We start from the raw sequence: 57671 nt of genomic DNA on the forward strand, positions 1-57671 counted from the left end.
GGGAGCCTGATTCTTCCTCGCCCTCGAAGAAGAAGGTCATGCGGCAGGGGAAGTCGCCATTGACCGCTTTCCACGCGCGCAGCGCCTCGACAAAGGTCATCAGCTGGCCCTTGTCATCTGCAGCACCGCGTCCGCGGATCACGCGGCCTTTTGCCGTGTCCTCGACGGCAGGATCAAAGGGATCACGGTGCCACAGGTTCAGCGGATCGACAGGCTGGACGTCATAGTGACCGTAGAACAGGATGTGCGGCTTGTCGGCGGGGCCGTCCACATGGCCCACCACCATCGGGTGACCGGGGGTGGGGCGTTTGGTGGTCTTGATGCCGATGCTGTTCAGATCCTCGACCAGCCAATCGGCGGCGCGGTCGCAGTCTTCCTTGAACGCGGGGTCGGTCGAGATGGAGGGGATGCGCAGCAGATCGAGCAGCCGGTCGGTGGCCGCATCCAGATCATGATCGATCCGTGCCAATACGTCGGGTAGGGACATGGGGGTAAACCTTTCTGTCAGGGTGAAGATTGCCGCGACCGTATCAGCGCGCTTGGCCGTGTCCAGTGGTGCGCCCGAGGTGGCCGTAGCTTGCGCGCCATACCGCGTGAGAATCGCTTGAGAATCAGGCCTTTGACGCAAGCGGGACAGCGTGCAGGTTTCCGATGCGCGACATCCGACCGCGATGCGACGCGCCCCGCGGCGGCACCTGCGACAATCGGTTCCTATTAAGGCATTGAATTGAATGGCTCTAAACTATATTCATTCTAAAGCACGAATATGGCGAATGATCCGGTTGCCTTTGCTGGTCCCGCCACCGACGAAGGAGCAAGGCGCAATGGACTATACCAAACAGCTTGATCAGGCGATTGACCGGCTGCACGAGGAAGGTCGCTACCGCACCTTTATCGACATTGAACGCCGCAATGGTCAATTCCCCCACGCTGTCTGGACCCAACCCGACGGGCAAGAGAAGAATATCACCGTCTGGTGCGGGAATGATTACCTCGGGATGGGGCAAAACCCTGTCGTTCTGGCCGCGATGCACGAAGCACTTGATGCGACGGGTGCAGGGTCGGGCGGGACGCGCAATATCTCGGGCACCACGATTTACCACAAACGTCTCGAGGAAGAGCTGTCGGACCTGCACGGCAAGGAAGCCGCCTTGCTGTTCACCAGTGCCTATATCGCCAATGACGCGACGCTCAGCACGCTGCCCAAGCTGTTTCCCGGTCTGATCATCTATTCCGACGAGCTGAACCATGCGTCGATGATCGAAGGGGTCCGCCGCAATGGCGGGGCCAAGCGTATCTTCCGCCATAACGACGTGGACCACCTGCGCGCGCTGATGGCCGCCGATGATCCCGCCGCACCCAAGCTGATCGCCTTTGAATCGATTTACTCGATGGATGGCGATTTCGGCCCGATCGAGGCGATTTGCGACATTGCCGATGAATTCGGCGCGCTGACCTATATCGACGAGGTCCACGCCGTGGGGATGTACGGCCCGCGTGGGGCAGGGGTCTCCGAGCGTGATCGCCTGATGCACCGGCTAGATATCATCAACGGGACGCTTGCCAAGGCCTACGGCGTGATGGGTGGCTATATCGCGGCCTCGGCCAAGATGTGCGACGCCATCCGGTCTTACGCGCCGGGGTTCATCTTTACCACGTCCCTGCCGCCAGCGGTTGCCGCCGGTGCTGCGGCCTCGGTCGCCTACCTCAAGACCGCGCCCGAACTGCGCGAGAAGCACCAGCAGCAAGCCAAAGTGCTGAAACTGCGGCTCAAGGGTTTGGGTCTGCCGATCATTGATCACGGCAGCCATATCGTCCCTGTGATTGTCGGAAACCCCGTACACACCAAGATTCTGTCGGATCGCCTGCTAGAGGATCACGGCATCTATGTGCAGCCGATCAACTTCCCCACCGTGCCCCGCGGGACAGAGCGTTTGCGCTTTACCCCGTCGCCCGTACATGGCCCGCTGGAAATCGAAGGGCTGGTCCACGCGATGGACGCTTTGTGGTCCCATTGTGCGCTGAATCGTGCCGAAATGGCGGGGTGACCCCGAATATTTCGTATAGTCCGTTGATTTATGCTACCGATATCGAAAGAAAAGCTTAATCTCGAATCAACATGTTGTTTCGATTAAGGGCAGCGGGCATAGCTACGGGACATTTTTATGATTGGGCGGTGGTCTTCCAAGTCGGCAGATAACGAGCAAGTTGAAGCCAAAGGTTTCGACGCGTTCGACTTGCGCCTTGGTGACCTGATGCGCGGTGAACGCGCGACGCTTGGTAAATCGCTGCTGGATGTCCAACGCGAGCTTCGGATCAAGGCCTCCTACATTGCCGCGATCGAAAACGCCGACCCGGAAGCCTTTGATACACCTGGGTTTATTGCCGGTTACGTGCGGTCTTATGCCCGCTACCTGAACATGGACCCCGACAAGGCGTTCGCAGCCTTCTGTGCTGAATCCGGTTTTGCCGTGGCGCATGGCATGTCCTCTAAAGCGTCCGTCGTCAAAAAGCCCACCCGCGAAGAGCGTATGACCCGCAATGGCGAGAGCGATATCTTTGCCCGCCCTGCGACGCCCTTCACACCCGTCGGTGATTCCCTTCTGGCGCGAATAGAGCCCGGTGCTTTGGGTTCGCTGCTGGTGCTCGTCGCTTTGATCGGCGGGATTGGCTATGGCGGATGGAGCGTCCTGAAAGAAGTGCAGCGCGTGCAGGTCTCTCCGGTGGATGAAACCCCTGTTGTGCTCTCGGATCTTGATCCGCTGCAAGGCGCGCTTGCCTCCGCCCCCGAAACGACAGAAGACCCCGATGCGCCGACCGCGATGGCGACGCCACGCTCTGATGCGCTGGACCGGCTTTATCGTCCTGCCGCACTGGATGTGCCTGTTCTGGTCGCGCGGGATGCGCCGATTTCCTCGATTGATCCGCGCAGTATCGGCAGCTTTGCCTCCAGCTCGCCTTCGCCTTCCGTCGGGGATGCGCTGCGCACCGCAGAAAATACCGTGGTCCAACGGGATACGCCCGACGTGCTGCCGGGTGCCGTGCCGCAGGTGGTCGAAGGGCCCGCGCCGCAGCTGCGTATGGTTGCAGCCTATCCGTCCTGGGTGCGTGTACGCGCCGCAGATGGCAAGGTTATCTTTGAAGGCATCATGAACAAGGGCGACAGCTGGGATATCCCCGCCACCGAAGAGCCCCCGACGCTGCGCACCGGCGAATCCGGCGCGCTGTATTTCGCGATGGACGGGCAGTACTTCGGGCCTGTTGGCGATCGTGGGGCTGTTACGTCGAACCTGCCGCTGCACCGTCAGGCGCTGGCGGAGCTTTACGAGCCAGCCGTGCTGGAAGAGAATTCCGCGCTCGCGACAATGGTGGCCGAGCTGAAGAATGCGGCGACTTCGCCGACGGAATAAGCCGGATACCATTGCAACAACGCGACGGGCTGAATAGGTGTAGGGCGAACCGAACCTGACAGACCCTTCGACTGTTTCATTGCCAAAGGTAGCTTTGCATGTCCCTCAATCACATTCGCCCGTGGCGCAACATTTACCGCCGGAAGTCCCGTCAGATCATGGTGGGGAATGTGCCGGTCGGGGGCGATGCACCGATCACGGTGCAGACGATGACGAACACGCTGACGACGGATGTCAAAGCGACCATCGCGCAGATTCAGGCTGCTGCCGATGTGGGGGCCGATATCGTGCGTGTGTCGGTGCCGGATGTCGAAAGCTCCAAGGCGCTGAAAGAGATCGTGCGCGAGGTATCGGTGCCGATCGTGGCGGATATCCATTTCCACTACAAACGCGGGATCGAAGCCGCCGAGGCGGGGGCCGCTTGTCTGCGGATCAACCCCGGCAATATCGGCGACGAAAAGCGCGTTAAAGAGGTGATCAAGGCCGCGCGGGACAATAATTGTTCGATCCGCATCGGCGTCAACGCAGGGTCGCTGGAACGTCACCTGCTTGAGAAATACGGCGAGCCATGCCCCGATGCGATGGTCGAAAGCGGGATGGATCACATCAAGATCCTGCAAGACAATGATTTCCACGAATTCAAGATCAGCTGCAAAGCTTCTGACGTTTTCATGGCCGCCGCTGCCTACCAGCAGTTGGCCGAGGCGACGGATGCTCCGATCCACCTTGGCATCACCGAGGCGGGGGGGCTGACCTCTGGCACGATCAAATCGGCCATTGGCCTGGGCAATCTATTGTGGATGGGTATCGGTGACACGATCCGTGTGTCCCTGTCTGCGGACCCCGTGGAAGAGGTCAAGGTTGGCTACGAGATCCTGAAATCCCTTGGCCTGCGTCACCGTGGTGTGAACATCATCAGCTGCCCCAGCTGCGCGCGGCAAGGCTTTGACGTGATCAAGACCGTCGAAGCGCTGGAGCAACGGTTGGAGCATATCAAGACCCCGATGAGCCTGAGCATCATCGGCTGCGTCGTCAATGGCCCCGGTGAGGCGCTGATGACGGATGTGGGCTTTACCGGCGGGGGCAACGGGTCGGGTATGGTCTATCTTGCGGGCAAACAAAGCCACAAGCTGGGCAATGACGCGATGATCGATCACATTGTCGAACAGGTAGAAGCCCGCGCCGCCGTCATCGAAGCAGAGACCCAAGCGGCAGAGCAAGCAGCCGAGTGACTTTGCCCCAAGCGGCGCATTTGCCATCGACAGATATTTGCGTATTCCATATCAATAGATATGCCTGATCACGCCGCCAAGACCCCGACTTACGCCGAGTTTTTCTGCGGCGGTGGCATGGTGCGCGCGGCATTGCAAGACCGCTGGGATTGCGTGCTGGCCAATGATATCGACGCGATGAAATGCAAGGTCTATGCTCAGAATTGGGGGCAGGCGGCATTGCATCAGGGCGATATCGCGACCATGCCCGATGACCTTCTGACGCGTCAGATCGATATGTATTGGGCGTCGAGCCCGTGTCAGGATTTCAGCCTTGCGGGCAAGGGGCGGGGATTGGGCGGCGCGCGCAGCGGTGTCTTTGCCCATTGGGCCGACAAGATCGCCACGGCCATAAAAGCAGGATTTGCGCCGCGTATCATCGCCTTTGAAAACGTCGTCGGGCTGGTGTCGCGCAATGGTGGGGCGGATATGAACACCGTACTCGCGACCTTTGTGCGGCTTGGCTATAAGGTCGGCGCGCTCGAGATCGACGCGCGGCGTTTCCTGCCGCAAAGCCGGCCGCGTCTGTTCGTTGTGTGCGTGCGCGAGGATATCGACATCTCGGGGCTGACGGTGCCGAAACCGTCCCATGTCTTCCACGGCAAGAAGCTGCAAAAATTTCTCGCCTCCGCCGCACGGCCGGTCCGATCCAACTGGGTCTGGTGGAAATTGGGGGATGCCCCCGCCGACGAACAGGCGCTTGAGCGCGTGCTTGAACGGCGTGCCACCATGCCGTGGTTCAGTGCCGCGGATACCGACCGTCTGCTGACGCTGATGTCGCCCCCCAGCCTTGAACGCCTGCGCATGGCGCGCAAGGCAGGGCGCACGGTGGTGGGCACGATCTATAAACGCGGACGCCCCGATGCGGATGGGAATGTCCGCCAACGGGCAGAGCTGCGCACCGACGGGATTGCGGGCTGCTTGCGGACACCTGCGGGCGGGTCCTCGCGGCAGATCCTGATGTTTATCAAGGGCAACCAGACCAAGGCCCGGCTTGTCTCCTCGCGCGAGGTGGCGCGGCTGATGGGGCTGCCGGACAGCTACAAGATGCCCGACACCTACAACAACGCCTACCGCGTGGCGGGGGATGGGGTCGCCGTGCCTGTCGTGCGCTATCTCGACGAGGTCTTGTTCGCGCCACTGCTTGAGCGTCAGTCGCTGGGGGCCGTCGCGTGAACGCGGCGCAGGCGTTTCGGGGCAAGGCACTGGCGGCGCTGACCAATCAGATCGGCGTCTATGCGCTGTGCGATCTGGACGGCAACCCGATTTATGTGGGCCAGTCGGTTGATGGTATCCGCACGCGGGTGCGCCGGCATCTGACATCGGCGCGGTCCGATGTGATTGCCAACCGTCAGATCGACGTGTGGGAGATCGCCTTTGTCTGGGCCTGGCCGGTGGCGACGAAGGCAGAGGTAGAACCGCTGGAACGCGCGATCTTTGCCCATTACGACGCTGAATTGCCGCTGATGAACGGCAAGGCGATGGTGGCGGATGCACCGCTGTTCGACTGGCCGGAAAAGCAGGTGGTGCAGGTGATCGACGAAGAGGAACGACAGTCGCGTCTGACCCCGTCAAACCGGCTGCCGCGCCAGATCAAACAGTATGACTTGCTGGTCGATTATATCCTCAACGTGAAAGAGGCACCGCATCTCAAACGGTCGCTTGATGCGCATTTCAAACGCATGGTGCGCTATCATCAGCGGTTTCTCTAGGCGCTACGGAGCCAGATACCGCCGCAGCACGATGTCGGGCATATGGCCACGCAAGATGCGATCTGCCATGACGTAGAAGGGGGGATCGGTCATGCCAAGCTCTACCGCGAGGGCGGCGCTGGCAGGATCGGACATCATGTGATGCGTGAAGGTGATGGCATATGCATCTGCTATTGCTTCTAATTCCGCCAGTGCGCGATCGCAGTCTGCGCAGTCGTCGCCGGTAAACAATGCAATCGGTGCTCCGGCTAATACTTGATCTGTCAGGGATGTGATAAGCGCGAGATCCGCCTGCGCCTTCTCTTGATAGGCTTCGGCAGCATAGGTGCGGGGGGCCACAGCGGGTGCTGCAAGCTCGGGCTCTGCCAGAAGCAACGCCCGCACTTCTTCCCCCAAGGCGCGCCGTTCTGCATGGGTCAGCGCGCCAAAGTCGGTTTGCGCGGCAACCGGGAAGGCCGCCACGCAACAGGCTAGTGCCAAGCGCATCTTAGCCGCGTTTTTCTTCCAGAATGGCTTTCATCTGGTCGTAAGGCAGATAGCCGCGCAGCAGTTCGTCCTGCATCACAAAGGTCGGTGTGCCGGAAATCTGCAGCGTTTGTGCCAGTGCGCGGGTCTTTTCGATCTCGGCGGTGACTTCGGCACTGTCCATCTTTTCCTGAATGGCCTCGGCGTCCAGATCAAAGCTATTGGCCAAGCGTCCCAGCGACGTCGGGGTGATGTCGCCGTTAAAGCTCATCAAGGCGTCATGTACGGATTTATAGGCCTCGTCCCCCGCAACGATCTTGGTTGCGATGGCAAAGCGCGAGGCGACCATGGATTGTTCGCCCAGAATCGGCAGTTCTTTCACGATAAAGCGGATGTTGCCGTCGCCATTGACCAGCTTTTCAACCTCGGAGAACGCTTTTTTGCAGTAGCCGCAGCGGTAGTCCATGAACTCAACGATGGTCATGTCGCCTTCGGGGTTGCCACCGACATAGGAATAGCCGTCGTCAAAGATCGCGGCCGCATTGTCGGACACCAGCGTGAAATCCGCCTGCGCCTGTGCTTCGGCCTGACGGGCCTGCAGCTGGTTCACCGCTTCCATGATCACTTCGGGGTTTTCCATCAGATAGGCGCGGACCTCGGCGCGGAATTGCGCGCGTTCGGCATCGGTCAGTTCGGTCAGGTCCATCGCATGGGCGGGGGCTGTCAGGGAAAGGGCCACTAGGGCGGGGGCGATCAGCTTTTTCATCAGGGTCACTCGCTTGTTGTTGCGCAGGGGTGCAGGCACCGGTTGCAAGGGTGGTGCGCGATTTTGCCAGCGCGCACAAGGGTTGACGGCACCGGCGGGGTGCGGTGAAAGGTTCGGGCTCAACAGTAGGATCAAGCCCATGCGCATTTCAACCCGATCTCAGGTCGATCCCTTTATCGTGATGGATGTGATGCAGGCCGCCGCCGCCGCCGAGGCGGAGGGCCGCCACATCATCCATATGGAGGTCGGCCAACCCGGCACGGGCGCGCCCAAAGGGGCCAGCACCGCATTGTCCGCCGCGATGGAGCAGGGCGCGCTTGGTTATACCGTCGCATTGGGACTGCCTGCGCTGCGCCAGCGGATCGCGCGGATGTACGGGGAGTGGTACAATGTCGATCTGGACCCGAACCGCGTGGTCATCACCTCCGGCTCTTCGGGCGGGTTCATCCTGACGTTTACCTCGCTTTTTGATACCGGGGACCGTGTGGGCATCGGGGCACCGGGGTATCCCAGCTACCGACAGATCCTCAAGGCGCTGGACCTCGCCCCCGTGGATCTGCCCACCTCGCTTGGCAACCGCTTGCAGCCGGTGCCTGCGGATTTCGCGGGCATGGACCTGAAGGGGCTGCTGGTCGCGTCGCCGGGCAACCCCACGGGCACGATGCTGGATCACGCTGCCATGTCCGCGCTGATCGACGCGACGCAAGCGCAGGGGGCATCCTTTATCTCGGACGAGATTTACCACGGCATCGAATACGAGAAAAAGGCCGTGACCGCGCTTGAGATCACCGATGATGTCTATGTCATCAATTCGTTTTCCAAGTATTTCTCTATGACCGGTTGGCGTGTCGGCTGGATGGTTGTGCCAGAGGATCACGTGCGGGTGGTCGAAAGGATCGCGCAAAACATGTTCATCTGCGCCCCCCACGCCAGTCAGGTCGCCGCCCTTGCCGCGATGGATTGCACCGATGAGCTTGAGGCGAATATGGATGTCTACCGCGCCAACCGCGCGATGATGATCACCGGCCTGCGCGAGGCGGGCTTCACCCGTTTCGCGCCCCCCGACGGGGCCTTCTATGTCTACGCCGATGTGTCCGAGCTGACGGAGGACAGCCGCGCATTGGCGCGGGATATTCTGGACAAGGCGGGTGTGGCCGTGACCCCCGGGCTCGATTTCGATCCGGTGCGCGGGCATCACTGGCTGCGGTTTTCCTATGCGCGCAGCACCCAGGATATTGCCGAGGGGCTGGGGCGGCTCAAGACCTATATGGCGGCCCGCTGAAAGGCTGGCTCGGGTTGCGGCGGGGTGCTATACCTGCCGCAACCACCCCGAGCAGAACGGTGACAGGCATGCGTATTCTTCCCATTATCGCAACGGTTTGCGCGCTGTCCTTGCCAGCGTCCGCGCAGGATCTGACCGCGCTGGCGCGGGTGGACCCTACCAAAAGCGCCATCTCGGATGGTTGGTTCGGGGGCACGACGCTGACGCTTGGCCTGAGCCAAGGGGTACCGTTTCGGGTGTTCTTGCTGGATGATCCGGCGCGGCTGGTGGTCGATTTCCGCGAGGCCGACTGGAGCGGTGTGAACACCGCAGACCTGCTGCCTGAACCCGGACGGATTGCCGGTCTGCGCTTCGGCCCGTTCCAACCCGGTTGGTCGCGGCTTGTCGCGGATCTGGCCGAACCGATGATCCCGCGCGAGATCGGGATGCCGGTCAACAAGGGGTCCGGCCAAGCCACGCTTGAAATTGCGTTGACATCCGTCACCCCCGAGGAGTTTGCCGCCGCCGCCGGTGCGCCCGTTGATCCGGCGTGGACCATGGCGCTGGCCGCACCGCCCAAGGCGGTTGCCGACCTGAAAGAGGTGCCGTTTCGCGTGGTGCTGGACCCCGGTCACGGGGGCGTTGATCCGGGGGCAGAGACAGATGGTATCCTGGAGAAAGACCTGATGCTGTCCTTTGCCCAAGCGCTGCGCGACACATTGGTGCGCGACGGGATCGATGTGGTGATGACCCGAGATACGGATCATTTCGTCGCGCTTGAAACCCGCGTCGCCATTGCGCATCAGGCCGAAGGCGATCTGTTCATCTCGCTCCATGCGGACAGTTTGCAGCACGGCGGCGCAAAGGGGGCGACGGTCTATACGCTGTCGGACGACGCCAGCGATACTGCCACCGACCATCTGGCCGCACGCCACAACCGCGCCGATATTATCGCGGGGGCCGATCTGACCGGATCGGATGACGAGGTTGCCAGCGTGCTGCTTGATCTTGCCCGCCAAGAGACTGAGCCACGGTCGGTCGCCGCCGCTAAAGTGCTGGTCGAAGGCATGAAAGCCGCCGGCGGTCCGATGAACCGCCACCCGCTGCGCAATGCGGGCTTTTCGGTGTTGAAATCGGCTGACATCCCGTCGGTCCTGATCGAAATCGGCTTCCTCAGCTCGAAGCGTGATCTTGCCAATCTGCGAGACCCGATCTGGCGGGCGGTCATGGTGTCGGCGATTGCGGATTCCATCGCCAAATGGCGCGACGCGGATGCCGCGCTCAAGCCCTTGATTCGCCAGTAAACCGTATCCGAACGCCCCTCTAGGTGTTGCGCGGGTTACCGCACAGGGCCACTGCATCGTGTTTTGACGATTCCCGCAGGGTTGCGTATAGACGGGTCACCAACCCTCCTTGCAAGGAATTGCCAGCCGTGTTTCGTTTGATCCTGTCTTTCTTCGGGGGTATTTTTACCACCCTCACCATGAGCATCGGTATGGTCGCGCTGACCATCGGCGCGGTGTTCTGGATGTATGGCCGCGATCTGCCCAGCCACGAATCCCTTGCGCAATACACGCCCCCGACGATCAGCCGGATTTATTCGGGGCAGGGGCGGTTGATTGACGAATTCGCCAAGGAACGCCGCCTGTTCGCGCCGGCCAATACGATCCCGCCGCTGATCAAACAGGCTTTCATCTCGGCCGAGGACAAGAATTTCTATACCCACGAAGGCTATGACCTGCGCGGCATCGGGGCGGCGGCTGTAGATGCGGTGCGCACAAGGGGCAAGGACGTGCGCGGTGCATCGACCATCACGCAGCAGGTGATGAAGAACTTTCTTCTGTCCGGCGACCGTCGGGCCGAACGCAAGATCAAGGAAATCATCCTCGCCGCACGGCTTGAGGAAACGCTGCCCAAGGAAAAGATCCTTGAACTTTATCTGAACGAGATCTTCTTGGGCCAGAACTCCTACGGTGTGGCCGCCGCGTCGCAGACCTATTTCAACAAGACATTGGGGGAGCTGGCCCCACACGAGGCTGCGTTCCTTGCCTCGCTGCCCAAAGCACCATCTGATTATCATCCCGTGCGCCGCAAGGACCGGTTGCTGGCACGCCGGAACTTCGTGCTGCGCGAGATGAAGGAAAACGGCTATATCACCCCCGCCGTCTACGAGACCGAGGTCGCACAGCCTTTGCGGTCGGTGCAGAACGGGGACTTTGAAAGCTTCAAGGCCGAACTGCCGCCGCGCGATTACTTTACCGATGAAATCCGCCGCCAGCTGTCCGAGAACTTTGGCGAGGGCGAATTCTTTACCGGCGGTCTGACCGTGCGTGCCACCATCGACAACGAGATGCAGCCCATTGCCGCACAATCCTTGCAGCAGCAGCTTGAGGAATATGACCGCGGCATCGGTATCTACCGCGGCACCGGCAAGAAGATCGCGCCCGAAAAGCTGACCACCGAGGCGGATTGGCGCGAAGCCCTGTCTGACACCCGTGTGCCACGTGACGTTGATCTGGAAAACCCGTGGTATCCCGCCGTGGTGCTGAGCCTGACCAATGACGCCGCCCGCATCGGGATCGAAGGCGTGGATGAGGACGCAGACGGTCATTTCATCCCCGCCAAGGATGTCCAATGGGCGCGCAAACGTCTTGAGAACGGCAAGCTCGGCAACCGCGCCCAAGTGCCCGCTGACCTGCTTGAGGTCGGCGACGTGGTGCTGGTGCGCCGCATGACGGCGGATAGTGACGGGTCGTTCATCCGCTGGACTTTGCGTCAGATCCCGGAAGTGCAGGGCGGCTTTGTCGCGATGGACGTGAACACAGGGCGCGTGATCGCGATGCAGGGCGGTTTCTCCTATCAGGCGTCGGTGTTCAACCGTGCGACACAGGCGAAGCGCCAGCCGGGGTCGAGCTTCAAGCCCTTTGTCTATGCTGCGGCATTGGACAGCGGCTATACCCCTGCGACCATCGTTGTGGATGCCCCGATCGAGATCAACACACCCCAAGGCATGTGGCGGCCGCGAAACTCGTCGAACAAGTTCTACGGGCCGACGCCCCTGCGGACGGGTATCGAACAGTCGCGGAACCTCATGACCATCCGTCTGGCGCAAGAGGTCGGGATGAACACCGTTGGCGACTATGCCGAAAGGTTCGGGGTCTATGACAACCTGTCGCCAGTGCTTGCCAACGCGCTTGGTTCGCAGGAAACGACGCTTTACCAGATGGTGTCGGCCTATGCGATGTTCGCCAATGGTGGCGAACGGGTGCAGCCGACGCTGGTGGACCGTGTGCAGGACCGCTATGGCCGCACTGTCTACAAACACGACCAACGCATCTGTAACGATTGCCAGCTTGAAACGCTGGCCCCCGGCGTGGGGCCGCGCATCATCTCGAACCGCGAACGGGTGATGGACCCGATCACGGCCTATCAGCTGACATCGATGATGAAGGGCGTCGTGGATCGCGGTACGGCGCGTGGGGCGGTGAACCTGCCCGTGCCAATCGCGGGCAAGACCGGCACCACCAACGACGCCAAAGACGTCTGGTTCGTCGGCTTCTCAAGCAATATCGTGGCGGGCTGCTATATCGGTTTCGACAATCCGCGCTCGCTGGGGCGTCGTGCCTATGGGGCGGGGATGTGTGGCCCTGTGTTCCAGCGGTTCATGAGCGAAGCGATCAAGAAATACGGCGGCGGCCCCTTCGAAGTGCCTCCCGGCGGTCACTTCATCAAGATCGACCGCTTTACCGGTGCACGTTTGTCTGACAGCGCCGCAGGTCCCAACGTTGTGGCCGAATACTTCCGTGACGGCGAAGAGCCGCTGTTCGGGATCACCTTTGATGGTGGCTTTGCGATGGGTGCGGATCTGCCTCTGGTCGAGGAAGCCGGCGGCACCGCGCGCGAGGTCACAACCTCTACCGGTAAGAAGGCGCGTGTCGGGCCCAAGGCAAGCTTTGGCAGCATCAGCTCCGGCGGGTTGTACTAGGCCCGGCCCCATTCTACAGCGCTTGCCCAAGTTGCGGCGCTGGTCTATTTGAAACGCGGCCCCGGCTATTCGGGGCCGCGATCTATTTAAAGGCAGGATACCATGCGCGCAGATGCACAAAACACAGCGGAAAAGATCAGCAAATCGCTGGAGCTGTTGGCACAGCGTCTGGACGTCGAAACCGCGCCATACCGTCTGGAAGAATTCAATGCCCGTGTCGAAGACCCCAATCTGTGGGATGATCCCGATGCGGCGCAAAAACTGATGCGCGACCGTCAGGCGCTGGTCGATTCCATCGCCACCTACGAGGGCATCAAACAAGAGCTGGCCGATAACATCGAACTGATCGAATTGGGCGAGATGGAAGGCGACGACGAGGTCATCGCAGAGGCCGAAACCGCATTGAAAAAGCTGGCTGAGACAGCCGCCCAGAAAGAGCTGGAAGCGCTGTTGAACGGCGAGGCCGACGGGAATGACACTTTCCTTGAAATCAACGCAGGGGCAGGCGGCACCGAAAGCTGTGACTGGGCCAATATCCTGTCGCGCATGTATGTCCGTTGGGCCGAGAAAAAGGGCTATAAGGTCGAGCTACAATCCGAAAGCCCCGGCGAAGAGGCGGGGATCAAATCGGCGACCTACAAGATCAGCGGTCCGAATGCCTATGGCTGGCTCAAGTCGGAATCCGGTGTGCACCGTCTGGTGCGGATCAGCCCCTTTGACAGCGCCGCCAAACGGCACACGTCCTTTACCTCTATCTGGGTGTATCCGGTGGTGGACGACAACATCGAAATCGATATCAACCCCAGCGACATCCGCATCGACACCTATCGGTCCTCGGGGGCCGGTGGTCAGCACGTAAACACCACCGACTCGGCCGTGCGGATCACGCACCACCCCACCGGCATCGTCGTGACCAGCTCTGAGAAATCGCAGCACCAGAACCGCGACATCGCGATGAAGGCGCTGAAATCGCGGCTGTATCAGATGGAGCTGGACCGCCGTAACGCGGCCATCAACGAAGCCCATGAAAACAAGGGCGATGCGGGCTGGGGCAACCAGATCCGGTCGTACGTCTTGCAGCCGTACCAGATGGTCAAAGACCTGCGCACCAACTTTGAAACCTCGGATACCAAAGGGGTGCTGGATGGTGACCTTGACGGGTTGATGGGGGCCGCGCTGGCGCTTGCCGTGTCGGGCAAGACCCGCGCCGAGGCGCAAGAAGGCTAAGGCCAAATATCAGGCAACTGCGCGCGGGCGGCCTTGTCTCGTGCAGCACTTTTCCCGGCACCCCTTGCATCCCGCTGCGGCCTTCCGTTCTATGACCCCGAACGGAGGGCTCTGCCATGAACATACTAGACATCGGGGCCTTGGCCCAATCGGAGGCTTTGGCGAACGGCAGCCTGACGGCGCGTGCTTTGATGGAGGCCACGCTAGAGCGGATCGACGCCGTGAACGGCGCGGTCAACGCCATCGTCGCGCTGCGCCCGCGGGCCGAGCTTCTGGCCGAAGCCGATCGGGCCGATGCCACGCCTCGGGTCGGATGGCTGCACGGTATTCCCATTGCGATCAAGGATTTATCCGATGCCGAAGGCTTGCCAACCGCCAAGGGATCACCGCTGTTCGCCGGTGCGATTGCCCAGAAGGACAGCGTCTTTGTCGCCCGCATCCGCGCGGCGGGGGCGATCATCATTGGCAAGACGAACACGCCTGAATTCGGGTTGGGCAGCCACACGTTCAACCCCGTCTACGGCCCGACGCGGAACCCCTATGACCACACACGCTCGGCTGGCGGGTCTTCGGGCGGGGCGGCGGCTGCTTTGGCCACGGGGATGCTGAGCATCGCGGACGGCTCCGACATGATGGGCAGCCTGCGCAACCCCGCGGGCTGGAACAACGTCTACGGCATGCGCCCCAGCTGGGGCACAGTACCGGCAGAGCCAGAGGGCGATATGTTCCTGCATCAGCTGAGCATGGCAGGCCCGATGGCGCGCTGCCCCCGCGATCTGGCGGCTTTGCTGGACACGATGACCGGAGAGGACCCCAAACAACCCCTCGGCCTGTCACCCGCGCCGAGCTTGCCGGAGATGGACACCCCGTCGCCCACGCGCCGCATCGGGTGGCTGGGCGACTGGGGCGGGGCCTATGCCTATGAAGACGGGATCGAGGACGTGAGCAAAGCGGCCCTGGATCAACTGGCCGCCCTGGGGCATCGGGTGACCCATGTGCCAGCCCCCTTTGACGCGGACGCCATGTGGGACAGCTGGACCACGCTGCGATCTTTTGCCGTTGCTGCCGGTTTGGGCGCGCTTTACCGCGACCCGGAAACCCGCGACAAGCTCAAGCCCGCCGCTCAATGGGAGATCGAGCGCGGGCTCGGGTTCACGGGGCAGGAGGTGCAGCGCGCCAGCCTGACGCGGTCGGATTTGTATCGCCGTGTCACCGCGCTGTTTGACGAGGTTGACGTGCTGGTGCTGCCTTCGGCGCAGCTTTGGCCCTTTGACGTGGATCAGGTGCATCCGACACAGATCGCCGGACGGGACATGGATACCTATCACCGCTGGATGCAGGTCGTGGTGCCCGCCGGTCTGGTGGGGCTGCCGGTTGTCAACATCCCCGCCGGTTTCGGCGCAGGGGGGCTGCCTGCGGGGCTACAGATGATCGGACCGCGGGGCAGCGATACGGCGCTGCTTCAACTGGCACAGCAGTGGCACGCGGCAACGCAGTGGCCCCAGATGCGCCCGCCGCCGCTGGCGTAGCGGTCACTCAAAGGCGAATTCGGTGCGCAGAAGGTGGCGGTGAAAGGGTTCAAGATCGTTTGCCTCGCACAGCCCCTTCAAGCGGGCGGCCTGCAACACGGCCGACGGGGTTTGCGGCAGGTATTCATAGACCAGCCGCGTCGCCCGCAACCCGATCGAATTTTCCGGCACCGTGCGGGTGATGTATCCGACCCAGAAATTGTTGTTGAACGACGCGATCCGCCCCAGATAGTTGAACGAAGAGGTCATCGCGCCGCGCCGCGAAGCGATAATGGCGATGCCTTCTTCCTGCTGCAGCACCACGCCGCGATATTCGCGCAATTCCGAATGGGTGGGCAGGCTTTGGATGCGCATGGCGTGAGGGGCCTCGTAGCCGCGCAGATAGGTATGCCGGCCACTGCGAAACACCATAACCAATCCCAAGGCGAATTTCTCGGGGTAAAGAAAACTGCGACGCGAGAACCGGTAGAAACCGCTGGGAAACGTAGCTTCGGGAAGGTCCAGCGCGCCCGAAACGATAAAGTCGCCCATGAAATCCGGGGGGGTGGGTTCGATCTTCTTGATCTCTTCCAAGGGCTCCAGAAGGACACGTGCATCAACGTCGAAAAACTTGCACATCCGGTCCAGAATATCGGGGCGCGGAAAGCTTTCACCCGATAGATATCGATTGAACTGCGTGCGATTGATCCCCAGTTCCTGCGCGAGGTAGGTGATGGAGGGGTAACCTACTGAAAGTTTTTTTAAATTTGACCCGAAAATTGTCCTGATATCGGCGGGGTTCGTCATGAAATCAGTCCGTTAAAATTAATTGAACTAAACTTCACAACCTTTGAACGAATTTGCAAGGGGATTTGCAATATATGGCTGTTTAATGACGCTATTCAGCGTCAAACTCCGGTGCGCGCGACACAAATTGATTTCGTAAAAAAATCGACAATTTGTAAAAATGACATGATTATCTCTCATGTCTGCAAGCATCTGGAAGGAACAGTTAAATGTACGGTGTGGTACTTTGGAGCGATGCCCGATCCAACAAAGCTGTGTTCTGGTGCGAGGATCACGGCGACCTTGCGTATTTCCAAGGTGACCCCGCGACAGTGAACCAGACGATAAGCTGTTTCGACGCCGGTGATCTGGTCCAGTTCGAGGTCTACCACGAGGCCAAGTTGCGCAAAGCGCTCAACCCCAAGGTCGTGCGATCCAAGGCGGACGCTGATTTGCCGAACAAACTGCTGCGCCATTCCGCCGGCATTACGCGAAAGCAAACCGGCGGCGAGGTGCTTCCATTCCGCCCAAAAGCCGCCCCGCCGGTAGAGTTCCGTCACCGCGGTCAGGCCTAGTCCGGCCGGAGCCGGCCAGACGTCAACCTGCCATCTTAGCGTATCAGTCGCCGCGCGACAGGGCTGCCACACCCGTCCGTGCCACGGACACCAGCCCCAAGGGGCGCATCAATTCGGCAAATGCGTCAATCTTCTCGGGCGCGCCGGTGATCTCGAACACGAATGTTTCCAAGGTGCTATCGACAACGTTGGCGCGGAAGATATCCGCCAGACGCAGGGCTTCGACCCGTTTGTCGCCGGTGCCATTCACCTTGAACATCGCAAGCTCACGCTCGACCACGGGGCCTTCGACGGTCAGGTCATGCACTTCGTGTACTGGCACAATCCGCCCCAGCTGCGCCTTGATCTGCTCGATCACCTGCGGCGTGCCCGAGGTGACGATGGTGATGCGGCTAAGGTGGCCTGTGTGGTCGACCTCTGCCACGGTAAGGCTGTCGATATTATAGCCACGGCCCGAAAATAGACCGATGACGCGCGCCAGCACACCGGGTTCGTTCTCGACCAGTACGGCCAGCGTGTGGCGTTCGATCACATCCGAGAAATTGGGACGTAGGTTATAGGCGGAATGGCTGTTGGAGCCTTTTTTGATCTTTAGGGCTGACATGACACTGTCCTTCTAAGATTTGTTCAATCTCGGCGCGCGACCCCGCGCCGATGTGTTTCCTTGTGCCGTTGGCGGCTTAGACCAAGACCGATCCTTTCGCGTCGATCACACCTTGTGTATCGACACCGGCCAGCATCATGTCGTTATGCGCTTTGCCCGACGGGATCATCGGGAAACAGTTTTCGTGTTTTTCCACCAGACAGTCAAAGATCACCGGACCGTCATAATCGAGCATCTCCATGATCGCGTCGTCCAGATCGTCGGGGTCCGAACAGATGATCCCCTTGGCCCCGAAGGCTTCGGCCAGCTTGACGAAATCGGGCAGGGATTCAGACCAGCTTTGGGAATAGCGCTCGCCGTGCAGCAGTTCTTGCCACTGGCGGACCATCCCTAAGCGTTCGTTGTTCAGGATGAACTGTTTCACCGGCAGGCCGTATTGCATGGCGGTGCCCATTTCCTGCATGTTCATCAGCCAGGAGGCTTCGCCGGCGACGTTGATGACCAACGCGTCAGGATGCGCCATCTGCACGCCGATGGACGCAGGGAAGCCATAGCCCATCGTCCCCAGCCCGCCAGAGGTCATCCAGCGGTTCGGATCCTCGAAGCCAAGGTATTGCGCGGCCCACATCTGGTGCTGGCCCACTTCGGTGGTGACATAGCGGTCACGCCCCTTGGTCAGCGCCTCAAGCCGCGAGAGCGCGTATTGCGGTTTGATGATCTTGCCCTTTTGTTCGAACTTGAGGCAGTCAACGTTGCGCCATTCCTCGATCTTCTTCCACCATTTGCCAACGGCTTCGGTGTTTGTCTTGCGGCCGCGCGATTTCCAGACCTTCAGCAGGTCTTCCAGCACATGGCCCACGTCGCCGACGATAGGGATGTCTACGCGGATGATCTTGTTGATCGACGAGGGGTCGATGTCGATATGCGCTTTCTTGGATTTCGGGCTGAACATGTCGACGACGCCGGTGATCCGGTCGTCGAAGCGCGCGCCGATGTTGATCATCAGATCGCAGTCGTGCATCGCCATGTTGGCCTCGTAAAGACCATGCATGCCGAGCATCCCCAACCATTTGTCACCCGACGCCGGATAGCTGCCAAGCCCCATCAAGGTAGAGGTGATGGGAAAGCCTGTCGCCTCGACCAATTCGCGTAGCAATTGCGACGCCGCAGGGCCGGAGTTGATGACGCCGCCGCCGGTATAGAAAATCGGGCGCTTAGCGGTCTCGATGGCGGCCACCAGTTCGGTGATCTCGGTCATGTCGCCTTTGACGGGCGGCTGGTAATGCGAGGTGGACGGCTTCTTGGGCGTGTATTCCCCCGTGGCGAATTGCACGTCTTTCGGGATGTCGACCAGAACGGGGCCGGGGCGCCCGCTGGTGGCCACATGGAACGCCTCGTGCAGGACGCCGCCCAGCTTGTCGGTCTCTTTCACCAGCCAGTTGTGCTTGGTGCAGGGGCGGGTGATGCCCACGGTATCGGCCTCTTGAAATGCGTCAGAGCCGATCATGAAGGTCGGCACCTGACCTGTCAGGACCACCAGCGGAATGGAATCGAGCAAGGCATCCGTCAGGCCGGTCACCGCATTGGTGGCGCCGGGGCCCGAGGTTACAAGAACAACGCCCGGTTTTCCGGTCGAGCGCGCATAGCCTTCGGCGGCATGCACCGCCCCTTGTTCGTGACGCACCAGCACGTGTTTGATGCTGTTTTGTTGGAACACCTCGTCATAGATCGGTAGGACAGCGCCGCCGGGATAGCCAAATACGGTATCGACACCCTGATCAATCAGGGCTTGAACGATCATTTTCGCTCCGGTCATTTTACGTGTCATCTTGGTGCTCCGTCAGGCGGTGGTTTATCAAAAAATACGTTGCGCAAAAAAAAGCCCCCGATATTGACGGGGGCGCATGGTGACTATTATGGTCTGCCGTTACCGGCCCATGCGCGTGTGTCTTAGAATGACGACGATATCTGTCAAAGCTAGATCTGTCATAGCCAAAGGCCCCTCATTGCGTGCATGGACATTATGAGCGCCACAAAGGGGCGTCAATGCTCTATTGTCGATAAAAGTGTCGCTGGGTGCAAAAAATCTTTTCATTTATTGCGCGAAATCCTGAATTTTCTAATTTTTGCAAAATTGGGGGCATTTCTCGGGCCGATATCAGCTAGAGCCGCACTCCGGTCCCTTGCAGCACGCCGTGTTCCATCGCATAGCGCGTCAGCCCTGCGGTGGAAGAGATGCCAAGCTTGCGCTTGATATTCTTGCGGTGGGTTTCGACAGTGCGCACAGAGATATCCAAGGTCAGCGCGACCTCTTTGTTGGATTTCCCCTGTGCCAGTTGCAACAGGATCGTCTGTTCGCGTTCGGTCAGGGATTCACGTGCGGCGTCCTTGGGTTCAAGCGACCCTTGCGCGCCGGTGCACAGATACCGTTCGCCGCGCATCACCGTATCGATCGCCAGCTTGATCTCGTCTGTCGGCACATCCTTGAGGATATACCCCATAGCACCGTGGCTCAGCGCCGAAGAGATATATTCGGGGTTGTCATGCATCGACAGGATCACGATGCGGGTGTCGGGCTGGCGTTCCAGCAAGATCTCGGTCGCGGACAGTCCGCCGATCTCTGGCATATTGAGGTCCATGAGGATCACATCGGGGTCCAGTTCCGCGACGCTCTCAATCGCGGCGCGGCCATTGGGCAGACAGCCGACCACATTGATATCGTCATAGCTTTCAAGAATGGACTGGATGCCTTCGGCGACCATCGGGTGATCGTCCACGATCATCACTTTGATCAACTCGGGCGGCTGGGTGTCTGAAAGGGTCATGGGGCAGCTTTCGGGCAGGAGGAATATCAGGGCTTAGGGCAGGGCGGTCGGCGGCGGGCGCAGCATATGGGTCAGCGGGACGGTGGCGGTAATCTCGGTGCCGCCTTGGGCAGAGGTTTGCATGGTCAGCGTACCGTCTAGTTGTTCGATCCTCTCTTGCATATTGCGCAGGCCCAACCCTCCGGCGGTGGAGCGTGTCTTGGCCAGCCCCAGCCCGTTGTCAGAGATCGACAGCGTCGCGCCCTGTCGGTGACCGCGCAGATCGACGATAACTTCGGTGGCGCGTGCGTGGCGTTCGATATTGGTCAGCGCCTCTTGCGCGATCCGGTAAAGCGCGATCTTGGCCTCGTCGTCCAAGCGGTTGCGGAATACCACGGTATCGAAGCGGCACTGAATACCGGTGCGTAGGGCGAATTGTTCGACCAGCGTTTTCAGCGCGGGACCAAGGCCGAGATCATCCAGAATACTGGGGCGCAGGTCGCGGCTGATGCGGCGCACTTCGGCGATGGCCTGTGCAAGGCTGTCGATCCCCTTTGCCAAAGGCTCTGCCGCGCGGGCGTCGCCCCTTTCCAGCCGGCGTCGCGCATTGTCGAGCGCATAGCGCACCCCCACCAGGATCTGGCTGATACCATCATGCAGTTCGCGCGCCACGCGGCCGCGCTCTTCCTCTTGGGCGTCAAATACCCGCTGCGTCAGCTTTTTGAGCTTCGCGTCCGCAAGCCGCCGTTCACGCAGGTTGACCAGCATGCCCGTGCCAAAAACCAACAGCAGGGCGGTCACCGTAATAACGCCGATATAGAAGAACGTACGCTGCACCCGCGCCTGCACATCGGATCGCGCCGCGGCCCCGCTGGCAAGCACGTCGTCGATGAACACACCCGTCCCCACGGCCCACTGCCAGCTCGGGAAAGAGGTGACATAGGTGATCATCTGCGCATCCTCTCCGGTAGAGGGTTTGGGCCACATATAGGTGTGATACCCGCCGCCACTGCGTGCGATGCGGATCAGCTCGTCTACCACGGGCGTGCCGTCGCTGTCCGTTTCGCCGGCAAAGTTGCGGTTGATCCGGTCGGTCTGGCGCGGGCTGACAAGGGCGGTGCCGTCGTAGTCATAGACAAAGAACTGACCTTCCTCGCCATAGATCATCGCCGCGAGGATCTGCGCTACCTGCGATTTCGCCGCCCCGTCATCAGGAGAGGCGGACCCGTAGACAAAGTAGAACCCGTTGCGCGCCTGTGTCACATAATTGCGCAGCTCTACCTTCTTGGCGTCCAGCAACTGCTGCTCGAGCGTTGAAATCTCGCGGTCGGCCACCGCGCGCGCCTGCAATGCCACGACAAAGGCAATCGCCGTCACCGCCAGCACCAGCGGCACAGAGGCGATGAGCGTCAGCTTTTGGGCGTAGGTGGGGGCGATCATGAAAGACGGGCGGCGCATGCAGCGCTGATACTGGGAAATCCACACGAATCAAAGTGCTAGATGCAGTCACAAATCACCCGCTATACGCGTGTATGCACAACATATGGCAGGTGCGGCGGGACATTTGCCGCATATTTGGGCGGTAAATCTGCACCCTCTACGCAGTAGTTGGTATTTTCAACCATTCGCTTTTGCGTAGAGTGAACGACACTTGAAATGACCCGCGCGCATATAATGAAGCGCGGGCACCCTCATATAACTCGGGAGGAGTATCCAATATGGACCGTCGTTCATTTCTGAAGACATCCGCGCTTGGCGGGTCTGCCGCCGCTGCATCGACACTGGCCGCACCGCTGTACGCCCAAGGTAAACGCACGCTGACCATGGTCACCGCATGGCCCCGTGGCTTTGCCGTGCTTGATGACGCCGCGACCTACCTCAACAACATGGTTAACGAGATGTCTGACGGCACGTTGACCATCGAAAAGAAAGCCCCGGGCGAGCTCGTCGGCGCGTTCGAGGTCTTTGACGCCGTTTCCTCCGGTCAGGCGGACATGTATCACGCGGCTGACTACTATTTCATCGGCCAGCACCCCGGTCTGGCGTATTTCACCGCCGTGCCTTTCGGTGCCACAGCACAAGAGCTGACCAACTGGTATCTGCACGGTGGCGGCCATGACCTGCACAACCAGATCGGTGAAATCTTCAACATGAAGATGTTCCTCGCCGGTAACTCCGGTTCGCAGTCCGGTGGCTGGTTCCGCAAGGAAATCAACTCTGCCGCGGACTTCAACGGCCTGAAATTCCGTATGCCCGGTCTGGGCGGCAAGGTGCTGGGTAAACTGGGCGCGTCTGTTCAGAACATCCCTGGTGGCGAACTGTATCAGGCGCTGTCCTCCGGCGCGCTTGACGGGCTCGAGTGGGTTGGCCCCTTCGCGGATGAGCGCGCCGGCTTCCAGGAAGTCGCCAAGATCTACTATACCGCTGGTTTCCACGAGCCAGGATCGGGCCTGACCGCATCGGTCAACCTTGACGTGTTCAACGACCTGACACCGGCACAGCAGAAGATCATCGAATATGCATCGATGGCGACCACGCACACCGGTCTGGCCGAAACACTCGCCAACAACGGTGCCGCCTTGGCGCGTCTGCAGCAGCAGGGCGTGAAAACCATGCAGTTCCCCGATGATGTCTGGGATGCATTCGGTGCGGCCTCCAAAGAGGTTATGGACGAGAACATGGACGACTCCCTGTTCGCCGACATCCGCAACAGCTTTGAATCCTCGCTGTCCGCATCGGCTGAATGGCTGTCCAAATCCGACGCCTATTATGTCGAACAGCGCCAGCGCGTTCTGGGCAAAATGTAAGCCATCCCCACGGGATGACAGGGGGGCTGCCTTTGGGCGGCCCCACACGCGACTTTGCGATCCGCAACACGGGCGTGCAAAGCGAGGATAATTTTCGCACCAAGCCCACACTGAAACCGGGCGGGCGAAGGGGGGATATCAATGGCAGAAGATGCAGTATGCGCTGGATTTTTCCGCGCGGCGGAAGGGGCCAAGATCAGCTGCTTGGACCAGTTCCAGGAAGGCAACCTGATCAGCTTCATTCTGGGCAACATACTTGAAGCGTTCTACAATTTCTTTGCAGCGGTGCTGAACCCGTCCATGTGGCTGGACTGGTCCAACAGCGAGGCCTTGATGCGGTTCATCTATTACGGTGCCTCGGTAGAGCTGTTCTTTGTCTTGCTCGTCGGACTGCTGATCGTCACGGCTGTCGGCATCTGGAAACGCAGCTTTATGTGGGGCTGTGTGCGCGGGCTTGAAGGCTTCGCAAATGTCACCGGGCGTTTCTTTGCCTGGGCCGGGCTTTTGATGGTGCTGCAACAGATCATCATCGTCTTCATGCAACGTATTTTCACCCGGCCCGATATCTCTATCGGCTTTGGTATTCCGCTGCAGTTCGACATCAGCTGGTTCGCGGAAGAGTTGAAGCTTTTCAATGCGTTGGTCGTATGTCTTTGTGTGTCCTACACCTTTGTACAAGGCGGGCATGTGCGCGTTGACCTCTTCTATGCCGGCGCAAAATTCCGTACCAAGCGCGTGATCGACATGTTCGGCGCGCTGTTCTTCATGATCCCCTTTGCGATTGTCACATGGCTTTATGGCTGGTTCTTCCTGTGGCGCCATCTGGTGACACCGAACCCATCGGCCTCTGACCGGTTGGAGCTGCTGCTGCGCAAGGCGCGCTTGCTCAAGTGGAACGTGGAAACCATCGGCTTTTCGCCCAACGGGTTCAACGGCTACTTCTTGTTCAAGATCCTGCTGTGTGCCTTCTGCGCAATGGTGATCTTGCAAGCAATATCAGTGTTTTATCGCGCTTTGTTAGAGTTCCGTGAAGGGCCTGAAAGCGAAGATAAATATCTCGACCGCGATACGTTGGGCGAGGGCGAAGAAGCCTATGAGGGCACACATTAATTCAAGGGGCGTCCCATGCTATTTGGTCTCGACGGGGTCGAAATTGGCCTGATCATTGTTTTTGCCTGCCTCTTTGGCGGCATCCTGTCCGGTTTCCCGGTGGCCTTTGCCATCGGCGGTGCTGGCATCATCTCTTTCGGTATCATCGCCGCGCTCGATAGTGCGGGTCTGATGGTGCATCAGGCGATTGACCAATCGTCGCAAGCCTATCGCGATCTGGTGAACTCGGGCGTTCCCAATGACGCGGTATCGAAATTCCGCTATCCGGATTTGCCGCTGATCGGTGAATCTGTCTTCCCCCAAGGCTGGGAAGTCGCGCTGGACCGGAACGTCAGCTTTATCGTAAACCGTATGAACGAACGCGTTCTGGCGGGGCAGTCGATCGAGACGTTGCTGGCGGTTCTGATGTTCGTTCTGATGGGCATCACGCTTGAACGGTCCAAGATCGCGAACGACCTGTTGACCACTATGGCGCGCGTCTTCGGCCCGCTGCCCGGCGGTCTGGCGGTGTCGATTGTGGTTGTGGGCGCGTTTCTTGCGGCCTCCACCGGGATCGTGGGCGCGACTGTTGTAACCATGGGGCTGCTGGCGCTGCCGACCATGTTGCGCAACAACTATTCGCCTGAAATCGCGACAGGTGTCATCGCAGCCTCCGGTACTTTGGGCCAGATCATTCCGCCGTCTATCGTTATCGTTCTTCTGGGCACATTGGCGGGTGATCTATACTCCGCCGCCCAAGAAGCGCGTGCCACCGCCGTGGGCTGTACCGATGCGCTGACCTACTTGGGCCAGCCCGCGGTTGTGTCTGTGGGGACGCTGTTCCAGGCCGCGTTGCTGCCGGGGATCATGCTGGCGCTGCTTTATGCGCTTTACGCCTTTGTCTATGCGCTGCTGAACCCTGAAAAGGCGCCCGCAGTGCCAATGGGGGCGACCAATGCGGAACCCATCACGCGGGGCGAAGGCTTTACCTGGTTCCTTGGCATGCCAGCCCTGCTGATCGTGGGCACGATTGTTCTGGGCAACCTTGGCATCGTGGGCAGCCAGTCGACTGTCGTGTCCAGCTTTAGCGACATCGGGCAGGGCGCCAGCCTGCGTACCAACGTCGGCGAGGCCTGTCAGGCCGCGATGATCGAACTGCATGGGCAAAGCGCATGGGATCAAGCGGTAACCGAGCAAGCCGCGATCGAGGCGGCGGGCGGTCAACAGGCCAGCGAAAAACTGACCGAAGAAGCGCTGGCCGCCAAGCAGGCTGAAAAGATTGCCAATGCCGCCCCCATCGGGACCGGTGTTGCGATCATCCTGATCCTGCTGGCGCTGGTCATGACCACCGGTCGCGGTGTCGCACCATCGGCGGACAAACGGCCGTTGATCATCGGTGGCATCGGTCTGGTGCTGACACTGCTGGTCGATATCCTGCTGGTCGGTCCGGCCACGTCCTCGGGCGCGATGGTGCTGCTGATGGCGCTGCCTTTCGTGGCTGTCATGTATGGTGTGGTCTATGCGCTGAAGCTTTGCGCCGGTAACGAGCTGATCCGCGTGGTCTTCCCGCCGCTGGTCCTGATCGTTGCGGTACTGGGGTCGATCCTTGGCGGGATCACCAACCCGACGCCCGCTGCGGCCTTGGGGGCAGGTGGCGCGATCATGCTGGCCGCCTATCGCAAGCTCAAGGATATGGACCGGTCGCCCAAGGTGATCATCTGGTCAACCCTGGCCATCCTGATCGCGATCCTTGTCGGCGTGAACTTTGACCTGCGCATCAACCAAGAGGGCGTGAGCGTCGAAAGCTGGTTTGCCTTCTTCGTCGCCTATGGCGCGTATCTATACGCGGTGTTCGGTCTGCTGTTCTCGTGCTGGATCCTTTATACCTCGGGCGTGCTAAGCCCCGTGGTCCGCGAGACGGCCAAGGTGACCTCGATGGTGTTTACCATCCTGATCGGGTCGCAGTTGCTGAACCTTGTGGTGATCTCCTTTGGTGGCGAGCACTACATCCAGCAGTGGCTGAAAAGCTTCGACAACGAGCTGACGGTCTTCCTGATCGTGATGCTGGTGCTCTTTGTGCTGGGCTTCGTGCTCGACTTCCTCGAGATCATCTACATCGTGATCCCGATTGTCGGGCCGGTGATCTACGGCGGCACTTTCGACCCGAAGTGGGTGACGATCATGATTGCGGTGAACCTGCAAACGTCATTCCTGACACCGCCCTTCGGCTTCGCGCTCTTCTACCTGCGCGGCGTGGCCCCGGCGAGCGTCACCACTTCGCATATCTATCGCGGGATCATTCCTTTCGTCTTGATCCAGGTCGGGGCACTGGCGCTGCTGTGGATGTTCCCGGTCATCGTGACCATCGTGCCGGACCTGATCCCCAACTGATCTGGGGTCAGGCCACCACAAAAACAAAAGGCACCCCCGCGGGGTGCCTTTTTCGTTTCAGCGGATGACAGCGGTTCAATACACCTCAGCGCTACGGTTTACCCTTTGGTCGGGCTCAGATCGGGGAGGGCGATATTGGCCACCTGTTCGGCAATCGGGTCGGTGTTCAGGGGGTGCTGCTCGGGTTCGAAATCATCGGGGTTGCGCATCTTTTGCCACGCGCCGCCCATATAGACCTCAAGCCCCGAGAATTTGGCCTTATAGCCCATCTTGGGGCTGCCGGGCACCCAATAGCCCAGATATACATAAGGCAGACCCGCCGCGCGGGCGATTTCGATGTGGTCAAGGATGATGTAATTGCCCAACCCGTCGCGGGGCCGGTCAGGGCTGTAGAACGAATAGACCATGCTCACCCCGTCATCGAGCACATCTGTCAGGCAGACGCCAATCAACTCGCGGGTTTGGGTATCGGTATATTCGATCACACGGCTGCGGATCGGGGTTTCCTCGATCATCGCGGCAAATTCGAAGACATCCATATCGGCCATGCCACCGTCCGCATGGCGGCTGTCAAGATAGATGCGGAAGAGGTCGTATTGCTCTTCCGTGGCCCAAGGCGACGTCGCCCGCCGCGTCAGCCCCGCGTTGCGCTTGATCGTGCGCTTCTGGCTTTTGCTGGGGGTGAAGTCGGCGACGTTGATACGCGCTGACAGACAGGCCGCGCAATCCGTGCAAGACGGGCGATACAGTACATTCTGCGACCGCCGGAAGCCTTGCCCCGACAGGCTGTTATTCAGCTTGGTCGCGGAGTCGCCCTGCAGCGCGGTGAACAGTTTACGTTCCATCCGGCCGTCCAGATACGGGCAGGGCTGGGGCGCAGTCACATAGAACTGCGGAGCGATGGGAAGTGTATGGCGCATGAAAATCCGTTGTTGTTCGGAGGAAATTCTAACAACTGGTCCAAAGCGCGCCAAGCACAAGTTTGGGTCAGTTCACGCTTTCGACACGACGGTTCAGCGGGACTGTGCCGAGGATCACGTCGCTCAGGCTCTGATGGCGCGAGGTCGCACAGATCAGAATGATCGAAATCACCTGCAAAGGCATCATGGCAACGCTGACCGTATAGCCCGAAGTATGCAAGAACGCCGAGGCCAGATCCAGCGGTTCATCGCGCGCCGTGCGCAATTCCATGCCGAACAGGCGCATGCCCCAGGTGGCCGACCCGCTGGCAAGTGTCGCGACACGGTAGGTAAAGCCCACCATCAGCATCAGCAGCGGGAAAAAGAACAGGCCGGTGAAGGCGGTGAACGGCAGGATCAACACGCTGGCGATCAACACCAGCAGGGCGTCCACAACCCAAGCCATGAACCGCTTGGTCGGAATGCCGCTATAGAATTCAGGCTGGTCGAATGGATCGGGGGTGGTGGGGGTCATCATGTCCTGTCCCTTGAGAAAATCGGCCCCCCCGCCGTGGCGGAGGGGGTGTTGATTGAACGCGCAGGCTTTAGGCCTTTTGCGCATCATCGTCGTTTTTGGAGCCTTCGGCCATGAACTGGTCGAACTCTGCCTTGTCCTTGGCGTCGCGCAGACGGCTCAGGAAGGCTTCAAAATTGGTTTGCTCTTCCTCCAGACGGGCCAGGGTGTCGGCCTTATAGGCATCAAAGGCGGCGTTTCCGGTTGAACGCCCGGTGATAGACCCACGGCGGGCGCGTTTGCTGCAAGACGAAGATTTAAACATACGTTTGCTCCAGATCATATAGGCAAGAAGGGCAAGGCCAAGCGGCCAGAAAAGAATGAAACCGACAACCATGGCGGCGATCCAGGCCCCTTTGCCCTTGTCGTCAAGAAAGTCCTCGGTACGGCCCAGCCAACTGCGTTGTGCGGTGTAGGTGGGTGCATAGGTCTGTGTCATCAAGTTCCCTTTCGGTCAGAGTGTGGTGGCCCTGAACGCTGCGGGCCGGTGCGGTGGCGGGCAATGTAAATGCCTTTCACATTACATTAGATCGGGGTGCGCCCTGTGGTTTGCAAGGGATAATGTAAATCTTTTTTACATTATTTGGATTTGCACGTGTTTGGTGGGGGTTAGCAGGTGCCACGGCGCCATTGACGACGGGCATAGAACCAGCGAATGCTTGGCGTATGAGAACACTTGCCAGTCAGATCACCCGCTGTCCCCGCATCTTTACGGCCGATCAGGCGCAGGATGCGCGCGCGCTCTTTCCCGATGCGCCGCCCGAAATTGCCGCACTTGTGGCGGGGGCGGGATCGACGTCGCCCTATCTTCTGGGGTTGATGCAAAAGGAAACCGACTGGTGTCGTGCGGCTTTCGATGATCCCGCAGGGGCGGTGCAGCAGGTGATCGACAGCGCGGGCGCGGTGCCTCCGGACCAGTTGTCCAGTCATCTACGGCAAGGCAAGCGGCGCGTGGCGCTGATGACGGGGCTGGCTGATCTGGCAGGGGCTTGGTCGCTGGAGGAGGTGACCGGCGCGCTGACCGATTTCGCCGACGCCGCCGCCCAAGCCGCGCTGACCGCAGGGCTGAAAGCGCAGATCAAACGTGGAAAGCTGCCCGGCATGACAGAAGAGGACGCCGACAGCGGCGCAGGCATGGTCGTGTTGGCTATGGGCAAGATGGGCGCGCGCGAGCTGAATTATTCGTCCGATATCGATCTGATCTGCCTGTTCGACGAAACACGCTTTGACGCCAGCGATTTTCACGATGCCCGCACCGCCTTTGTCCGCGCCACCCGCGCGATGAGCGGGACGCTCAACGATCTCACGGGCGAGGGCTATGTCTTTCGCACAGACCTGCGGCTGCGGCCCGATTCCGGTGTGACGCCCGTGTGCATCGCGATGGAAGCGGCAGAACGGTATTACGAAAGTCTGGGCCGCACATGGGAGCGTGCCGCCTATATCAAGGCACGCCCTGCGGCGGGCGATCTGGCGGCGGGCGATCAGTTCCTTTCGGTGCTGCGACCCTTCGTCTGGCGCAAGCATCTGGATTTTGCCGCGATACAGGACGCCCATGACATGCGCCTTGCGATCCGTGAGCACAAAGGGTTGGGGGGCAGTGTCTCGCTTTCGGGGCACAATATGAAGCTGGGGCGCGGCGGTATCCGCGAGATCGAATTTTTCACCCAGACCCGTCAGCTGATCGCCGGTGGGCGCGACGCAGATCTGCGCGTGCGCGGCACCTGCGAAGGCATGGCCGTGCTGGCGGAAAAGGAATGGATCCCCTCAGAAGTGGCCGAGACGCTGTGCGATCACTACCGCGCGCATCGCACCGTGGAACACCGCGTCCAGATGATCCGTGACGCCCAGACCCATACATTGCCCCAAACGGAAGAGGGGTTCGACCGGCTGGCCGCGATGATGGATATGGATGTCCCCGCGCTGCGCAGTGACCTTGAACGGCGGCTGGAAGAGGTGCACCAACTGACCGAAGGGTTCTTTGCGGGCTCGACCTCACGCCCTGAAGCGGCTGCCGCGCCCGAGGAACATGTCTTTGACGCTGCGATTGTGGACCGTTGGCTGAACTACCCCGCCTTGCGCAGCGCCCGGGGGGCGGAGCTTTTTGCAGAGCTGAAACCCGGATTGCTGGCGCGTCTCGCACGGGCCACCAAACCGGACGAGGCATTGCTGGCCTTTGACGGCTTTCTTGGTGGGCTGCCCGCGGGGGTGCAGTTATTCTCTTTGTTGAAGATCAACCCGCAACTCTCTGATTTGCTTGTTGATATTGTCAGCGCGTCACCCGCGCTCGCTGCCTATCTGTCGCGCAATGCGCAGGTGTTCGACGCGGTGATCGGCGGGGATTTCTTTAGCGAATGGCCGGCAGAGGACGCTTTGGTCGACAGTCTGACAGAGGTGCTGGAGGCCGAAGAGGATTATGAGGCGCGGCTGGATACCTGTCGTCGATGGGCCAAGGAATGGCATTTTCGGATCGGGGTGCATCACCTGCGCGGGCTGATTGATGCCGCGACGGTGGGGGCGCAATATGCCGATCTGGCGCGGGCGGTGTTGCGCGGGCTCTGGCCGGTGGTGATCGACGAATTCTCGCGCCGTCACGGGCCGCCGCCCGGGCGCGGTGCGGTGCTGGTCGGGATGGGGTCACTTGGCGCGCGCCGCCTGACCGCTGCCTCTGATCTGGATATGATTGTGGTCTACGATTCCGCTGGCGTCGAAAGCTCTGACGGCAAGCGCCCGCTGGCGTCGCGGCTGTATTATGCGCGGTTGACGCAGGCGATGATCACCGCGATGACCGCGCCGATGGCCCAAGGCAAGCTGTACGAAGTGGACATGCGCTTGCGCCCGTCGGGGACGCAGGGGCCGGTGGCGACCAGTTTAGCGAGTTTTGAAAGCTATCAGATGGGGCAGGCCTGGGTGTGGGAGCATCTGGCCCTGACCCGCGCCGATTGTGTGACCGGCCCCGATGATCTGATGCAGGATGTGGCGCGCCTGTGCGACAAGGTGCTCGCCCGGTCGCGCGACCGTGCCGATACCCTGCACGAGGTCGCGGCGATGCGCGCACGTCTGGCAACGGCCAAGGTGGCGGGCGGCATCTGGGATGCCAAGAACGGGCCGGGGCGCTTGCAGGATATCGAGTTGCTGGCGCAGGCCGGGGCCTTGCTGGCGGGCACCACGGCGCGGGACATCACCTCTGCGCTTGGGGATGCGGAGGCGCAGAACGTCATCACCGCCGATCAGGCAGAGGTGCTGCGCCGCGTCTACCGCACCTGCTGGGCGCTGCAATCCGCGACGCGGCTGCTGTCATCCTCTGTTCTGCGCGAGGATTCTCTGGGGCAGGCGGGTTTGCGGTTTCTGTGCCGCTCCCTCGATGTGGACACGCCCGAAGAACTGCACGCGCATCTCGCGCAAAGCTACGATCAGGCCGCGACAATCATCGCCGATGCACTTGCCGCTTACGTAGACAAAGCGGACGGGGGCGCGACATGAGCAAAGGGGACCCCAACGATCCCAAAGGGCTGATCTTTGAATCCTACCGCATAGAGGGGATCACCCAGGCGGAGTGTCGGTCAATCTTTCTGGATTGGGCGCTCAGCCTGCCAGCGGAAGCGGATACCAAAGCCGCCCTGCGCGCCTTGTTGGACAGCATGACAGCAGAGAACCAAGACCATCCCATGACCCAAGTGATGCAAGAGGGGTTGATCGACATGGCCACGCCTCGGCGGCGCGGCGGCTGGCGCACCCGACCGCGCAGCTAGACAGGCCGACATTAAGGCGCAAACGTGCCGAAATACCCTAATGATGCCTTAGGTTTTGAACATTCTTGCCCCATTCCTGCCTTAATTGAGCAGCATTACCGTTACATGGCTGCACAATACGTATCGTCAGCAGCTTTTGGAGGGGTAAATGAAACATCATAAACTGTTGATCGCTTTGGCCTGTGCCGCTGCCGTGTCCGGTTGTGCACCGGCGGATATTGCCAGCCGGAATGCGATGTATGACACATCCTCGACCCGCATGTCCTTGCTGGACAATCTGAACGCCTACCAGCCCGATACGTTGCTGGACGCGGTGCATATCCAGCACACCAACGTCTCTGTGCCCGACCACCTGCGGGTCGCACAAGCGCCAAGCCTGCTGCAATCGGCCGACATCGTCTGGCATGGCGAAGCAGACACGGACCGCCGCGATCAGGTGCGCGCGATCTTCGAGGCCGCGATCCGCCAGGGGGCAGTGACCGCCTATGGTCCCGTGCCCGCCGCGCTGGAGGTCGAGGTCTTGCGGTTCTACAACCCCGCCTCAGAAGCCCCGTCGGCAGAGTTTATCCTGACCGTTGTCGACGCGCGCAATGGCAACCCGCTGGCCGAACCCCGTCAGGTCGCGGTAGAGCTGAGCAGCTTTGCGCCCCCCGTCGCAGAGGCGCAGCCTGACAATGCGGTGATGATCCATGATCTGGCCCGTGCGATCGAACAGCAGCTCGCCACGCCGGGCAGCTATAAACGCACGAAACTTGCCGCCTATTGAGGCAGCAATCGAACTCTGCGCTTCCCCAAACGCGCGGAACCGACTAATGGGGGCGGTATGACAACGCCCCTTTCCCCTCCCGCTTCGACCGACCCTTCCGATTTGCCTGTGGTGCGCCTGCTGCCCAAGGCGAATGCCCGCGCCATCCGGCACGGGTTTCCCTGGGTTTATGCCAATGAAATGGTCACCGACCGACGCACCAAGGCGCTTGCGCCCGGCAGTCTCGCGCTGCTGGAAGACAGTGCCCGTCAGGTGATGGGGGTGGTCGCGGTGAACCCGGCCTCCAAGATCTTCTGCCGGATGCTGGACCAGAACGCGCAAGCCGTGGTGAACCAGAACTGGTTCGAGGCCCATATCAATCGCGCCGTGCAACTGCGTGACCAGATGTATGACGCACCCTATTACCGGTTGATCCACGCCGAAGCCGATGGGTTGCCCGGTGTGGTGATCGACCGCTTTGGCGATACGGCCGTCATTCAGGCCAACGCCGCATGGGCCGATGTGCATATCGATGCGCTGACAGCAGCGCTGGTGGAGCAAACCGGCGTGCGCCACGTGCTCAAGAACGCGTCGGGCCGGACCCGCAGCCTTGAAGGGCTGGATGACGTAAGCGGTGTGCTGCATGGCGAGGCCCCAAGCGCGCCTGTGCAAGTGCCGATGAACGGTGCTATCTATATGGCTGACCTCACCGGCGGCCAGAAAACCGGCCTGTTCTACGACCAACGCCCGAACCACGCCTTCGCGGCGAACCTGACCAAAGGCAAACGCGTGCTGGATGTCTTCGCCCATGTTGGCGGGTTCTCACTCGCCGCGCTGGCAAATGGCGCGTCTTCTGCGGTTGCGGTCGACGGATCGGCATCCGCGCTTGAGCTGGCGCAGCAGGGCGCAGAGGCTATGGGCGTGTCAGACCGCTTTGCCACGCGCCAAGGCGACGCCTTTGACATCCTGACAGCACTGCGGGCCGAGGGCGAAGAGTTCGACGTGGTGATCTGCGATCCTCCCGCCTTTGCCCCCGGAAAACCCGCGCTTGAAGCCGGTCTGCGCGCCTATGAACGTGTGGCGCGTCTGGCGGCGCAACTGGTGGCCGAAAACGGCGTGCTGGGTCTGTGTTCCTGTTCCCACGCGGCGGATCTGACGCAGTTCCGGACCGCATCTGTGCGCGGTATCGGTCGTGCGGGACGGCGCGCAGCGCTGCTGCATACCGGTTTCGCCGGTCCTGACCACCCGCAGCTGCCGCAACTGGCCGAGACGGGATACCTCAAGTCGTTGTTCTTCCGCCTGTAATGGCGCTGCGCATCCTGATTGACGCCTGCGTGCTCTATCCCACTGTCATGCGCGAGATGGTGATGGGCGCGGCGCGGGCGGGGGTGTTTGAACCGCTGTGGTCCGCGCGCCTGTTGGAAGAATGGGCGCGCGCCGCGATCAAGCTTGGCCCCGAGGGCGAGGCACAGGCCCGCGCAGAGATCGCCTTGCTGCGCGCCGCCTGGCCCAAGGCCGAGGTGCCCCCGAGCCCCGGTGTGGCGGCACGGCTGTACCTGCCGGATGAAAACGATGTGCATGTGCTGGCCGCCGCGATCACCGGCCATGCCGATATTATCATGACGCTGAATGCCAAGGATTTCCCCCGTGGCACCTTGGCTGAAGAGGGGTTGGCGCGGGTCGATCCCGACAGCTATCTGCACGGCGTCTGGCTGGCGCAGCCGCAGGTGATGGAAGCTGTAGCCGCACATGTTCTGGAAGAGGCACGCCGCCTGTCAGGCCATCCGTGGGAGATGCGACCGTTGCTGAAGAAAGCACGGCTGCCGCGGCTGGCAAAGGCGCTTGGTTAACGGTCCCAGGCGGTTTGCAGCGCCGTGAGCGCGCCGATCCTGTCTGCGGTCTTCGGGTGGCTCAGCAGCCAGGCGGGGGCGGTGCCGTGGTTGCTTTGGGTCAGTGCCTCCAGCTTTTCGAACAAGGAAATCTGTGGCGCGATGCCGATACCCGCTTTGGTCAGCAGGGCGGCGGCATAGGCGTCCGCCTCGTATTCATCGCTGCGCGACAGCCGCGCGGCCAGGAGCGTCGCCAGCATATTGGCGATCCAGATACCGACACCGGGAAGAATCCGCCCCAAGATCATCCCAAGCGCCGCGCGCATGGCATTCTGGCCGGAAAAATCGATCATCCGTCGCCGTGAATGCCCCAAGGCCACATGGCCGAGCTCATGTGCAATCACGCTCGCGAGCTCTTCGGCGGTGACGTCACCGGATTTGAATTTCTCGTAAAAACCGCGGGTAATGAAGATCCGCCCATCGGGGGCGGCAAGACCGTTGACGGGGGCGACTTCGTAGATATGCACCTTGATCCGCGGCAGATCGAGGGCGCTGGCCAGCTTCGATGTCATCTCGCGCAGGGCAGGGTCGAGCAGTTCAGTCGATTTGTCATCCAGCTCCTTCGCGGTGCGCCAAGCAGAAAACCGATACATGGCAAGCCCGTAGAGCACGGCGAGAAGTATGGGGAGGATGCGGATCATCCACCCAATATGGACGCAGGCGAGCGGGGTGCAAGGGTGGAATGAGTATTTGGGAAAAGGGTGAAGGGGTCGTAGTAGGGGCCGCGGGCGGGCGCGGCCCCTGGGGTAGGGTCAGGACAGTTTTGCGTCCATCGTGATTTCGGCAGTCATCAGTTTGGAGATGGGGCAGTTCTCCTTGGCGGTTTTGGTCGCCTCTTCGAACTGTTCTTGTGTGGCATTGGGGATGACACATTCCACATCAAGGTGAATCTTCGGCACATGGAAGCCGCCGTCTTTTTGTTCAAGGAAGACCGTGGCCTTGGTTTCGATGCTATCGGCGACCAGATCGTAGTCTTCAAGGATCATTGACAGCGCCATCGAAAAACAGGACGCATGGGCCGCGCCGATCAGCTCTTCGGGGTTGGTGCCGTCTTTGCCTTCGAAACGGGTGTTAAAGCCGTAGGGTTGGTCGCTGATCACGCCGGTCTGGGTGGAGACATGGCCTTTGCCCTCTTTGAGGTTGCCTGTCCATTTTGCGGAGCCTGATTTCTTGATCATGGGAATTCCTTTCACCATTTGGGTTCATGGTGAAAACGCGGGGGCGCGGTGGAATGTTCCGATCTATGATGGGGTGGCGGCTGATTACCGGGTCAGGGTCTTCATCCCGCGGCTCAGCCCTTCGAGGGTCATGGGCACCATGGCCTCTGCGCCAAAGATTTCCTGCACCATTTTGATGGATTGTGTGTAGGGCCAGTATTTCTCTGGGATCGGGTTGATCCAGAGGTTGCTGTTCCATTGTTCGCGCGCCCGAGAGAGCCAGACCGATCCGGCCTCCGCGTTCCAGTGTTCATTGGCGCCACCGGGGTAGGCGATTTCGTAAGGCGACATGGACGCGTCGCCCACGAAAATGCATTTGTAATCCGGCCCGTAGGTGCGCAGCACCTCCATCGTGTCCAGCTGTTCCGTCCAGCGGCGGCGGTTGTCACGCCAGACGCCTTCATACAGGCAGTTGTGGAAGTAGAAGTGTTCGAGGTGTTTGAATTCGGACTTGGCGGCGCTGAACAGTTCTTCGACGGTTTTGATATGCGGGTCCATAGAACCACCCACATCCAGGAACAGCAGCACCTTGACCGCGTTGCGCCGCTCGGGGCGGGTTTTGACATCGAGGTAGCCGTGTTCCGCCGTCGCACGGATGGTGCCGCCCAAATCAAGTTCGTCATTCGCGCCGTCACGGGCCCACCGGCGCAGACGTTTCAGCGCGACCTTGATGTTGCGGGTGCCCAGTTCGACCGTGTCGTCGAGGTTTTTGAATTCGCGTTTGTCCCAGACCTTGACCGCGCGCTGGTGGCGCGATTCATTCTGGCCGATGCGCACGCCTTCCGGGTTGTAGCCATAGGCCCCGAAGGGCGAGGTGCCTGCGGTGCCGACCCATTTATTGCCCCCCTGATGGCGGCCTTTCTGTTCCTCGAGCCGTTTGCGCAGCGTCTCCATCAGCTTGTCAAAACCGCCCGCGGCCTCGATCTCGGCCTTTTCCTCGGGGGTGAGGTGCTTTTCGGCCATTTTCTCCAGCCACTCGTGCGGGATGTCCACGGCCTCCATCACATCGTCGAGGCTGATGTTTTCAAGGCCCGAGAACGCGGCTGCAAAGGCGCGGTCGAATTTATCGATGTTGCGTTCGTCTTTGACCATGCTGGTGCGCGCGAGATAGTAGAAGGCATCGACATCATAGGTCGCGAGCCCGGCTGCCATCCCGTCGAGAAAGGCGAGAAATTCGCGCATGGACACCGGCACCTTGTGTTGGCGCAGTTGGTCAAAGAACGGCAGAAACATGAATTACGCTCCGGTTAGGACTCGGTCCAGAACGACTGTAAGGATCATGCCGACGATGATAAAGGCCATCGCAAACCCGGCCGCGTATTGTGCGATATCCTTGCGGTTGCCGTTGCGTTTACGGGCGGTCAGCCCCCCGATAACAGCGCCGATCACGGCGAGAAGTATGACGATCATTTTAACCCGTTTCGCTAGTTATTTGAGCGGGTTAAGCGACGCGATCTCGCGCATTTTGGCCCGCACAGCCCAGTCAGAGCCAAATCCGTACCGTGCCCAGCCCAAACTGTCCACCCTGACGGCCTGTGCCTCGGCCGCGCGGTTCTCAAGCTCGAGCGCTTCGGCACGCAGCAACAGCAGGGTGCTGAGCAGGGCGGCGTTCTCGCGTCGGCGTGCGGTGTCGATATGCGGCGCGATCAGACGTAGCGCTTCGGCACCCTGACCCTTGGAGACCGAATAGGCCCCAAGCTGCGTCGCCACATAGGCGCGGTGCAGATCGGTGCCGGGGGTGCGGGCGTAGAAGAGGTCGGACATCTTGTATTGTTCATGCGCGGCTTCGGCATCCCCAGATTGCAACGCGCGCCCCATGGCGTAATGGGCAAACGCGCGGCGGTGATCCTGCCAGCCCAGGCTTTGTGCGATCTTGATGGCGCTATAGGCCGCGTCCTGGCGTTGCCCGCTGGAGCGACCGGGCCCGAGCGCGCCCTGAACGGCGGCATTCCAGGCGCGGGGGGTGCGGGTCAGAAAGCGTGCTTTGGTCGATGTGCCGCCCGGATTGATCCGTGCCAGAATACCCGGGAGGGCGTTTGCCACCTGGCCTCGTGTCATGCCCGACCGCAGCGCCGGATCGTAGTAGGCGCGCAGGATCATCATATCAAATCCGGTCAGCACCGTATGCACGTTGTCATCGTTAAAGACGGAATCCGGTAGGCGATACAGATCGTTGAGAGGACCAAGCGCTTGGGCCAGTTCTTCGTGCAGACAATCGCGGACCTCTTGCGGGCTGGCGTCATTGGGGATGAAGATCGACACGCGGCTGCGGGTTTTCAGCAAGGACCAGTTGGTCTGCGCGGTGCGGCGCACCTTCTTGTATTCATCAAGGCTGCTGACATTCGGGGCCACAAAACATGCGGCTTGGGGCAACACTTTGCTGATGGTGCGACGGCTGACAGCTTCGACGGTGATATTGGCATTCGTGCCGCTGGTCGGGCTGATGTCGATCCGGGCCTCTTGCCGCAAGCGATTGAGCAGCGCGGTCAGATCGGGGCCAAGGGTCGGGGGCGGCGCACCGATGACGCGCACGGTGACCGGACCTTCGAAACGGGTGAAAACGGGGAGCTCCTTGCCGCTTTCCATGCGGAACGACAGTTCGATAAAATCGAGGCTGAGGTCGTTGTTGGAGCGCGGTGCCGGCAGCGATTGATGAACGGTGAACCGTTTCATCGCGGGCAAAGAAGAGGTTGAGGCGGGTTCCATCGCGGCGCGGGTCACCACACCGGGATGCGAGGCCGGAACGCAGGCGCTGATCGCCAGCATCAAGGGCAGCAAAAGGTATTTCTTCATGGATGCGACCCCGTTGTGGCAGGTGCAGGGACCGCAAGGACAACTTTAACAGTCTCCAACACGCGGCGCACGAACGGTGCAAAAATCATATCCATCATCTACCTGACTGCCCTTTTGAGCTGATTACAGGTGTTTTTCGCCCGCCATCCAGACCATTCTAGGGAGCAACCATGTCAAAACAGAGAAAAATGTTAACAAATAAGGCAGGCTTATGACCATCGTTGCTTAGACGTCACAAATAGGACGGGCGCGTTTGCAGCCGTGAAATAACGCGCGGGCGGTTGGATATTCCCTTTATGCGGGATCAGGGCGCGGCGCACCGCGCCCCTTTGGGGTCACTTTTGCGCGCGTGCCATGAAGGCAAGCCGTTCGAACAGATGCACGTCCTGTTCGTTTTTCAGCAGCGCACCGTGCAACTTTGGCAGGGCGGACTTGCCGTCTTTTTTCAGATCGGCGGCATCCATATCCTCGGCCAGCAACAGCTTGAGCCAATCCAGCACTTCCGACGTGGATGGTTTTTTCTTCAGCCCTTGCTGTTCGCGGATTTCGTAGAATTGGGTCAGCGCCGTGGTCAACAGGGATTCCTTGATGCCGGGGTGGTGGACCTCGACGATCTTGCGCAGCGTGTCCATCTCGGGGAACTGGATGTAGTGGAAGAAGCAGCGGCGCAAAAAGGCGTCGGGCAGCTCTTTTTCGTTGTTCGAGGTGATGATGACGATGGGGCGGTTTTCGGCTTTGATCGTCTCGCCAGTCTCGTAGACGAAGAACTCCATCTTATCGAGCTCTTGCAAAAGGTCGTTGGGGAATTCGATGTCGGCCTTGTCGATCTCGTCGATCAGCAACACGGTTTTGCCTTCGGCCTCAAACGCCTGCCACAGCTTGCCCTTGCGGATGTAGTTTTTCACATCATGCACACGCTCTTCGCCAAGCTGGCTGTCGCGCAGGCGGCTGACGGCGTCATATTCGTATAGGCCCTGTTGCGCACGGGTGGTCGATTTGATGTTCCATTCGATCATGGGCAGGCCAAGGGCGGCTGACACTTGTCGGGCTAGTTCCGTTTTACCTGTGCCGGGCTCACCTTTTACAAGCAGAGGTCGTTCCAGCGTTACAGCCGCATTCACCGCAATCGTGAGGTCATCTGTGGCGACGTAATCTTGAGTACCTTGGAATTTCATCTTGTTTTCAACCTTCTTCAACGCGCTATTCTTGGTCCTTAAACCAACAAACATAAGCATTGTGTAGTGACAATCCGCTAACGCTGCGTTAGATGCACGCCACGGGAGTGATGTCGGGAGACGCGCCTTCATGACAGGATTTAAGACCGCGATGGGGAATGATATGAAGCAGGAAGTTTTTTTGGCGGATGGTTATACACCTGCCGAAGACGAGCCGTTCATGAATGATCGGCAAGTCGAATACTTCAGACGCAAACTATTGAACTGGAAAGCCGAGCTGCTGGCGGGAAGCCGGGACACGATCGAGGGCTTGCAAGACGGGACACGCAACATCCCCGATGTGAACGATCGCGCCTCCGAGGAAACGGATCGCGCGCTGGAATTGCGCACACGGGACCGCGCCCGCAAGCTGGTCAGCAAGATCGACGGGGCGCTGCGCCGCATCGATGAGGGTGAATTCGGCTACTGCTCTGTCACCGGAGAGCCGATTTCGCTGAAACGTCTGGATGCGCGTCCAATCGCCACGATGAGCCTTGAGGCGCAAGAACGTCACGAGCGCCGCGAGAAAGTTCACCGCGACGATTGATCGTCCGGTAACGGGCCGCAAATGATCGCATTTGCGCGAGAATGATAATGAAAGCGCCGCGGTGAGAGCCCGGCGCTTTTGTGTATGAAGTTGGCAAGGCAGGCGAAAGCGAAATGGGCATCGGCAACGCAATCGTTATTGGTGGGGGTATCGGCGGCTTGGCCGCCGCAGCGGCTTTGTCGCGCCGCGGCATGGCTGTCACGCTGCTGGAGCAGGCTCCGGCGATCACCGAGGTCGGTGCCGGTCTCCAGATCAGCCCTAACGGTATCGCGGTGTTGCGGGCCATGGGGCTTGACGCGAAGCTGACCGAACGCGCGGCGGTGCGCGGGCAGGCGGTGGTCTTGCAGGATCACAAGGCTGGGGCGCGTGTGGCGCGGTTGGACCTGATGCGCGGGCAGGGCGCATATCCCTATGTGTTCGTGCACCGCGCCGATCTGGTGGACATCCTGCTGGGCGCGGCCAAACGGGGCAATGTGACGGTAGAGCTCGGGGCCGAGGTGGCAGAGGTGACCCCCGGTGCCACACCGCAACTGCGCCTAACCGATGGGTCGCGCCGACGGGCAGAGCTGATCGTTGATGCCAGCGGGATCCACAGCCGGGCGCGTGCGGTGTTGAATGGCGCGGATCAGGCAAAGTTCACCGGTCAGGTCGCGTGGCGCGCGGTTGTGCGCAATGATTTCAACCACCCAGACGAGGCCCATGTCACCATGGGGCCGGGCCGGCATCTGGTCAGCTACCCTTTGCGCGGCGGGCGGCTGGTCAATCTGGTCGCGGTGGAAGAGCGTGACAGTTGGGCCGCCGAAGGCTGGAACGATGCGGACGATCCGGCACACCTGCGAAAGGCTTTTGCGGGCTTTGGCGGGCGGGCTGCCGCGATGATCAATGCGGTAGAGACCTGCACGCTTTGGGGGCTCCACCTGCATCCGGTTGCGCAGTCGTGGCATCAGGGCGGGGTTGTCTTGCTGGGGGATGCCGCGCATCCGACGCTGCCGTTCCTAGCGCAGGGCGCCAATATGGCGCTTGAAGATGCATGGGTGCTGGCCGACAGCGTACTGAACCACCCCGCAGAACAGGCGCTCGCCCGCTATCAAAACCTGCGCCAACCCCGTGTTACCCGCGTCGTCAAAGCGGCGGCAGGCAATGCCGCGCGCTATCATTTGCGCCCCGGGCCTTTGCGGTCGGCCGCGCATTTGGGGCTAAAGCTGGGCAGCACCCTTGCACCCTGGGCGATGGTCGGCGCGTTCAACTGGCTGTACCACCATGATGTGACCGCGCCGAAATAGGCTACCGTCGCCGTTACTTGGCCCTTTGCAACATGCCGAACAGATCCCGCGGATCTTCGGGGTCGGCCAGCAGGTCAAGCGGGTCGAACAGATCGGTCGCCTTGATCTGGTCGCGCACATAGCGCAGCGCCGAGAAATCCTCGATCGCAAAGCCGACGCTGTCGAACAGGGTGATCTGCTTGTCATCGGTGCGCCCCTGCGCCTGACCGGTCAACACCTGCCAGATCTCGGTCACAGGGTGATCCGGTTCAAGCTGCTGTATCTCGCCCTCGATCCGGGTCTGTTCGGGGTATTCCACAAAAATCCCTGCGCGGTGCAGGATCGCGGGGGCCAGTTCGGTCTTGCCCGGACAGTCGCCGCCGATGGCGTTGATGTGGATGCCGCTGCCGACCATATTATCTGTCAGGATGGTGGCATATTGCTTGTCCGCCGTGCATGTGGTGACGATCTGCGCGCCCAGCATCGCTTCTTCCGCGGTGTCGCAGGGCACGACCTTGATGCCCAGATCTTGCAGGTTGGCGGCGCATTTGGCGGTGGCATCTTTGTCGATGTCGTAAAGCCGCACCTCGTCGATGCCGACGATGGCCTTCATGGCGAGGGTCTGGAATTCGGATTGCGCCCCGTTCCCGATCATCGCCATCACATGCGCGCCCTTGGGGGCCAGCAACCGCGCCACCACGGCAGAGGTTGCCGCCGTGCGCAGCGCCGTCAGCATCGTCATCTCGGACAGCAACACCGGATAACCGTTGGCCACATTCGCCAGCAGGCCAAAGGCGGTCACGGTCTGCAACCCCTCTGCGGTGTTCGAGGGGTGGCCGTTCACATATTTGAACCCGTAGACCTCGCCGTCCGAGGTCGGCATCAGCTCGATCACGCCCTGTTCCGAATGGCTGGCAACGCGCGGGGTCTTGTCAAACAGCTCCCACCGTTTGAAGTCCGCCTCGATATACTCCCCAAGCCCGATCAGCATGGGTTCAATCCCGATGTGGTGGATCAGCGTCATCATATTGTCGACGGATACAAAGGGCACCAGCGCCTTGTCAGAGGGGGTCAGATTGGTCATGGTCGTGGTCCTTTACTCAAATCAATAGGCGCGGGTGGGGCGGTCGAATACGCGGCGGCCAAAGGCAGAGGCGGCCAGATCGACCATCAGCTGCGCGGTGCGGCCCCGTTCATCCAGAAAGGGGTTCAGCTCTACCAGATCAAGCGAGGTCATCAGCCCGCTGTCATGCAGCATTTCCATCACCAGATGGCCTTCGCGCACGGTCGCACCGCCGGGGACAGTCGTGCCAACCGCGGGGGCAACGGACGGATCAAGGAAATCCACATCAAGCGAGACATGCAGCATCCCGTTCGCCGCAGCGACCTTTTCAAGGAAGGTGTTCAGCGGCGTGGCGATGCCCGTCTCGTCGATCTCGCGCATGTCGACGCGCTGGATGGTGGTTTCTTGCAAGGCCGCACGCTCTGCCGCGTCGACAGAGCGCAGGCCGATGATGGCGATATTATCGTGGGGAAGCGGGTAGGGCAGATCGGGGAAGGCATCAAAGCCCTCGCGCCCTGTCACATAGCCCAAGGGGGTGCCGTGCAGGTTGCCGCTGTCGGTGCTTTCGGGCGTGTGGAAATCGCTATGCGCGTCCAGCCACAGCACAAACAGGGGGCGTTCCTGCGCCTGCGCATGGCGCATCGCGCCCAACACGGTGCCTGAGGCAAGCGCATGATCGCCGCCCATGATGATCGGGGTGCCATCCTGCAAGGCGGCTTGGGTGGCCTCGGCCAGGCTATGTGTCCAGGCGATGGTTTCCTCAAGCGCGTGCAGTTTCGGGTGCTTTCCGGGCGTGAAGGGCGCAGGCGCGACATTGCCACGGTCTGTGACGCTATGGCCCAGATCGGTCAGCGCGCCCGCCAACCCTGCGGTGCGATAGGCATCGGGGCCCATCAGACAGCCCAACCGGCGCTTGCCGCTATCCAGCGGGGCCCCAAGAAGAATACAGTTTTGTCCAGACATGGGTGAGATCCTTTCGTCAACGTTTCCGCGACGATATCTAGCTGGTCTGGTCAGAAACAATCATCTAAAGTGACCAAATCGGAGATTATTTGACCAAACTGGACAGCCAAGATGGACACAACGGACGAAGCAATTCTGGCAGCGCTGCGCGACGACGCGCGGGCGTCTCTGTCTGATCTGGCGGCGGCCTTGCGGCTGTCACGTACCACCGTGCGCGCGCGTCTCGCCCGTTTGCAACAAAGCGGAGAGATCCTGGGCTTTACCGTCGTGACGCGCTCGGACGTGCGTGCCGATCCGGTACGCGGATTGATGATGATCGAGATCGAGGGCCGTGGCGCTGACCGCATCACCCGCACGCTGGCCGGAATGGCGGCGTTGCGTGCCGTGCATTCGACCAATGGCAGATGGGATGTGATCGTCGAGATCGGCACCAAAACGCTTGAGGAGTTCGACGAGGTTCTGGCCCGCATCCGCAAGCTCGACGGGGTGGTCGCGAGCGAGACGAGCCTTTTGCTCAAGACGCGCAAGGCAGGGCAGGCCGCCTCCTAGGGCCGCGGCCTGCAAGATGGTTCAGCGCGGTGCGCGCGCGGCAGAGACCCAGAACGCCAGCAGGATGGCACAAATGACCGCGTTCCAACCCGCCATGGACAGACCGAAAAGCTGCCAAACGATGTCATCACACATGACCAGACCGGAGGGCGCGCTGGTGGACAAAAGATCGCTACCGCTCATCGCGCCAAGGTCCATGCCGCCGCCGGTGCAGGACGACGGCCCGGGCCAGAATTTCCATTCCACCCCCGCATGATAAACCCCGATCAGCCCCGTGATCGCCACCGACAGCGCGCCCAGCCAGATCAACGCCCGCGGCGCACCAAAGAGAACGATCACCCCGATCAGGATCGCCGCCGCATGGGGCCACCGCTGCCACAGGCACATTTTGCAAGGCGCATAGCCGCCGATGTGTTGGAACCCAAAGGCCCCCAACAGCAGCGCAGCAGACCCCAGCGTAGCGATCAGGACATAGGTGTTTCGCGTCATCACAGATACCTCAGCAAGAAGAAGCTGCCGAACAGCAGCACGACAAATACCGTAAATACCAAAGGCAGACGGCGTTCAACAAAGTCGCGGATAGGTGCGCCAAATTTCCACAGCAGCGCCGCCACGATGAAGAACCGCAGCGCGCGCGCAAGGATCGAGGTCACGATAAAGGTCGCCAGCGGCATCCCCGTCCACCCCGACATGATCGTGATCACCTTGTAGGGGAAGGGCGTGACGCCCGCAGTCAGCACAGCCCAGAAGCCGACGCCGTTGAACCGGTCCGAGAATTCCGCCATCGCGTCGCCTTTGCCAAGGCTGGCAAGGATCGGTTGCCCCAGTTGTTCAAATGCCAGCGCACCGATGGCGTATCCCAGCAGCCCTCCCAAGACCGACGCGACCAGTGCGATCCCCGCGATGAGCCATGCGCGGTTCGGGCGCGCAAGGATCATCGGGATCATCAGCACATCCGGCGGAATGGGAAAAACAGAGCTTTCAAGGAATGCCACAACCGCAAGGGCCCAAAGCGCGTGCGGGTGGTTTGCCAGGCCCAGAACCCAGTCATATAGCCGTCGGATCATACTGCGGTCTCCGGTATTGTTTTCTGTTCAATGGCAACACCAGAACAATCGGACGGGGTCAAGCAAAAGCGGTAAAATTGCTCTTGCCGTGGGGCGCGTGGCACGGTAACAGACCCCCATTGTGCCCAAGTGGCGGAATGGTAGACGCAGGGGATTCAAAATCCCCCGCCGCGAGGCGTGCCGGTTCGAGTCCGGCCTTGGGTACCACCTTGTTCTTGCAAGGCTTTCCGTAAAATTCAGTTTCGATCGTCGATAGGTGTAAAGGTTGCTTTTGCAGCTTTGGCGATGTCGCGTCATCCTGTTCGTTGCATGTCAAAAGCCGCGCAGGGTCGTGCTGCGCGGCTTTGCGAAAGGGATCGTCTGGGGTTGTGGTCGGCGTTAAAGCTCGTTCGCCCAAGGCGGGTTGGCACCGGCGCGTGACACTGTGATGGCGGCGACGCGGGCACCATAAGTCATCGCGTCGCACAAAGCGTCGGGATCAAGCGTGCCGAGGGCTTCGGGCGTCAGCAGGTCCAGTTCGGACAGCTTCGCCAGAAATCCCGCATTGAACGTATCACCGGCACCGATTGTATCGACGACGTTGGTCTTCACCGCAGGCACTGCGATCGATGTGCCGTCTGCAAGCGTTGCTATGGCGCCCTCGGCCCCTTGGGTGACAATCACAACCGACGGGCCGGTGTCGAGCATTGCGCTGATCTTTTCGGCCTGCGTCAACGGGGCGGGGTTCAGCCAGTTAAGATCCTCGTCCGAGACCTTGACGATATCCGCCTGCCTAATCATCGCCGCCATCCGGCGGCGGTAGCCCTCTGCGTCAGTGATAAACAGTGGGCGGATATTGGGATCGATCATCACCGCCCGCGACCCGCCCTGACGGTCCAGCAAGGCAGCATAGGCGCTGGCACTGGGATCGCTGGCAAGGCTGATACCGCCAAAGAACAGCGCGGTAATATCGCTCGTCAGCTCTGGCATATCCTCGGCGCGGATCATCCGACCGGCGGAGTTTTCGTCGAAGAATGAATAGCTTGCCTGCCCATCTTCAAGTTTCACAAAAGCCAATGTGCTAGGACGATCAGAGCGGATGATATGCGTGGTGTCCACGTCACTGGCCTTCAGCGCATCGGCGAGCTGATCGCCGAACATATCGCGCGACAATCCGGTCAGCATGCCCGCGCGGGCCCCCAATCGGCCAAGCGCGATGGCGGTGTTAAAGACCGCGCCGCCCGAATGAGGCACAAACCCGTCCGGCCCGTCGAGCGACGGGGCCGCGACCATATCGATCAATGCCTCCCCGCAACACAGGATCATTGCCCCATCCCCGCGCGGTCACCGGCCAATGCGGCGGCCACATCCGGCTGATCGGTATAGACCGCAAGCGCGGCCTCGCAGCCTTCTGCCCAGATGAGCGAGAGCCAGTGTTCAAACGCCTCGGCAAAGGCCTGATGCTCGGCCAGATCGCCATAGATATGACGCTGCGCAAGCCAGAGCTGCGGCGCTTCGCGCGCGGCCAGGGCCACAGCGTTGAGGCGCGCCCACTGCGGGTCGTTCGGCTCGATCTCTGTCCCGTCCATGCGGGTGCCTGCACACATACGGGCCCATAGCGCCTCTACCAGGGCCAGACCGGAGCAACTGCCCCTGGCCGCCAAGGCGTCGCGCAGGACCGGCAGAACAAACCCCGGATGTCGTGATGACCCGTCAAAGGCCACGCGCCGTGTGGTGTCGCGGATCGCGGGGTTGGCGAAACGTTTGGCAATCAGCTCGACATAGGCCGCCGGGTCTTGACCGGGCACGGCGGCGACGTAGGGGGCGATTTCCTCTGCCTCGATCTTGCGGAACATGGCAGAGGTCAAGGGGTGCGCCATGCAATCGGCGATGGTTTCCAGGCCCAGCAACTCTCCGGCGTTGGCCAAGACCTGATGTCCTGCGTTGAGGATGCGGATTTTCATCGCCTCATAGTCATGCACCGCATCGGTAAAGATCGCCCCCGCCTTGTCCCAGTCGGGGCGTCCGGCGCAGAAGTCGTCTTCGATCACCCATTGGCGGTAGTTCTCATGCGTCACCGGTGCCGCGTCATCGACGCCAAGGCTTTGCGCCAGCGCAATCTCGTCAGGGCCGGTGGCGGGCACGATGCAATCCACCATAGAGTTCGGGAAGCTGCAGTTTTGCTCGATCCACTGGGCAAGCGCCGCATCACTTTGGCGGGCGAGGGTCACGACGGCCTGGCGCGTGGCGGTGCCATTGCCGCGCAGGTTGTCGCAGCTTTGGACGGTAAACGGGCCGTGGCCCGCATCGCGTCGCAGCTTGAGCGCGGCAATGATCGCCCCGAAAACCGTCTTGGGCTGATCGGGCTGCGCGCGGTCATGCTGGATATCGGCGTGGGTCAGATCAAGCCCGCCGGTTTCGGGGTCGATGAAATAGCCACCCTCGGTCACGGTCAGCGACACGATGCGGATTGCGGGATCCGCCATCGCGGCAATCAGCGGCGCGTTGTCTTCGGCGATGGGAGTGTAGTCGATCATCGAGCCGACGACCTCTGCCGTGACACGACCGGGGGCAAGCTCGATCAAGGTGGTCAGATAGTCCTGCGCTTTAAGCTTGTCGCGCATCGCGCTGTCATAGGCCCGCACACCGGCACCGATCAGCGCCCAATCTTGCGCCAGACCCTGTTGCATCAGCTTGTGCAGATACCACGCTTGATGGGCGCGGTGGAAATTGCCCAGCCCGATGTGGATAATCCCTGCCGAGAGCGCGGCGCGATCGTAATTGGGCGTGCCGATACGGGCGGGCAGGTCACCAAGGCGGTCCAGGGACAGCGGCACCGGAGGCGGCGCGTCGGTGTTTGTTATGGTCGGTTCATTCATGAGACCGCTTTCGTAGGAAGCAAAGTTAAAGGGCAGGGGCACGCGGCGCTTCATGCGATGCGTAGGCCGTTGGCGTCGAAGCGGTGAAGCGAGTCCTCGCGCGGGGTCAGGAACACTCGGTCGCCGTGGCGCAAGCCCACTTCGCCGCGGGCGCGGACGGTCATCATCTCGGTCAGGCCGGTGTCATAGACGTGGAAGAACGTGTCCGACCCCAGATGCTCCGACACTTTGACGACGCCGCTCCAGGTGCCTTCGGTTGTCGATACGTCGATGTGTTCAGGGCGGATGCCGATGGTATGCGCACCGTGTTTGGCCGCCTCGGGGCCCGAGATCAGGTTCATTTTGGGCGAGCCGATAAAGCCCGCGACAAAGGTGTTGCGGGGGGTGTGGTAAAGCTCGAGCGGGGAGCCGACCTGTTCGATCACACCGGCCTGAAGCACCACGATCTTGTCGGCCATGGTCATCGCTTCGACCTGATCATGTGTTACATAGATCATCGTCGTCTCAAGCCGTTTATGTAGCTCGGAGATTTCAAGCCGCATGCCCACGCGCAAAGCCGCATCAAGGTTGGACAGCGGTTCGTCGAACAGGAAGGCCGCGGGTTCACGGACAATCGCCCGACCAATCGCCACACGCTGGCGTTGCCCGCCCGACAGCTGGCCGGGTTTGCGGTCCAGATAGGCGGTCAGGTTCAGCGCTTTCGCCGCAGCATCGATGCGGCGGTTCTGTTCGTCCACGGGGATGCCCGCCATGCGCATCGGAAAGGCGATGTTCTTGCGCACGGACATATGCGGATACAGCGCGTAGGACTGGAACACCATTGCCAGACCGCGCTTGGCGGGGGGCACATGGGTGGCGTCCTGTTTGTCGATGCGGATTTGCCCGCCCGAGGTATCTTCGAGCCCTGCAATCAGTCGCAGCAGGGTGGATTTGCCGCAGCCCGAGGGGCCGACAAAGACGGTGAATTCGCCGTCTTCGATGGTCAGGTCCAGCGGCGGGATGACTTCGACGTCACCGAAGCGCTTGGAAACCTTGTCTAATGTGATGCGTCCCATGGTGTTGTTTCCTTATTTCACTGCGCCAAAGGTCAGGCCGCTGACAAGTTGTTTCTGGCTGAACCAGCCAAGGATGAGGATCGGCGCGATGGCCATGGTCGAGGCCGCGCTGAGCTTGGCGTAGAACAACCCCTCGGGGCTGGAATAGCTGGCGATAAAGGCCGTCAGAGGGGCCGCCTTGGCAGCGGCGAGGTTGAGGGTCCAGAAGGCTTCATTCCAGGCGAGGATCACGTTCAGAAGCAGCGTAGATGCGATGCCGGGGATCGCCATCGGCGTGAGGATGTACAGCACCTCTTCGCGCAGGCTGGCACCATCCATACGGGCTGCTTCCAGGATCTCGCCGGGGATTTCCTTGAAGTAGGTGTAAAGCATCCAGATGATGATCGGCAGGTTGATCAGCATCAGCACCACGACCAGCCCCAGCTTGCTGTCCAGCAGACCCATTTTGATAAAGATGAGGTAGATCGGATACAGCACCCCGACCGCTGGCAGCATCTTTGTGGACAACATCCACAGCAGGATATCTTTGGTCCGGTTGGAGGGGACAAAGGCCATCGACCAGGCGGCGGGAACGGCGATCAGGATGCCCAGAAGGGTAGAGCCCCCCGCGATCACCACCGAATTCCACAAGAACCGGCCGTAGTTCGAACGTTCCTGCACCGCTGCGTAGTTCTCCAGTGTCCAGTCAAAGAACAGGAACACCGGCGGGTCTGCAATCGCCTGGGCTTCGGTCTTGAAGCTGGTCAGGATGGTCCAGAGGATCGGGAAGAAAATCAGCAGCCCGACGCCCCATGCGAGTGCGGTGTTCAGAGCCTTGCGTTGTGTGGTCGTTGCACGTGCCATGACGGGCTCCTTATGCGTCGAGGTTCTTGCCAACCATGCGCATCAGGAAGATGGCAACGATATTGGCGAGGATGATGGCATAGACACCGCCGGCAGAGCCGAGCCCGATGTTCTGGCTTTCCAGCACACGCTGGAAGATCAGATAGGTCAGGGTTTTGGTGCCAAAGGCGCCTTGGGTGGTCACGAAAATTTCGGCGAAGATAGAGAGCAAAAAGATCGTCTGGATCAGCACCACCACCGTGATCGCCCGCGACAGGTGGGGCAGGGTGATGAAGCCAAAGCGTTTGACCGGCGATGCGCCGTCCATCTCGGCGGCCTCCAGTTGTTCACTGTCCAGCGACTGGATCGCGGTCAGCAGGATCAGCGTCGCAAAGGGCAGCCACTGCCAGCTGACAATCAGAATGATGGATTGGGTCGAGGCTTCGGTCAGCCACACCAGCGGTTCAGCCCCGAACAGGCCCCACAGGTGGGCGAGCAGCCCGTTGACCGGATCCATGAACATGTTTTTCCAGACCAGCGCCGATACGGTCGGCATCACGAAGAACGGGGCAATCACGAGGATCCGAACGATCCCTTGACCCCACATCGGCTGGTTCAGCAAGACGGCCAGCAACACACCCAGTACGACGGTGATGAACAGGACGCCACCCACGATCACCAGTGTCGCCTGAACCGACGGCCAGAAGGCGCTGGACGATACGAAGCGGACGTAGTTGTCAAAGCCGACCCACCCCAGATCACCGCCGCGCAGGGGCAGGTATTTGCGAAAGGAAAAATACAGCGTCATCGTCAGGGGGACGAGCATCCATCCCAGAAGCAGCACGACAGCGGGGGCCATCATCAGACGGGCGGCCGATCGTGAGTGTTGCGTTGCCATTGAATATACCTCCTCCGTTGACGGGCTAGGGCCGTCCCGGACGATCATGCACGTGTTGGAAAAAAGGGGCCAGTCAGCAAGGGGGAGCTTTGCTGACTGACCCCGAGGGCGATCAGATCAGTAGCCGGCGGCTTCCATCTCATCGGTGGTCAACGCTTGGGCGTTGGCCAGGGCTTCATCGACGGACTGTTGTCCTGCCAGCGCGGCAGAGAACTCTTGTCCGACCTGTGTGGCGATGCCTGCAAACTCCGGGATAGCTGCAAACTGCACACCGACGTAGGGCACCGGATCCACGGTTGGCGCGGTGGGATCAGCCGACAGGATGCTGTCCAGTGTCATCTGCGCGAAAGGCACCTTTTTGTATTCGGCGTTTTCGTACAGCGATGTCCGCGTGCCGGGAGGAACATTTGCCCAACCGTCTTTCTCGGCGACCAGTTCAAGATACTCTTTGGACGTGGCCCATTCGATGAATTCTTTCGCGGCGGCTTCGTTATCGGTGCCAGCAGGGATGCCAAGCGCCCAAGCCCACAGCCAGTTGCCGCGTTTGCCTTTGCCGGTGTCAGGTGCCAACGCAAAGCCGACCTGATCCGCGACGGTGGAATCTGTCGGGTTGGTCACAAAGGACGCCGCAACAGTCGCGTCGATCCACATGCCGCATTTGCCCTGCTGGAACAGCGACAGGTTTTCGTTGAACCCGTTGTTCGCCGCACCCGGAGGGCCCGCGTCGTTCATCAGGTTCACATAGAACTCAAGCGTTTCTTTCCATGCGGGCTGGTCAAACTGCGCGCCCCAGCTTTCGTCGAACCAGCGTGCGCCAAATGCGTTTGCTGTCGCGGTGAGGAACGCCATGTTCTCGCCCCAACCGGCCTTGCCACGCAGACAGATGCCGTTGATGCCGGCGTCACGGTCGGTCATGGCGCGGGCGGCTTCAGCGACGAATTCCCATGTGGGCGCGTCGGGCATGTCCAGTCCGGCTTTCTCCATCAGGTCCTTACGGTACATGATCATGGAGCTTTCGCCATAGAACGGGGCCGCATAAAGCGTGCCGTCGACGCTCAGACCGCCGCGCATCGCGGGCAGGATGTCGTCGGTGTCATATTCTGCAGACAGATCGTCCAGCGGAACCAGCCAGCCTTGCTTGCCCCAGATCGGGGTCTCGTACATGCCGATGGTCATGATGTCGAACTGCCCACCTTTGGTAGTGATGTCCGTGGTCACACGTTGACGCAGGACGTTCTCCTCCAGCGTGACCCATTCAACCTCGTGGCCGGTTTTGGCAGTGAAATCATCGGTAAAACCCTGCATCCGGATCATGTCGCCGTTGTTGACTGTAGCGATTGTGATCGTATCCGCAGAAGCAGCGGCTGCCGTCAAAAGTGAAATGGCGGTCGCCGTTCGAAACGCGTTCAAAACAAACATCTTCTACCTCCCTGATGAGATGTTAGCGACAAGCTTACGGCTATTGGTGAACTCGCGTCAATTTGAATTTTACGCGCGTCTAGTTTTGCGATTTAGATACGTGTTTTCAATTCTCTAGGCAGAGCCCCTGAGCACGAGCTTTCCGTCAAACAGCGTCTCTGTACGCGAATCAAGAGAATCATCCGCCTCGATCAGCGCCAGCAGGGTGGTCGCGCTTTTCTCGGCAATGGCTTCGTAGTCTTGGGACACGGTGGTCAGGCGCGGGCAGGTGAAGCGCGAGAAAGGATGGTCGTCATGGCCCGCGACGCGGAAGTCGTGGCCGGCCTCGATCCCGACGCTCATCCCCGCCTCGAAAATGGCGGACAACAGCCCGATGGCCAAACGGTCATTGCTGCACAGTATTGTTTTCGACGGCAGGCTCCGGTCGCGGATCACGCGGGTGCCTTCGCGAAACCCGATCTCTTCGAATTCCCATCCCTCGCCGCCGACCTGGATCAGATGCGGCGTTTGGCCCAGACGTTCCATCGCCCTGACATAGGCCGCCCGCCGTTTGTAGGCGTTGGGGTTCATCGGGTCTTTCATCTCGAAAAACGCAGGCGGTTCGCCCGTGCGGCACAGATAGTCGACGATCAGATCAACGCTTTGTTCATTGTTGGAGCCTATGAACGCCTTGCCGACCTTATCGATGTTCGCATCGAACAGGACGGTAGGGACGTCTTCGGTAAAGGTCTGGATCTGCGCGTGGTCAGAGCTGCGCCCGAAAGCGGCCAGCAATACGCCCGCCGGTTTCAGCATGCGCAGGTTTTCGAGGTTCTCCAGCTCCATCTCGGGGCTGCCGTGCGACCCGAGCAGAACGGGCCGGAAGCCCTGCCGCAAGATGTGCTCTTCGATCGTGCGGGCAATCTTGGCAAAGAAAGGGTCGGCCAGATGCGGCACCACGACGCCGATGTTCTTGGTCAAACGGCGGTTCTGGTTCATGGCGTAAAGATTGGGCCGATAGTCATATCGGTCCAGCGCTGCCTCAACCCGTTTGCGGGTGCTGCTACGCACGCTGGTGGGGTCGTTGAAGAACTTGGAAAGCGTCGGACGGGAGATCCCGCTGACGGCGGCAAACTCTTCCATATTCTTGATTTTCCGACTGCTCATCAAACGCTTCTTCTGGTGGTGGCAGAGGCCAAGTGACGACGCCATGTTCCTGTATCTGTTGGATCAGCATACTTGTCGCGCGGTAAATATCACCCCCTAACATCATGAGACAGTGGGATTTTGATGCGAATTTGACCAAAATACCCTCTTGCGGTTGTAGCGGCAGATGTTCGCTCAAACGCATGTCCTCGTGTCAAACTTGTGGTGTCGGGCCTAAATAATCGGCATATGGCACCCCACCTGAGGTGCCGAAGACTATCCTTTAGGTGGTATTGCGATTCGGTTTCGCGCTGGCAAACTGGCGGCGTTTTCGAAAAAATGGGCGCGGTCGCAAGCTATTGGTTCCAAATCGCGAATTTACGTCCCGCCACGCCGAATTTAATCGCAAAGATGGTTTATTGTGTCTGCCTGCGAAACAGTGCCGAAGGTTGGGTTTGGGAAATCATTAAAATTAAGTGAAAAATCCCAAAAAGCATCCGCTCCATCGAAATTCGCGCCCTGAGATGGGAAACAATATGCTACCTATGCGTGCATATTCCGCGCCGCCGTCGAGTCAAAAAAGGCGGAAAAGAGGCGCGTCTGCGAATTCTTGCCATTTTTTCCTTCCAGCAACGTCAACGGGTAGGTAATAAGAACGTGCCCAACTGGGGGGCAAAGTTTTTTAGGTTTCGGGGGCGACCGCATCGAACGCACATGTTGTGCGGGGAAGATGTGTTCGCTTGGCTCTTAAGGGCCGATGAATATACCACTGCCGGTTGCGCGGCAGCGGGCAGCTGTCTGCGGCTGATCCTCCCTTCAGGACGGTAGAGTTCTTTGTGTGTCGTCTCTGACCGCGGAGCTTTGTTAGGGGTATTGTGCGCCGTTTTTTAACGGCCCGCCACGTTGGCGGAAGGAGGAGAAACTGATGGGACACTGTATCTACAGACCACGACTGCCGGACCGTTCGGGTATGGGTGATGTTGCAACTCTGCGTTGCTCCGCCGCTGCCGAGACCGTCTTGATTTCTTCCCCGAAGCGCCGTTTTCGGATCACAACAAGAACACAAATGACCCGTATCCAAACGGCTGCAGATTTGGGCGTGTCGCGCGATGCACCCGTCCGCGCGCCGTATGTTTCATTGCAGCAGCGTCGCGGGCAGGGCGTTGCTTTGTCCCGCCTTAGTACCCCGGCACAGAATTGGTGCCATGTGAATTAATTAGCTTCGCCCATGACTGGGCACCCTCGTTTTACGGCTGACGGTACAACCGTAGCGTGCCTGACCTGATTTTGGAGACGACCGATATGACCATCTTTTTGAACAAACTGTGGCTCTTTGGAAAAACCTCGACCGCCGAGGCCGAGAAAACCGCGACCGAGGCTCCGGCCGACGGGCCGAACGGGATCGTGGACGGTAACCAGCAGGGCAACAAGATCGACGCCAGCTATAATGATGACCCAAGCGGTGACCGTGTTGACGGTAACGACGCGGTATTTGGCAACGTCGGGTCCAATGATGACATCATCCTCGCACGTGGCGGCAATGATACGGTCAACGCGGGTGTGGGGAATGATACGGTCGTTGCAGGGTCGGGCAATGATTATGTCGACGGGGGCAAGGGCAACGACATCCTGATCGGTGATGGCGCGACCAAGGGCAACTACGGCGACACCCGCGAAAGCTTTGAATGGTCCAAGGCACCCGACCCATCGGGCGACGGTTCCGCGATCGACGACAATGACAACCTCAAGGGGGGGTTCACCCAGAATACCGGCACCGTCAACGTCACATTCGAGCTCAAGAGCTTTTCGCCGAAGAACAATGCGGACCAGGAATTCAGCGACAGCAAGCAGTTCACCGGCAATGTCGAGGGCGATGCCCATGGCGTGAACGATAACAGCTCGTTTGAATCGCTGGCCAACTGCACCGGTGAAACAAAGTTCGAACTGCGGTTTGACGAGGCCGTTGGCAATGTGTCGTTCAATGTGAACGACATCGACAACAGAGGCGCGGTGAAAGTGCTGGCCTACGACGCATCCGGCAAGATGATCGACGTCGATATGATCGCCAACAGCAGCTCCAGCAAAGTGAAGCTGACGGACAGTGACGGCAAGTTCGGCGTGGACACGGCCACCAGCGAGGGCGGCGACGATTCCCCCTCGTCGAGCAAGTATTCCGTCAACGTGTCCATCGACGGTCCCGTGTCGCGGATCGAGTTCATCCACACCGGTGCGACAAGCGGCAACTCGGGCGTGAACGTAACAGACGTGTTCTTTGACAACCCAGCGGCTTTGCTGGCGGATGACGACGGCACTGTCGGGAACGACACGCTGCACGGCGGCGAAGGCGATGACATCATCTTTGGCGACAGCGCCGGCCTGACCAAAGCGCAGCCCGTCTCGAAGACTGTTGAGCCTGTATCGGGTGCGGATCATACCGTTCTGACGTGGGATCTGGCGAATGTGACGGTGGCTGGCGGTTCAAGCCCCTTCCAGAACAGCGATGTGGGCTCCGGCGATCTGTCTGGCAAGTCGTTCACCATCAACGAAAATTCAGCACCTGTTGCGGTTGGCATCAATGATGACGACGATAAGTTGAATGACAACGACAACTCGCAAACCCTGGCAAAGACCACCAAATTGGATGGCAACACCGAATACGCCGGCGACAAGATCATCCCCGAGTATTCCTATATCGTGCGCCCCGAAGGCGCGGTGGATTCCTCGCAGGATGTGACAGTCTACGTCGTGAACTTTGACGGGAACGATGCCGTCGGTTTCGTGACAGACAAACCGCTGGAAGTTGGAAAATCCTACGATTTCGTCAGCCACAACTCTAACCTGCCGTCGATCAAATACGACCACATCGCCAAAACCTACACCGTGACCGATGACAGCACGTCCCCGACCGATGGCACCGTTGGTGGCGACGATGTGCTGACCGGCGGGAATGGCAACGACACGATCTTTGGTGAAGGCGGCAACGACAGCATCGAAGGCAACGCGGGCTACGATTCGATCGAGGGCAACCACGGCGATGACACCATTTCCGGTGGCACCGGCAATGACACGATCTATGGCGACAACAACACCGGCGGCGCCTCTACGCCCGGTGGCACGACAGAGCGTGAGAGCTTTGAGTGGGACAAGGCACCAGACCCCCATGACAACTCGGCTGTCGATAATAACGACAATCTGGGCGGTGGCTTTGTTCAGGACACGGGCAACGTCAATGTGACCTTCTCGGTCACCGGCAGCAGCAAAACGCCCGAGACGACATTCTCCACTGACCAGCAGAAGGTGCATTCGATCACCGGCGACGGTCAGGCGACCAATGCGAACAGCTCTTTGGCGTCTCTGGCGAACCAGGATGGCGAAAGCGCGACCTATCGCCTGGACTTCTCGAAGGATGTGACCAACATCAGCTTCCGCATCAATGACATTGATAATGCGTCGAAAGTTGTGATCGTGGCCGTTGGCCCCGATGGCGCGCGCACGCCGATCAACGTCAGCACAGGCGGCGGCATTCAGGCGCAGAACCAGGACGGCGTTGGCGGGAATGAAACGCTGATCAGCCGCGGTGCCGATGGCCCGGATACAGATCCGAGCCACTCTGCGCTGGTGAACATCTCGGGTCCGGTGGATTACCTCGAAATCACCCACACGATGGATCAAAGCCTGTCGCCAGGGAACCACGCGGGCATCAATATCACCGACGTCTATTTCGACGCGCCCGTGGGCGGCGTTGACGGGGGTGCCGGCAATGACCTGCTGATGGGCGACGAGGGCGATGACCTGATCGACGGTGGCGCGGGTAATGACACGCTGTTTGGCGGCGATGATGACGATACGTTGATCGGCGGCGACGGTGATGACCAGCTCACTGGCGACGAAGGCAAAGACAACATCAGCGGCGGCGCAGGCAAGGATACCATCTTTGGCGGCACTGATGGTGATGAGGTTGACGGTGGTGCCGGCGGCTTCAATGCCGACCCTGCGCTGAACACCGACGATGACACGCTTGATCTGACTGGCCTCAATTTCCGCTTGCGTGATCTGGAACCAGATAGCAACGGCAATGGTCAGAACGGTACGGTTGATCTGTACAACGACGACGGCACATCCGCGGGCTCGTTCAAATTCACCGAGATCGAAAACATCATCGGCGAAGAGATGGCCGGTCCTGTTGATGGTCTGGACAGTGGCGAGGATATGGCACCGGGCTACACCGACGCCCAAGGCGACCAGATCGACGGCACAGACGGGATCAACGATACGATCTTTGGCAACGGTGGCGACGACACG

General features: G+C 60.4%; 51 protein-coding genes and 1 tRNA gene (2 of these 52 running past the window's edge). 24 read left to right on the top strand and 28 right to left on the bottom strand.

Annotation, left to right across the window (positions count from 1 at the left end):
- Positions 1-487: the start of a M20/M25/M40 family metallo-hydrolase gene (locus ACTRWK_RS10240; RefSeq protein WP_064215749.1), read on the bottom strand. It extends 890 nt beyond the left edge of the window; only the first 487 of its 1377 coding nucleotides appear in the window; its start codon is at positions 485-487; its stop codon lies beyond the left edge, outside the window.
- 337 nt (positions 488-824) lie between these two features.
- On the opposite strand from ACTRWK_RS10240, the gene hemA reads away from it, so the two are divergent.
- The 5 genes from hemA to ACTRWK_RS10265 all read left to right on the top strand — a co-directional run bounded on the left by hemA (position 825) and on the right by ACTRWK_RS10265 (position 6393).
- Positions 825-2048, top strand: a complete 1224-nt coding sequence (hemA, locus tag ACTRWK_RS10245; RefSeq protein WP_289081155.1) for a 5-aminolevulinate synthase — start codon at positions 825-827, stop codon at positions 2046-2048.
- Positions 2049-2165: 117 nt separating this feature from the next.
- Positions 2166-3410, top strand: coding sequence for a helix-turn-helix domain-containing protein (locus ACTRWK_RS10250; protein ID WP_289081154.1), 1245 nt, complete (start codon positions 2166-2168; stop codon positions 3408-3410).
- A 98-nt stretch (positions 3411-3508) separates the two neighbouring features.
- Complete coding sequence (ispG, locus tag ACTRWK_RS10255) at positions 3509-4642, top strand: flavodoxin-dependent (E)-4-hydroxy-3-methylbut-2-enyl-diphosphate synthase (protein WP_289081153.1); 1134 nt, start codon at positions 3509-3511, stop codon at positions 4640-4642.
- Positions 4643-4702: 60 nt separating this feature from the next.
- Positions 4703-5857 carry a DNA cytosine methyltransferase gene (locus tag ACTRWK_RS10260; protein ID WP_289081152.1) on the top strand — a complete coding sequence of 385 codons (1155 nt, stop codon included), beginning with the start codon at positions 4703-4705 and terminating at the stop codon, positions 5855-5857.
- Positions 5854-6393, top strand: a complete 540-nt coding sequence (locus tag ACTRWK_RS10265; RefSeq protein WP_005853274.1) for a GIY-YIG nuclease family protein — start codon at positions 5854-5856, stop codon at positions 6391-6393. Before ACTRWK_RS10260 ends, ACTRWK_RS10265 begins: the two co-directional genes overlap by 4 nt.
- Before the next feature lie 3 nt (positions 6394-6396).
- On the opposite strand, the gene ACTRWK_RS10270 is transcribed toward ACTRWK_RS10265, so the two are convergent.
- Together ACTRWK_RS10270 and ACTRWK_RS10275 are read right to left on the bottom strand one after the other, a co-directional pair.
- Positions 6397-6879: a disulfide bond formation protein DsbA gene (locus ACTRWK_RS10270; RefSeq protein WP_289081151.1), complete on the bottom strand. Its 483-nt coding sequence runs from the start codon at positions 6877-6879 to the stop codon at positions 6397-6399.
- A 1-nt stretch (position 6880) separates the two neighbouring features.
- The gene (locus tag ACTRWK_RS10275; RefSeq protein ID WP_037945007.1) at positions 6881-7624 is read right to left on the bottom strand and encodes a DsbA family protein; all 744 of its coding nucleotides are present in this window, start codon (positions 7622-7624) and stop codon (positions 6881-6883) included.
- A gap of 139 nt (positions 7625-7763) precedes the next feature.
- Between ACTRWK_RS10275 and ACTRWK_RS10280 the strand changes: the two genes are divergently transcribed.
- The 5 genes from ACTRWK_RS10280 (at position 7764) to ACTRWK_RS10300 (ending at position 15626) form a co-directional block, all read left to right on the top strand.
- On the top strand, positions 7764-8906 hold the full coding sequence (locus tag ACTRWK_RS10280; RefSeq protein ID WP_289081150.1) for a pyridoxal phosphate-dependent aminotransferase: 1143 nt from the start codon (positions 7764-7766) through the stop codon (positions 8904-8906).
- Between the two features lie 68 nt (positions 8907-8974).
- Complete coding sequence (locus ACTRWK_RS10285) at positions 8975-10189, top strand: N-acetylmuramoyl-L-alanine amidase (protein WP_289081149.1); 1215 nt, start codon at positions 8975-8977, stop codon at positions 10187-10189.
- 128 nt (positions 10190-10317) lie between these two features.
- Positions 10318-12870, top strand: a complete 2553-nt coding sequence (locus tag ACTRWK_RS10290; protein WP_289081148.1) for a penicillin-binding protein 1A — start codon at positions 10318-10320, stop codon at positions 12868-12870.
- A 102-nt stretch (positions 12871-12972) separates the two neighbouring features.
- Positions 12973-14097, top strand: coding sequence for a peptide chain release factor 2 (gene prfB / locus ACTRWK_RS10295; protein WP_289081147.1), 1125 nt, complete (start codon positions 12973-12975; stop codon positions 14095-14097).
- 116 nt (positions 14098-14213) lie between these two features.
- Positions 14214-15626, top strand: coding sequence for an amidase (locus ACTRWK_RS10300; RefSeq protein ID WP_289081146.1), 1413 nt, complete (start codon positions 14214-14216; stop codon positions 15624-15626).
- Positions 15627-15629: 3 nt separating this feature from the next.
- Here the strand turns inward: ACTRWK_RS10300 and ACTRWK_RS10305 are convergent, their stop codons facing one another.
- On the bottom strand, positions 15630-16412 hold the full coding sequence (locus ACTRWK_RS10305) for a helix-turn-helix domain-containing protein (RefSeq protein WP_037944174.1): 783 nt from the start codon (positions 16410-16412) through the stop codon (positions 15630-15632).
- Between the two features lie 209 nt (positions 16413-16621).
- Here ACTRWK_RS10305 and ACTRWK_RS10310 point away from each other — a divergent pair, with 209 nt between their 5' ends.
- Positions 16622-16966 (top strand): hypothetical protein, encoded by a 345-nt coding sequence (locus tag ACTRWK_RS10310; protein WP_278376041.1) that lies wholly within the window; start codon positions 16622-16624, stop codon positions 16964-16966.
- Positions 16967-17009: 43 nt separating this feature from the next.
- Here the strand turns inward: ACTRWK_RS10310 and ilvN are convergent, their stop codons facing one another.
- From ilvN to ACTRWK_RS10330, 4 genes are all read right to left on the bottom strand, one after another.
- Positions 17010-17570 (bottom strand): acetolactate synthase small subunit, encoded by a 561-nt coding sequence (gene ilvN, locus ACTRWK_RS10315; protein ID WP_009826946.1) that lies wholly within the window; start codon positions 17568-17570, stop codon positions 17010-17012.
- A gap of 76 nt (positions 17571-17646) precedes the next feature.
- Positions 17647-19398: an acetolactate synthase 3 large subunit gene (locus tag ACTRWK_RS10320; protein ID WP_037944177.1), complete on the bottom strand. Its 1752-nt coding sequence runs from the start codon at positions 19396-19398 to the stop codon at positions 17647-17649.
- Between the two features lie 334 nt (positions 19399-19732).
- Positions 19733-20395, bottom strand: a complete 663-nt coding sequence (locus ACTRWK_RS10325; RefSeq protein WP_132996665.1) for a response regulator transcription factor — start codon at positions 20393-20395, stop codon at positions 19733-19735.
- A gap of 33 nt (positions 20396-20428) precedes the next feature.
- On the bottom strand, positions 20429-21832 hold the full coding sequence (locus ACTRWK_RS10330; protein WP_037944178.1) for a cache domain-containing protein: 1404 nt from the start codon (positions 21830-21832) through the stop codon (positions 20429-20431).
- 260 nt (positions 21833-22092) lie between these two features.
- On the opposite strand from ACTRWK_RS10330, the gene ACTRWK_RS10335 reads away from it, so the two are divergent.
- The 3 genes from ACTRWK_RS10335 (at position 22093) to ACTRWK_RS10345 (ending at position 26661) form a co-directional block, all read left to right on the top strand.
- Positions 22093-23181, top strand: coding sequence for a TRAP transporter substrate-binding protein (locus tag ACTRWK_RS10335; protein WP_005853304.1), 1089 nt, complete (start codon positions 22093-22095; stop codon positions 23179-23181).
- 141 nt (positions 23182-23322) lie between these two features.
- A complete protein-coding gene (locus ACTRWK_RS10340) occupies positions 23323-24291 on the top strand; it encodes a TRAP transporter small permease subunit (RefSeq protein WP_180827635.1) in 969 nt (322 codons plus the stop codon).
- Between the two features lie 15 nt (positions 24292-24306).
- Complete coding sequence (locus ACTRWK_RS10345; RefSeq protein ID WP_005853308.1) at positions 24307-26661, top strand: TRAP transporter large permease; 2355 nt, start codon at positions 24307-24309, stop codon at positions 26659-26661.
- A gap of 98 nt (positions 26662-26759) precedes the next feature.
- On the opposite strand, the gene ACTRWK_RS10350 is transcribed toward ACTRWK_RS10345, so the two are convergent.
- From ACTRWK_RS10350 to ACTRWK_RS10360, 3 genes are all read right to left on the bottom strand, one after another.
- Positions 26760-27581: an arginyltransferase gene (locus ACTRWK_RS10350; protein ID WP_132996663.1), complete on the bottom strand. Its 822-nt coding sequence runs from the start codon at positions 27579-27581 to the stop codon at positions 26760-26762.
- A 67-nt stretch (positions 27582-27648) separates the two neighbouring features.
- Positions 27649-28095: an RDD family protein gene (locus ACTRWK_RS10355; protein WP_005853312.1), complete on the bottom strand. Its 447-nt coding sequence runs from the start codon at positions 28093-28095 to the stop codon at positions 27649-27651.
- A 70-nt stretch (positions 28096-28165) separates the two neighbouring features.
- The gene (locus ACTRWK_RS10360) at positions 28166-28573 is read right to left on the bottom strand and encodes a DUF2852 domain-containing protein (protein ID WP_074634990.1); all 408 of its coding nucleotides are present in this window, start codon (positions 28571-28573) and stop codon (positions 28166-28168) included.
- 227 nt (positions 28574-28800) lie between these two features.
- Here ACTRWK_RS10360 and ACTRWK_RS10365 point away from each other — a divergent pair, with 227 nt between their 5' ends.
- From ACTRWK_RS10365 to ACTRWK_RS10385, 5 genes are all read left to right on the top strand, one after another.
- Positions 28801-31614, top strand: a complete 2814-nt coding sequence (locus ACTRWK_RS10365; RefSeq protein WP_289081145.1) for a bifunctional [glutamine synthetase] adenylyltransferase/[glutamine synthetase]-adenylyl-L-tyrosine phosphorylase — start codon at positions 28801-28803, stop codon at positions 31612-31614.
- On the top strand, positions 31611-31883 hold the full coding sequence (locus ACTRWK_RS10370) for a hypothetical protein (protein ID WP_037944181.1): 273 nt from the start codon (positions 31611-31613) through the stop codon (positions 31881-31883). The genes ACTRWK_RS10365 and ACTRWK_RS10370 overlap by 4 nt, the downstream gene beginning before the upstream one ends.
- Before the next feature lie 148 nt (positions 31884-32031).
- Positions 32032-32649 carry a DUF6778 family protein gene (locus ACTRWK_RS10375; RefSeq protein WP_005853320.1) on the top strand — a complete coding sequence of 206 codons (618 nt, stop codon included), beginning with the start codon at positions 32032-32034 and terminating at the stop codon, positions 32647-32649.
- A gap of 57 nt (positions 32650-32706) precedes the next feature.
- A complete protein-coding gene (locus tag ACTRWK_RS10380) occupies positions 32707-33933 on the top strand; it encodes an RSP_2647 family RNA methyltransferase (protein WP_051843955.1) in 1227 nt (408 codons plus the stop codon).
- Positions 33933-34478: an RSP_2648 family PIN domain-containing protein gene (locus ACTRWK_RS10385; RefSeq protein ID WP_037944182.1), complete on the top strand. Its 546-nt coding sequence runs from the start codon at positions 33933-33935 to the stop codon at positions 34476-34478. The genes ACTRWK_RS10380 and ACTRWK_RS10385 overlap by 1 nt, the downstream gene beginning before the upstream one ends.
- Here ACTRWK_RS10385 and ACTRWK_RS10390 read toward each other — a convergent pair.
- From ACTRWK_RS10390 to ACTRWK_RS10415, 6 genes are all read right to left on the bottom strand, one after another.
- Entirely contained in the window at positions 34475-35158 is a 684-nt protein-coding gene (locus tag ACTRWK_RS10390) for a M48 family metalloprotease (protein WP_037944183.1), read from the bottom strand. The genes ACTRWK_RS10385 and ACTRWK_RS10390 overlap by 4 nt on opposite strands.
- Positions 35159-35269: 111 nt before the next feature.
- Positions 35270-35695 carry an OsmC family protein gene (locus ACTRWK_RS10395; RefSeq protein WP_009826959.1) on the bottom strand — a complete coding sequence of 142 codons (426 nt, stop codon included), beginning with the start codon at positions 35693-35695 and terminating at the stop codon, positions 35270-35272.
- An 84-nt stretch (positions 35696-35779) separates the two neighbouring features.
- Positions 35780-36967: a vWA domain-containing protein gene (locus ACTRWK_RS10400; protein WP_009826960.1), complete on the bottom strand. Its 1188-nt coding sequence runs from the start codon at positions 36965-36967 to the stop codon at positions 35780-35782.
- Between the two features lie 3 nt (positions 36968-36970).
- A complete protein-coding gene (locus tag ACTRWK_RS10405) occupies positions 36971-37144 on the bottom strand; it encodes a hypothetical protein (protein WP_005853331.1) in 174 nt (57 codons plus the stop codon).
- Between the two features lie 18 nt (positions 37145-37162).
- Positions 37163-38527, bottom strand: coding sequence for a DUF2927 domain-containing protein (locus ACTRWK_RS10410; protein WP_037944185.1), 1365 nt, complete (start codon positions 38525-38527; stop codon positions 37163-37165).
- 335 nt (positions 38528-38862) lie between these two features.
- Positions 38863-39702: an AAA family ATPase gene (locus ACTRWK_RS10415; RefSeq protein WP_037945011.1), complete on the bottom strand. Its 840-nt coding sequence runs from the start codon at positions 39700-39702 to the stop codon at positions 38863-38865.
- 163 nt (positions 39703-39865) lie between these two features.
- Between ACTRWK_RS10415 and dksA the strand changes: the two genes are divergently transcribed.
- Complete coding sequence (gene dksA, locus ACTRWK_RS10420) at positions 39866-40288, top strand: RNA polymerase-binding protein DksA (RefSeq protein WP_037945012.1); 423 nt, start codon at positions 39866-39868, stop codon at positions 40286-40288.
- 113 nt (positions 40289-40401) lie between these two features.
- On the top strand, positions 40402-41571 hold the full coding sequence (locus ACTRWK_RS10425; RefSeq protein ID WP_037945013.1) for an FAD-dependent monooxygenase: 1170 nt from the start codon (positions 40402-40404) through the stop codon (positions 41569-41571).
- Between the two features lie 13 nt (positions 41572-41584).
- Here ACTRWK_RS10425 and ACTRWK_RS10430 read toward each other — a convergent pair whose 3' ends face one another.
- Positions 41585-42634 carry an ornithine cyclodeaminase gene (locus tag ACTRWK_RS10430; protein ID WP_289081144.1) on the bottom strand — a complete coding sequence of 350 codons (1050 nt, stop codon included), beginning with the start codon at positions 42632-42634 and terminating at the stop codon, positions 41585-41587.
- A gap of 21 nt (positions 42635-42655) precedes the next feature.
- A complete protein-coding gene (gene rocF / locus ACTRWK_RS10435) occupies positions 42656-43576 on the bottom strand; it encodes an arginase (RefSeq protein ID WP_037944187.1) in 921 nt (306 codons plus the stop codon).
- 111 nt (positions 43577-43687) lie between these two features.
- On the opposite strand from rocF, the gene ACTRWK_RS10440 reads away from it, so the two are divergent.
- Positions 43688-44125, top strand: a complete 438-nt coding sequence (locus tag ACTRWK_RS10440; protein ID WP_037944188.1) for an Lrp/AsnC family transcriptional regulator — start codon at positions 43688-43690, stop codon at positions 44123-44125.
- 21 nt (positions 44126-44146) lie between these two features.
- On the opposite strand, the gene ACTRWK_RS10445 is transcribed toward ACTRWK_RS10440, so the two are convergent.
- Together ACTRWK_RS10445 and ACTRWK_RS10450 are read right to left on the bottom strand one after the other, a co-directional pair.
- Positions 44147-44614 carry a disulfide bond formation protein B gene (locus tag ACTRWK_RS10445; RefSeq protein ID WP_288960319.1) on the bottom strand — a complete coding sequence of 156 codons (468 nt, stop codon included), beginning with the start codon at positions 44612-44614 and terminating at the stop codon, positions 44147-44149.
- Positions 44614-45192 carry a YqaA family protein gene (locus tag ACTRWK_RS10450; protein ID WP_037944190.1) on the bottom strand — a complete coding sequence of 193 codons (579 nt, stop codon included), beginning with the start codon at positions 45190-45192 and terminating at the stop codon, positions 44614-44616. The genes ACTRWK_RS10445 and ACTRWK_RS10450 overlap by 1 nt, the downstream gene beginning before the upstream one ends.
- Positions 45193-45315: 123 nt before the next feature.
- Here ACTRWK_RS10450 and ACTRWK_RS10455 point away from each other — a divergent pair.
- Positions 45316-45399 (top strand) — tRNA-Leu (locus ACTRWK_RS10455).
- Between the two features lie 171 nt (positions 45400-45570).
- On the opposite strand, the gene ACTRWK_RS10460 is transcribed toward ACTRWK_RS10455, so the two are convergent.
- From ACTRWK_RS10460 to ACTRWK_RS10490, 7 genes are all read right to left on the bottom strand, one after another.
- On the bottom strand, positions 45571-46497 hold the full coding sequence (locus ACTRWK_RS10460; protein ID WP_289081143.1) for a carbohydrate kinase family protein: 927 nt from the start codon (positions 46495-46497) through the stop codon (positions 45571-45573).
- A complete protein-coding gene (locus ACTRWK_RS10465; RefSeq protein ID WP_289081142.1) occupies positions 46494-48050 on the bottom strand; it encodes a mannitol dehydrogenase family protein in 1557 nt (518 codons plus the stop codon). Before ACTRWK_RS10465 ends, ACTRWK_RS10460 begins: the two co-directional genes overlap by 4 nt.
- A 50-nt stretch (positions 48051-48100) precedes the next feature.
- A complete protein-coding gene (locus ACTRWK_RS10470) occupies positions 48101-49105 on the bottom strand; it encodes an ABC transporter ATP-binding protein (protein ID WP_064215727.1) in 1005 nt (334 codons plus the stop codon).
- A gap of 12 nt (positions 49106-49117) precedes the next feature.
- Positions 49118-49948 (bottom strand): carbohydrate ABC transporter permease, encoded by an 831-nt coding sequence (locus ACTRWK_RS10475; protein WP_005853358.1) that lies wholly within the window; start codon positions 49946-49948, stop codon positions 49118-49120.
- A gap of 10 nt (positions 49949-49958) precedes the next feature.
- Positions 49959-50825, bottom strand: coding sequence for a carbohydrate ABC transporter permease (locus tag ACTRWK_RS10480; RefSeq protein ID WP_005853360.1), 867 nt, complete (start codon positions 50823-50825; stop codon positions 49959-49961).
- A 117-nt stretch (positions 50826-50942) separates the two neighbouring features.
- The gene (locus ACTRWK_RS10485) at positions 50943-52244 is read right to left on the bottom strand and encodes an ABC transporter substrate-binding protein (RefSeq protein WP_168592149.1); all 1302 of its coding nucleotides are present in this window, start codon (positions 52242-52244) and stop codon (positions 50943-50945) included.
- Positions 52245-52358: 114 nt separating this feature from the next.
- Positions 52359-53390: a LacI family DNA-binding transcriptional regulator gene (locus ACTRWK_RS10490; protein ID WP_289081141.1), complete on the bottom strand. Its 1032-nt coding sequence runs from the start codon at positions 53388-53390 to the stop codon at positions 52359-52361.
- 1251 nt (positions 53391-54641) lie between these two features.
- Between ACTRWK_RS10490 and ACTRWK_RS10495 the strand changes: the two genes are divergently transcribed.
- Positions 54642-57671, top strand: the 5' portion of a protein-coding gene (locus tag ACTRWK_RS10495; RefSeq protein ID WP_422802435.1) for a Hint domain-containing protein. The gene runs 2661 nt beyond the window's last position; 3030 of the gene's 5691 nt are visible here — the first part of the coding sequence; the start codon lies at positions 54642-54644; the stop codon falls past the right edge of the window.

Source organism: Sulfitobacter sp. G5_S2_6_S6, from assembly GCF_054968505.1.

Coding starts and splice junctions, on each gene's coding strand:
- hemA (WP_289081155.1), top strand. CDS start 825: ATGGACTATACCAAACAGCTTGATCAGGCGATTGACCGGCTGCACGAG.
- ACTRWK_RS10250 (WP_289081154.1), top strand. CDS start 2,166: ATGATTGGGCGGTGGTCTTCCAAGTCGGCAGATAACGAGCAAGTTGAA.
- ispG (WP_289081153.1), top strand. CDS start 3,509: ATGTCCCTCAATCACATTCGCCCGTGGCGCAACATTTACCGCCGGAAG.
- ACTRWK_RS10260 (WP_289081152.1), top strand. CDS start 4,703: ATGCCTGATCACGCCGCCAAGACCCCGACTTACGCCGAGTTTTTCTGC.
- ACTRWK_RS10270 (WP_289081151.1), bottom strand. CDS start 6,879: ATGCGCTTGGCACTAGCCTGTTGCGTGGCGGCCTTCCCGGTTGCCGCG.
- ACTRWK_RS10275 (WP_037945007.1), bottom strand. CDS start 7,624: ATGAAAAAGCTGATCGCCCCCGCCCTAGTGGCCCTTTCCCTGACAGCC.
- ACTRWK_RS10280 (WP_289081150.1), top strand. CDS start 7,764: ATGCGCATTTCAACCCGATCTCAGGTCGATCCCTTTATCGTGATGGAT.
- ACTRWK_RS10285 (WP_289081149.1), top strand. CDS start 8,975: ATGCGTATTCTTCCCATTATCGCAACGGTTTGCGCGCTGTCCTTGCCA.
- prfB (WP_289081147.1), top strand. CDS start 12,973: ATGCGCGCAGATGCACAAAACACAGCGGAAAAGATCAGCAAATCGCTG.
- ACTRWK_RS10300 (WP_289081146.1), top strand. CDS start 14,214: ATGAACATACTAGACATCGGGGCCTTGGCCCAATCGGAGGCTTTGGCG.
- ACTRWK_RS10305 (WP_037944174.1), bottom strand. CDS start 16,412: ATGACGAACCCCGCCGATATCAGGACAATTTTCGGGTCAAATTTAAAA.
- ACTRWK_RS10310 (WP_278376041.1), top strand. CDS start 16,622: ATGTACGGTGTGGTACTTTGGAGCGATGCCCGATCCAACAAAGCTGTG.
- ilvN (WP_009826946.1), bottom strand. CDS start 17,570: ATGTCAGCCCTAAAGATCAAAAAAGGCTCCAACAGCCATTCCGCCTAT.
- ACTRWK_RS10320 (WP_037944177.1), bottom strand. CDS start 19,398: ATGACACGTAAAATGACCGGAGCGAAAATGATCGTTCAAGCCCTGATT.
- ACTRWK_RS10325 (WP_132996665.1), bottom strand. CDS start 20,395: ATGACCCTTTCAGACACCCAGCCGCCCGAGTTGATCAAAGTGATGATC.
- ACTRWK_RS10330 (WP_037944178.1), bottom strand. CDS start 21,832: ATGCGCCGCCCGTCTTTCATGATCGCCCCCACCTACGCCCAAAAGCTG.
- ACTRWK_RS10335 (WP_005853304.1), top strand. CDS start 22,093: ATGGACCGTCGTTCATTTCTGAAGACATCCGCGCTTGGCGGGTCTGCC.
- ACTRWK_RS10340 (WP_180827635.1), top strand. CDS start 23,323: ATGGCAGAAGATGCAGTATGCGCTGGATTTTTCCGCGCGGCGGAAGGG.
- ACTRWK_RS10345 (WP_005853308.1), top strand. CDS start 24,307: ATGCTATTTGGTCTCGACGGGGTCGAAATTGGCCTGATCATTGTTTTT.
- ACTRWK_RS10350 (WP_132996663.1), bottom strand. CDS start 27,581: ATGCGCCATACACTTCCCATCGCTCCGCAGTTCTATGTGACTGCGCCC.
- ACTRWK_RS10355 (WP_005853312.1), bottom strand. CDS start 28,095: ATGACCCCCACCACCCCCGATCCATTCGACCAGCCTGAATTCTATAGC.
- ACTRWK_RS10360 (WP_074634990.1), bottom strand. CDS start 28,573: ATGACACAGACCTATGCACCCACCTACACCGCACAACGCAGTTGGCTG.
- ACTRWK_RS10365 (WP_289081145.1), top strand. CDS start 28,801: ATGAGAACACTTGCCAGTCAGATCACCCGCTGTCCCCGCATCTTTACG.
- ACTRWK_RS10370 (WP_037944181.1), top strand. CDS start 31,611: ATGAGCAAAGGGGACCCCAACGATCCCAAAGGGCTGATCTTTGAATCC.
- ACTRWK_RS10375 (WP_005853320.1), top strand. CDS start 32,032: ATGAAACATCATAAACTGTTGATCGCTTTGGCCTGTGCCGCTGCCGTG.
- ACTRWK_RS10380 (WP_051843955.1), top strand. CDS start 32,707: ATGACAACGCCCCTTTCCCCTCCCGCTTCGACCGACCCTTCCGATTTG.
- ACTRWK_RS10385 (WP_037944182.1), top strand. CDS start 33,933: ATGGCGCTGCGCATCCTGATTGACGCCTGCGTGCTCTATCCCACTGTC.
- ACTRWK_RS10390 (WP_037944183.1), bottom strand. CDS start 35,158: ATGATCCGCATCCTCCCCATACTTCTCGCCGTGCTCTACGGGCTTGCC.
- ACTRWK_RS10395 (WP_009826959.1), bottom strand. CDS start 35,695: ATGATCAAGAAATCAGGCTCCGCAAAATGGACAGGCAACCTCAAAGAG.
- ACTRWK_RS10400 (WP_009826960.1), bottom strand. CDS start 36,967: ATGTTTCTGCCGTTCTTTGACCAACTGCGCCAACACAAGGTGCCGGTG.
- ACTRWK_RS10405 (WP_005853331.1), bottom strand. CDS start 37,144: ATGATCGTCATACTTCTCGCCGTGATCGGCGCTGTTATCGGGGGGCTG.
- ACTRWK_RS10410 (WP_037944185.1), bottom strand. CDS start 38,527: ATGAAGAAATACCTTTTGCTGCCCTTGATGCTGGCGATCAGCGCCTGC.
- ACTRWK_RS10415 (WP_037945011.1), bottom strand. CDS start 39,702: ATGAAATTCCAAGGTACTCAAGATTACGTCGCCACAGATGACCTCACG.
- dksA (WP_037945012.1), top strand. CDS start 39,866: ATGAAGCAGGAAGTTTTTTTGGCGGATGGTTATACACCTGCCGAAGAC.
- ACTRWK_RS10425 (WP_037945013.1), top strand. CDS start 40,402: ATGGGCATCGGCAACGCAATCGTTATTGGTGGGGGTATCGGCGGCTTG.
- ACTRWK_RS10430 (WP_289081144.1), bottom strand. CDS start 42,634: ATGACCAATCTGACCCCCTCTGACAAGGCGCTGGTGCCCTTTGTATCC.
- rocF (WP_037944187.1), bottom strand. CDS start 43,576: ATGTCTGGACAAAACTGTATTCTTCTTGGGGCCCCGCTGGATAGCGGC.
- ACTRWK_RS10440 (WP_037944188.1), top strand. CDS start 43,688: ATGGACACAACGGACGAAGCAATTCTGGCAGCGCTGCGCGACGACGCG.
- ACTRWK_RS10445 (WP_288960319.1), bottom strand. CDS start 44,614: ATGACGCGAAACACCTATGTCCTGATCGCTACGCTGGGGTCTGCTGCG.
- ACTRWK_RS10450 (WP_037944190.1), bottom strand. CDS start 45,192: ATGATCCGACGGCTATATGACTGGGTTCTGGGCCTGGCAAACCACCCG.
- ACTRWK_RS10460 (WP_289081143.1), bottom strand. CDS start 46,497: ATGATCCTGTGTTGCGGGGAGGCATTGATCGATATGGTCGCGGCCCCG.
- ACTRWK_RS10465 (WP_289081142.1), bottom strand. CDS start 48,050: ATGAATGAACCGACCATAACAAACACCGACGCGCCGCCTCCGGTGCCG.
- ACTRWK_RS10470 (WP_064215727.1), bottom strand. CDS start 49,105: ATGGGACGCATCACATTAGACAAGGTTTCCAAGCGCTTCGGTGACGTC.
- ACTRWK_RS10475 (WP_005853358.1), bottom strand. CDS start 49,948: ATGGCACGTGCAACGACCACACAACGCAAGGCTCTGAACACCGCACTC.
- ACTRWK_RS10480 (WP_005853360.1), bottom strand. CDS start 50,825: ATGGCAACGCAACACTCACGATCGGCCGCCCGTCTGATGATGGCCCCC.
- ACTRWK_RS10485 (WP_168592149.1), bottom strand. CDS start 52,244: ATGTTTGTTTTGAACGCGTTTCGAACGGCGACCGCCATTTCACTTTTG.
- ACTRWK_RS10490 (WP_289081141.1), bottom strand. CDS start 53,390: ATGAGCAGTCGGAAAATCAAGAATATGGAAGAGTTTGCCGCCGTCAGC.